We start from the raw sequence: 57390 nt of genomic DNA, 5'->3' as shown, positions 1-57390 counted from the left end.
GGCGGGGAAGACACGGACATGCCTATGACGATAGGTCCCGCGCCAACCGGAGATGAGAGAGTGTCGACATGCGTTTCGCCGATCCTCATGCCTGTCCTGACTGCCGAGGTGTGATCGCCGGACAGAATCTCTGCCCGCACTGCGGTCTCGATCTGACGTCGGACGAGGTCCGGCAGCTCTGGCAGACCCTGCTGCAGGCCGATGCGCTCCTCGCGAGGGCTGTGCGTCACCGGGTCGCCCCAGCTCGGGCCACAGCCCCAGCTCCGGCCCAAGCCGCTCCAGCTCCGGCGCCAGCCGCCCCCGCGGCCGGCCCTACCCCGACGCCGCCTCAACCGGTGGCCGAGTCGTTCACCCCGCCCATGCCGGCGTTCCCGATCCCGCCGCCCGCGCAGCCCACCGCCAAGGCTCCGAAGGACCGGTCCTGGTCGGTCGGCACGATCCTGCTCGTGCTCGGCGCGTTCGGTCTTGTCGTGGCAGGACTGATCTTCGTGACCCGCTCGTGGGATGACCTCGGTCTGACCGGTCGAACCCTGATCCTTCTCGGCGTCACCGTGACGATCGGAGCACTCGGCGTCTGGGTCACCCGCCGGCCGCTGCGGGCGTCCGCGGAAGCCGTGTGGTCGGTGTTCCTGGCCTTGCTGACGCTGGACTTCTTCGCGGCTCACCACGAAGACCTGATCGGGCTGCGCTCGCTGGACTATCCGGGCGCGTACCTCGTCTGGGGACTGATCCTCCTCGCGGTGAGCGTCGCGATCGCCATGTGGGGCAGACCGCACCTCAAGGCGGTCCTGGTGGCACCGGCGGTCGCCGGGGGAGTCGGGATCGCGATGGGCGGTGTCGGTGCGGGCGCGATTCCCGGAGACGTCGACTTTGCGTGGCGTGCCTTCATCGCTCTGGTCGTGTCAGGGCTCATGGCGCTTGCGACCCGGCCGGCCGCACTGGCTCCGATGACACTGGTCGCCCGCATCGTGTTCGCGGGATTCTTCGTGGCCGCCTATGCATCGGCCGTCGTCGAGGTCGTGGCCAATCCCGAGTTGTCACAACTGGTCGGGGACGGTCACGGCATCGCGATGGTGCTGATGTCGATCGCATCGGTCGTAGTTGCCTGGCTCGTTCCGGTCGTCAGGATCCCGCTGACGGCCCTCGGCATTGCCGGGGCCTCGCTGTTGGCCATCGCGCCGGTCACGGCGGGTGGGACGACGGGGGGAGCGTGGAGCAGCGTCGCTGTCCTCGCCGCTGTCCTCGCGGCACTTGGAAGCAACGGACGCAGCGACTGGATGCGAGGCGTGCGGGTCGGCGCCCTACCGGCCATCGTGGGTCTGGTCGTCGTCGCGCTGGAGCTGTTCTCCGACGTGCTGGAGACTGCGGGACGGGTGCTCGACAATCCGTGGTCGTCGTCGTGGCACAGCCGACTCGATGCACCGGACGTGGTCGATCGTGCCGTCTGGGCGGTGCTCATCGTCGCCGTCGCGCTCGTGGTCACGGCCTGGTTCGTGAGTCGCTGGCCCGAGTTGCTGCCGGCGCGATCCCACACGCCGCTGTTGCTGTCGGCTGCCGTGGCACTTGGCGCGGCCGACATCGTGATCGCTTCGAAGGCACCGGTGTGGGGCGCGTCCTCGGTGCTGTTGGCCCTGGCGGTAGCGGGCCTTGTACTGCACGTGCGGAAGATCGAGACGAGTATCGGACCGGTCGTGCTGCTCGTGATCGTCATGGCGTCCGCTCTGGCTGCGGCTTCGGCCGGTGTCTCGGCCGTGACTTGGCTTGTCGGCGCACTGATCCTCGCAGGCTATGCGTACGTCGACGGCGTTGCGTGGCTACGTCAGACCTGTGCCGTGGGCGCCGTGGTGCTCGTGACGATCGCTGTCATGGCGGCCGTGGAGCTGGTCGGTGCCCGTGATGCCGCGACGGTCCTGGCGGTGCTGATCACGGCACTGGTCCTGCTCGCGGCGGCAGGTCTGCTGTTGTCCGGTCATATCGTCCGTGAGGCCGTCGAAGTGACGGCCGGGGTGGCGGTGTGTATCGCCTTGGTGACGTCTGGATCGAGCGGGGAGCTCGCAGTGCGGTGGACGTTGGCGGGTGTCGCTCTGATCGCGGTGAGCTTCGGCGCGCGGGATCGTCGCTGGTACGTCTGGCCCGGACTCTCGGCACTCGTGGTGGCGTACATCCTGCTGATCGTCGACAGCGGCTTCTCGTTCGTGGAGGCCTACACCTTGCCGTTGGGAGCGTTGGCTCTCGGAGCGGGGCTGTACTGGGTGGGTCGCATGCCGCAGACGTCGTCGTGGGTGCTCCTGGGGCCTGGCCTCGCGATCGCCTTGCTGCCGAGCGTCCCGCAGGCATTGGCCGAGCCGACCGAACTGCGGTCGCTGTTGCTGGGCGTGGGTGCGTTCGTCGTCCTGGCGGTGGGCGTCCGACTGCGGTGGCAGGCCGCGTTCGTGTCCGGGGCCGTGATCCTGGCGTTGTTGGTGCTGTTCAACATCGGGCCGTACGCCAATGCGGCGCCGCGAGTGGTCGTGATCGCGGTTGGCAGCGCGATCCTGCTCGGCATCGGGATCACTTGGGAGGACCGGGTCCGCGACGGACGCAAGGTCGTGGCGTACGTCCGTTCGATGCGCTGATCGGGGCAGCTTCCGGCGTCGGTCGACACAGGCTGCATGGCGGAGGTGCACAGTACTTCGGCATCATGTATCTTGATATCAAGACATATTCCGCACTGAGCCACCACGACCCGCGGTTAGGTGAGCCTGACCGACTATCGCCCATCGGCGGTAGGCAGGATGGACACGACCGCGCGAAGGAGAATGACGATGGCCGTCGACAGCTTCAATTCCAAGGATTCCCTCTCAGTCGGGGACGCGTCCTACGACTACTACCGACTCGGAGCGGTGACGGGCGAAGGACTAGACGTCGCGTCGCTTCCGTTCAGCCTCAAGGTGCTCCTCGAGTCGCTTCTGCGCACCGAAGACGGTGCTGACATCACCAAGGCCGACATCGAGGCCCTGGCCGGCTGGGACGCTCAAGCCGAGCCCAGCAAGGAGATCCAGTTCACGCCTGCCCGCGTGATCATGCAGGACTTCACCGGCGTCCCGTGCGTCGTCGACCTCGCCACGATGCGAGAGGCCATGGCCGACCTCGGTGGCGACGCGACCAAGATCAACCCGCTCGCGCCCGCCGAGATGGTCATCGACCACTCGGTCATCGCCGACGTCTTCGGCACCCCCGAGGCGTTCGAGCGCAACGTCGAGATCGAGTACGAGCGCAACCGCGAGCGCTACCAGTTCCTGCGCTGGGGACAAGGCGCGTTCGACGACTTCAAGGTCGTCCCGCCCGGAACCGGCATCGTGCACCAGGTCAACATCGAGAAGCTCGCCCGCGTCGTCTTCGACAAGAACGGCACGGTCTACCCCGACTCCTGTGTCGGCACCGACTCGCACACCACGATGGTCAACGGCCTGGGCGTCGTCGGCTGGGGCGTCGGTGGCATCGAGGCCGAGGCTGCGATGCTCGGCCAGCCGATCAGCATGCTGATCCCGCGCGTCGTCGGCTTCAAGCTGTCCGGTGAGCTGCCCCAGGGCGCTACGGCGACCGACCTCGTGCTCGTCATCACCGAGAAGCTGCGCCAGCACGGCGTCGTCGGCAAGTTCGTCGAGTTCTACGGCTCGGGCGTCTCGGCCGTCCCGCTGGCCAACCGCGCCACGATCGGCAACATGAGCCCCGAGTACGGCTCGACCATCGCGGTCTTCCCGATCGACGACGAGACGACCAAGTACCTGCGTCTGACGGGTCGTACCGAAGAAGAGATCGCTCTCGTCGAGGCCTACGCCAAGGCCCAGGGCCTGTGGCACGACGCCGACAACGAGCCGCGCTTCTCCGAGTACCTCGAGCTCGATCTCGGCGACGTCGTCCCCTCGATCGCCGGACCGAAGCGTCCTCAGGACCGCGTCTCGCTGGTCGACTCGGTCTCGTCGTTCAAGACCGCCCTGGCCGACTACGCCGGATCGTCCGATGCGAGCAACAAGCAGACCGTCACGCTCGACGACGGCACGTCGTACGAGATCGACCACGGTGCTGTCACGATTGCCGCGATCACGTCGTGCACCAACACGTCGAACCCGTCGGTCATGATCGGCGCCGGTCTGCTGGCCAAGAAGGCTGTCGAGAAGGGCCTGCAGCGCAAGCCGTGGGTCAAGACGACGCTGGCTCCGGGCTCGAAGGTCGTCACCGACTACTACGAGAAGTCGGGCCTGAACGTCTACCTCGACAAGCTCGGCTTCAACCTGGTCGGCTACGGCTGCACGACGTGCATCGGCAACTCCGGTCCGTTGATCCCCGAGGTCAGCAAGGCTGTCAACGACGGCGACCTCGCTGTCACGGCAGTGCTGTCGGGCAACCGTAACTTCGAGGGACGCATCAACCCCGACATCAAGATGAACTACCTGGCGTCGCCGCCGCTGGTCATCGCGTACGCGCTGGCCGGCTCGATGGACGTCGACCTGTACACGGACCCGCTGGGTCAGGACGCCGACGGCAACGACGTCTTCATGAAGGACATCTGGCCGACGCCGCAGGAGATCGAGGACGTCATCGCGACCTCGATCGACGCCGACACGTTCAGCCGTGAGTACGCCGACGTCTTCGCCGGTGACGAGCGCTGGCAGAACCTGCCGACGCCCGACGGCGACGTGTTCGAGTGGGACGAGAGCTCGACCTACGTCCGCAAGGCGCCGTACTTCGACGGCATGCAGCGCGAGCCCTCGCCGGTCACCGAGGTCACGGGAGCCCGCGTGCTCCTCAAGCTGGGGGATTCAGTGACTACGGACCACATCAGCCCCGCCGGTGCGATCAAGAAGGACAGCCCGGCCGGCAAATACCTGTCGGAGCACGGCATCGAGGCCCGCGACTTCAACTCCTACGGTTCGCGTCGTGGCAACCACGAGATCATGATTCGTGGAACGTTCGCCAACATCCGTCTGCGCAACCAGATGGCTCCGGGCACCGAGGGTGGTTTCACCCGCGACCTGCTGGATCCCGAGACTCCGGTCACGACGATCTTCGAGGCATCCGAGAAGTACATCGAAGCAGGCGTCCCGCTCGTCGTCCTGACGGGCAAGGAGTACGGCTCGGGCTCGTCGCGTGACTGGGCGGCCAAGGGCACCGCGCTGCTGGGTGTCAAGGTTGTCATCGCCGAGTCGTACGAGCGCATCCACCGCTCGAACCTGATCGGCATGGGCGTTCTCCCGCTGCAGTATCCGGCGGGCGAGAACGTCGAGTCGCTCGGGCTGACGGGTGAGGAGACGTTCGACTTCTCGGGCATCACCGAACTCAACGAGGGTCGTACGCCCAAAACGGTCCACGTCAAGGCCACCGCGGCTGACGGCACCGTTACCGAGTTCGATGCGGTCGTCCGCATCGACACTCCGGGTGAGGCCAACTACTACCGCAACGGCGGCATCATGCCGTACGTGCTGCGCAGCCTGCTCGACTGAGTCTGCCCACTCCCGAAAGGGTCGTCCTGCTTCGGCAGGGCGGCCCTTTCGGCGTTCTGACCCGCAGCCGGAAAGTTTCGTGCCGTAATCGCAACCGAATTTGTTGCCTCAAACGCTGGACGTGACCCGGATCACGCTATACGTTGTCTCAAACAACAATTGCGTGCCGGTGTCAATCAGATGTCCATCGTGTGGCGCACTTACTGGAGAAATTGGAGGCGGTCTGTGTGAAGCGGACACACAAACTCATACTCGCCACGGTCATGAGTGCCACATTTGCACTCAGTGCGTGCGGCGGCAGCGACAGTGCTGGTGACGACGGTGACAAGGGTGACAGCGGCAACAAGACGGACGGCAAGATCGGCGTCATTCTTCCTGACACGAAGTCGTCGGTGCGGTGGGAGAGCGCCGACAAGCCGGCGCTCGAGGCAGCCTTCAAGGCGGCCGGCGTCAAGTACGACGTCCAGAACGCCGAGGGTGACGCCGACAAGATGGCGACCATCGCCGACAGCATGATCACCAGCGGCGTTACGGTCCTCGCGATCGTCAACCTCGACTCGGACTCAGGTGCGGCCATCGAGGCCAAGGCGGCCAAGCAAGGCGTCAAGACGATCGACTACGACCGCCTGACTCTGGGTGGTTCGGCCGACGTCTACATCTCGTACGACAACAGCAAGGTCGGTGCGCTTCAAGGTGAGGGCCTGGCCAAGTGCGTCGGCGACAAGGACGCCAACTTGATCTTCCTCAACGGCTCGCCGACCGACAACAACGCGACGCTCTTCTCGCAGGGTGCGCACAGCGTCCTCGACAAGATCCCGACGTACAAGAATGTCGCTGAGCAGGCCGTTCCCGACTGGGACAATGACAAGGCCGTCACGATCTTCGAGCAGCTGTACACCAGGGTCGACGGCAAGGTTGACGGTGTCTACGCGGCCAATGACGGTCTCGCGGGCGGTGTCATCTCGATCCTGAAGAAGAACGGCCAGAACGGCAAGGTTCCCGTCACAGGCCAGGACGCGTCGATCGAGGGCCTGCAGAACATCCTCACGGGTGACCAGTGCATGACGATCCAGAAGTCGGCCACGGGCCAGGCGAAGGCACTCGCCGAGGCTGCGATCGCTATGGTCAAGGGCGAGAAGCCGGCCACGACCGGTACGGTCAAGGACGACACGGGCAACCGTGAGGTCCCGTCGATCCTTCTCGACCCGGTCTCGATCGACAAGAGCAACGTCCAGGCAGTCGTCGACGCCGGAGACCTGAAGGCCTCCGACATCTGCACGGCGAAGTTTGCCGACCTTTGCACCGAAAACGGCGTGGGCTGATCCTCCGGGTGTGGCTCTCCGGGATGATCTCGGAGAGCCACACCCATCGCTGCCCGTAGCACCTCACCATCTCGGAACCAGCACTTCGGAAGGCTCACCATGAGCGACACGACACCACTCCTGCAGCTTCGGGGAGTCAACAAAAGCTTCGGCGTCGTCCACGTCCTGCATGACGTCGACCTCGCCATCTATCCCGGCCAGGTAACCGCCCTCGTGGGCGACAACGGCGCCGGCAAGTCGACGCTCGTCAAGACTGTCGCCGGCATCTACCCGGCCGACTCCGGCGAATACCTCTTCGAGGGACAGCCGGTTGCGATTCACGGTCCGAAGGACGCCGGTGCGCTCGGCATCGAGGTTGTCTACCAGGATCTAGCGCTGTGCGAGAACCTCGACATCGTCGAGAACATGTTCCTCGGCCGCGAGAAGACCCACGGCATCATCCTCGACGAGACCACGATGGAGTCGAAAGCCAGGGAGGCACTCGCCTCGCTCTCGGTCCGCACCGTGAAATCGGTGCGGCAGAGCGTCTCGAGCCTGTCGGGCGGTCAGCGCCAGACCGTGGCCATCGCCAAGTCAGTGCTGTGGAACTCCAAGGTCGTCCTGCTCGACGAGCCGACGGCCGCCCTCGGTGTCGCGCAGACGCGTCAGGTGCTCGACCTTGTGCGCCGTCTTGCCGACTCCGGCGTAGGCGTCTTGCTGATTTCGCACAACCTCACGGACGTGTTCGAGGTCGCCGACCGCATCACGGCGCTGTACCTTGGCCGGGTCGCGGCCGATGTCGCGACCAAGGACGTCACGTCACGCCAGGTCGTGGAGCTCATCACGACCGGTTCCTCATCCGACCTCGGTGCCTCGGCGCCGACCGCCACGGCCTGATCCGGGAGATATCCATGACTGACATCATCAGTGACGCGGAGCAGGCTGGCTTTGCGTCCGACCTCACGCAGTCCACCACCTTGGGCGACTCCGTCAAGGCGTACGTCCAGCGTGTGCGCGGTGGCGACATGGGCGCCCTGCCGTCGATCCTGGGGCTGGTCGTGCTGTTCATCGTCTTCGGCATCGCGAACGACCGATTCCTGTCAAATCTCAACATGGCCAACCTGGCTACCCAGGCAGGCTCGATCATCATCCTCGCGATGGGGCTCGTACCGGTCCTGCTGTTGGGTGACATCGACCTTTCGGCAGGTGTCGCCGGGGGTGTGTCGGCCTGCGTCATGGGCTTGCTGGTCGTCAAGCACGACCAGCCGTGGGGCGTAGCGGTGCTGGCCGCTCTCGTGACGGGCGCCGTCATCGGAGTCGTCATCGGCATCCTGGTGGCGAAAATCGGCATCCCGTCGTTTGTCGTGACGCTGGCATTCTTCTTAGGCCTGCAGGGCGTGACTCTCAAGCTCATCGGTGAGGGCGGCTCGGTCCGTATCAGCCAGGAAGTCATCAGCGGCATCGCCAACAGCAATATGAGCGTGTTGGCCGGCTGGGTCTCGGCCGTAGTCATCATCGTCGGCTACGCGGCGCTCAGCCTGCTGCGTCATCGCCGCAAGGTCTCACAGGGTCTGCAGCACCAGCCCTTCGCGGTGGTCGTGGCGCAGATCATCGCGATCGGCGTCGTGCTGCTGATCGTGACGTACATCCTGAACCAGAACCGCAGCGTCAACGTGAACTTCCCGATCAAGGGGATCCCCTACGTCATCCCGATGGTCATCGTGCTGCTGATCATCTGGACTTTCGCCCTCGGACGCACCACGTGGGGGCGTCACGTGTACGCCGTCGGCGGCAATGCGGAGGCAGCTCGTCGTGCCGGCATCAACGTCGACCGCATTCGCGTCTCGGTCTTCATGATGTGCTCGAGCATGGCGGCCCTCAGCGGCATCGTCGTGGCGTCGCGTCTCGGCAAGGTGTCGACTGACTCAGGTGGCGGAAACGTGCTGCTGTACGCCGTCGGCGCGGCGGTCATCGGCGGCACGAGCCTCTTCGGTGGCAAGGGCAAGGCCAGCGACGCGGTTGTCGGTGGCCTCGTGATCGCCACGATCGCCAACGGTCTCGGCCTTCTTGCGCAGGCATCGTGGATCAACTTCGTCGTGACCGGTGGTGTGCTGCTGCTCGCCGCCAGCGTCGATGCGATCTCGCGCAGGCGTCGCTCCACGTCGGGCCTGTAGAGATGGCCACTGCCAGACGGGTCGGGGTGGGGACCAACCAGGAGGATGTTCGTCGGCACAATCTCGGCACCGTCCTGGGCCATGTGCATCGTGCGGGTCGTATCTCGCGGGCCGAACTCACTGCGGTGATGGGACTCAACCGCAGCACGATCGCTGGGCTGGTGACCGAGCTGGAAACGCTCGGACTGGCCGAACAGGCCAAGCCCTCCGGTGCCCGGGTGAGCGCGGGACGTCCGTCCGTCGACGTCATGGTGCGCACAGGGGCCTATGTCCTGGCCGCTGATGTGCGGGTCGACGGTCTGACCGTCGCGCGGATCGGGCTGGGCGGTGTCGTGCAGTCCCGGGCGACCGGCCCGGTGCCGGCCGGACGCGCTCCTGAGGCGATCGCGGCTTCGGTCGTCGATCTCATGCGAATCGTGGTCAAGGACGTCGAGCCCGGTGCGGCGCTGGTCGGCGTAGGCGTCGGCGTCCCGGGTATCGTCCGGGCGTCCGACGGGCATGTGCGACTTGCGCCCAACCTGGGCTGGCACGATGTGCCGTTCGCGCAGATCCTCGCCGACCGTCTCGGCGATCTCGGCATGCCGGTATTGGGCAATGACGCCGATCTCGGCGCGCTGTCAGAACACCTGCGTGGGGCCGGTGTGGGGGTCGAGGATCTGGTGTACCTGTCGGGTGAGGTCGGCGTGGGCGCCGGAGTCATCGTCAGCGGGCACAAACTCGAAGGCGCCGGTGGCTACGCCGGCGAGATCGGTCACATGCCGTTCATCCCCGAGGGCAAGCCGTGCCACTGCGGGGCGCGGGGTTGTTGGGAGACCGAGATCGGTGCCGAGTCGATCGCGCTGGCGATCGGTTGTCCGCCTGAACGCGTCGGCGCGCTGGGGGAGTACCTCGAAGCGCTGCGGGACGCCCCTGACGATCTGCGGATCGTCGGACGGCACTTGGGACGTGGGCTCGCGGGCATGGTCAACATGCTGAATCCGCGGGTCATCGTGCTCGGCGGATATCTGAGGTCGCTGTTTCCCCTGGTGCATGACGACATCGACAAGGAACTCGCGTCGTACGCTTTGGCGGCGCCGCGCGATCTCGTCCGGGTGACCCTGCCAGGACTGGGCGGCGACTCGGTCCTGCACGGCGCGGCCGAGTTGGCGTTCGAACCGCTGCTGGCCGATCCTGTGGGACGTCTGGCCACGGCGTGCCCCGATGCGGAGGCGGCCCTGGCAGGTTGATCTGATGCCCGAGCGTGTCTCGCTCTACGGCAAGTGGTGCCAAACGTCGGTGGAGAAGCGTCGGTGACCGCCACAATGGGTCTTGCCCGCCAGATCGAGTCGTGTGACAGGACCAACTTCGTGAACAAGATCGATCGGTACGTCCTGACAATTTTCATGCTTATTGTCGTGCCGGTGCCGGTCAACATCTTGACCGAGTCGTTGCGGCCCGAGTACCGATGGATCACGTTCGTGGCGGTGTCCTCAGTGGTCATGAGCGTGCTGTTGACCTGGCCCGGTGGCTTCTTGTCGCGCGACAGGCACGGCCGGTCGAGGTTCGGCAAGTACCTCTCGTTCGCGATGTTCATCGCCTATCTGCTGATCGGTGTGCGGATCGGGGTGAGCGAACAGGGGGCGGGCGTCTCGCACCTGTGTCTGGTGTTGTTGTGGGCTTCGGTGGCGGTGCTGGTGGTCAATTCGCTTGAGGAGACTCGCCGGTTCGGTGAGGTAGCCGTGGGACTGGCGGCCCTTCTCATCGGTGCGGGATATCTGATCGACCTCGCGCGGTGCATCAGTGACGCCCCACAGGAGACGCCTTTCCTACTGGTCGCGCTGCCTGTGCTGTTCCTGGCGATCGCGTGGCTCATGTATGCCGGCGCATTCGTCAAGGGATACTTCTCGCTCATCGGTCTGGGCCTGATCGCGATGGGCCTGTGTGACCTCACAGTTCAGGCGCGAGCCTTCTCGGACGGTGATGAGTTGCTTGCGCTGGCGCGCCTCATCAAAGGGGTCTCGTTCGTTCTCGCGGGCTATGCCTGGCTGGGCTGGTCGAAGAGGGCTGGTGCGGGCGCCTTGCTGTTGTTCGGTGCTGGCTGGGCGTTGGAATCTGCCGAGAAGGTCATGGACGGTCACACTGTCGCGGCGGCAGGTGATGCGAGCCTGGCGCTGACGTTCTGGCTGCTGGCGATCCTGGTGGCCAGGCCTGAAAGCCTCGGAGGTCCATCAAGACGTTGGGTCTGGCTGCGGATAACCGCATTCTTCGGTGCACTGTGCCCGACGTTGTGGGGTGTCGCTGACCTGCTGACCGGCTACTCCCTGCTGGGAATCAGCTACCTGCTGTTGGGCGTCGGCATGATGGTCATGCTGATCAACTTCGACATCAAGATGCTGTCGGCAAGCCGGATGTTCACATTCTGGTTCTCGACCGGCGATAAACGTCCCGAACAGTAGTTATTGCCCCGGACCGCGCCGGTGTCAGGCGTCGATGATCTGTTGCATCGCGGGAGCCAGCAACCGGACGACCTCGGCTGCGGGCGCGTCGGCCACCGGGCCGATGCGGGTGACGTATCGCGCGGTGGCCATGCCGATGAGCTGGCTGGCGATCAGCGAAGCCCGTAGCTCGCGGTCGGCGCCGATCAGCACGTCATTCAAAGCCGACAGCAGTACGTCACGCGCGAGCTGCAACATCGGCGCTTGAGCGTCGGTTGATTCAAGCGTCGTGCGCAGCAAGGTACTGAAGACATCGCGATGAGGGTCCCAGGCGTCCAGGAACGTCGTGAGCAGGCGTTCGGCCAGGAGGTCTGGTCCGTGGGCGACGACAGAAGCGATCTTCTCGACGGGATCCACCGGCAGCTCCATCGTCGCCACCAGGAGGGAGGACTTGCCGCCGAAATAGTGACTGATCAGGCTGACGTCGACGCCCGCTTCTGCGGCGATGGCCCGCAATGACGTGCCTCGGTAGCCCTTGGCCGCGAAGTGTCGGCGGGCGACGTCCTGGATCGCGGATCGCCGATCGCTCGTGTCGTCGGACCGGGGTCGTCCCCGTGTTCGCGGTGGGACGGTCATGCGGTGCGGCGGCGGAGCGTCAGGGCGGCCAGACCCAGGGCTATCGCGCACGATCCGACGACCACGGCGAAGTCGGTTGCGACGGAGGAGGCGAATCCGTCTGACCGAGCCAGCGTGTTGAAGGCGTCGGCTGCGTAGCTGAGTGGGAGGACGTCGGATATCCAGCGGAGCACGTCCGGCATCGTGTCACGCGGCGCGAGCAGGCCGCACAGCAGGATCTGCGGCACCACGACAAGCGGCATGAACTGAACGGCCTGGAATTCGGTCCGTGCGAAGGCCGACATCAACAGGCCCAAGGCGGTGCCGAGAACTCCGTCGGCGATGGCCAGCAGGATGATCGCCCACAGGGATCCGGCATCGAGGCCGAGCAGCCAGATCGCCACGGCGGCGCCGACAACGGCCTGGACCAGGGCCGCGGCCCCGAACGCGAGCGCGTATCCCGCGATGAGTTCGCCACGCCGCAGCGGGGTGGTCAGCAGGCGCTCGAGTGTCCCGGACGTTCGCTCTCGCACCATCGTCACCGACGTCACCAGGAACATGACGATGAACGGGAACAGGCCGAGCATCTGCGGTCCGACCTTGTCGAAGACCCCGGGCTGTCCGTCGAAGACGTAGCGGAACACCACGAGAAGCATCGACGGCATCAGGATGACGAGTGCGACGCTGCGACGGTCGTGCTTCAGCTGTTGAAGCACTCGATAGGAAGTGGCGAGCGTGCGATTCACGTCGAACTCCTTTCCGCCAGCACGAGGAAGGCCTGCTCGAGGTCGCCCGTGCCTGCGTCATCGCGCAAACCGTCGGGGGAGGCGTCGGCGATCAGTGCGCCTTCTCGGAGAAGCAGCACCCGATCACAGCGGCCGGCTTCGTCCATCACGTGGCTTGAGACGACCAGGGTGCGTCCTGCCGCTGCGAGGCTGTCGAAGAGCTGCCACAGGTCTCGGCGCAGGACTGGATCGAGGCCGACAGTCGGTTCGTCCAGAAGATAGACATCGGGCTCGCTGATCAGAGCGGCCGCGAGTGAGACTCGAGTGCGCTGGCCCCCTGACAGGTTGCCGGTGAGGTCGTCGCCGTGGCGGCGGAGACTCACACTGTCGAGGGCGTTTTCGACGCTGGCCGCGCGGGCGCCCGCTAGTGCGGCGAAGTAGGCGAGATTCTGCCGGACGGTCAGATCGGGGTAGACAGAACTGGCCTGGGTCACGTAGCCGACGCGTTCGTGGTTGGCGGGGGAGCCTGCCGGTTCGCCCAGCACCTCGACCGATCCCTCAGCCACGATCTGGGTGCCGACGACGGCTCGGATCAGCGTGGATTTACCGCAGCCGCTGGGGCCGAGCAGGCCTGTGATGGTGCCGGCCTGGATCGTGAGGCTCAGACCAGGGATTACTCGGCGGCCTCCACGAATCACGACCAGGTCGCGTATGTCGATCGAAGTATTCAACATCTGTTGAATATAGATCCGGATGTGTGACCTCGTCAATCATTCGCGACCAGCTGGAACGCTGCCCGGCCGAATCGCATCCCGTTGATCTGCAGTTCGATGGCGTGCTCGCCGAGGTGGAATGCCCGGGTAGTGCGGGCGTGGAACGAGTAGGACACCGCAAGGTCCACAGTTTCACCCGGTGCGAGTGACTTGATCCCGATCTTGAAGACCTTGGGCCGCGCCTCGCCGCGAGCTTTTTGAAAATGCAGCACGTAGTCGACGGCCGCGCGTGCTGGTCGCGCGCCGGTGTTGGTCACCTTCGCCGTGAAGTGGACGGCAGAGCCGAGATCGACAGTTGTCTCGTCGATGGTGGGGCCGTCGACGGCGAACTCTGCCCCGCTGAAACCCATCACTTCTAGAGCCTGCGGGTGCCCCTTCTTCACCAGGCTCCGCATCGCGTGGCGGGCCACCCGGGGCGTGTTGTCGTCGGATGCGGTGAGCCAGTCGGTAGCGATCTGGGCGGCGATATCCGGGTCGTCACGGCTCAGGTCGTTGACGTGATTGGCGACGGACCGCCGGACGTACTCGGACTCGTCGCGATACAGCGAGTCGACGATTGAACGGGTGAGCCCTGGTCGCTTGACCAGTGTGGGGACGCCCTTCGCCCAGGGCAGGTGGGATCGGGTGCCCTCGCTGGCCAGCCGACGTACGTGCTCGTCGGGGTGCTGTGTCCATGTCTCGGCGACGCTGAGGGCGCGTTCGAGTCGGGCCTCAAGCATCGCGCGGATCGCAAACTCACCGGTGAAGCGTGTGGTGAGCAGCGACAGCACGGTCATTGCGTCGTCGAAGTCGTCGTCACGTCCACCCGAGATGGCCCGATCGACCAGTGCCTCGGAGACCGGCCAAAGCATCCAGCCGCCGAAGCTCGGATCGTCGTAGGCGTTGCGGATCAGCTTCGCGGTGTCGGTGTATGTCTGTGGGAGGTCTACGAGCAAGGCTTCGCGGGTGATGTCGACGCGCTGGCGCAGCTTGTTGCCGTCCACGGCGTTCGCCGAGGCCAGAAGAGTTGTCGACTTGAGCCCGGCGTGTGACAACAAGTCGGACAGCTGCGTCACAACAGCTTTGTCGATCAGTTCATCCATGGCGCCCATGGCGGGGCCTCCCAGTCGGGTTGTTTGCAGGTGTACGAGTCTGCTTGGCGGTGTATCGCGGTCTGCTAGTGGGCTGTGGATAAAGCAGTCCAGCACGAAATGGGGTGTCGGAGGCGGTGCCTAGGTTTGAAGTATGAATCCGGCACCCACGATCGACGCGATGCGCACTGCTGCGCAGGCGTTGAGCGTTGGGGGTGATCCACGGGATCGGTCGTTGGCGATCAAGGCCGCTCAAGATTCGTTGGATGCTGCTCAGTCCGCGTGTTTGGCGGAGATTGAGTCCACCAAAAGCTATGAGGTTGATGGTGCGTCGACGTTGAATGCGTGGGTGCGTAATCAGTTGCGGATGAATGCGCGGCAGGCGTCGATTCTTGTGAAGAATTCGGTGGTGCTGCGTGATCTTCCGTTGGTGGCTGAGGCGGCGTTGGCTGGTCGGATCAGTGCGGCGCATGTGCAGGTGTTCGCGTATGGGCTCAAGCACATTGGGTTGGAGCCGATGCGTGAGTTCGAGGACGTGTTGGTCCAAGTCGCTGTTGAGAATGCTCCGGGTGARYTGTTTGAGGTCGTGAAGCATTTGCGTGACCGGCTTTATCCCGAGGATTTGGATGAGGCGTGGAATAACGGGATGGACAAGGAAGACTTCCAAGTTTCCGCTGTCCCAGAYGGYTGGCATGTCAGTGGGTTTTTGAACACTGTGACGGGCGCGAAGCTCAAGAAGGTCCTTGATTCGGTGTCCGCGCCAAGGGATAAGGACGACACACGYWCGGGKTCGSARCGRCGSGTKCAGGGTTTGGATGATGTGTTGTCGCGGATTCTGGGTGGGGGTTTGCCTGCTGATAGGAGAATCCGTGGGTGGCGCCGGATCGGATGCCTCCGACAGAGCCAGCGAAGTTGGCTGGGCATGGGGCTATTGGCCCAAATCTGCTGATGTATTTGTTGTGTGTGTCTGATCTGACGGCGTTTGTGATGAAGGACGGCGACCGGCAGGTCTGAATTGACCCATCGTGGTGACCATAGGTCGAGCGAAGCGAGACAAGTGGCTGCAGCGAAGCTGCAGGTGTGTGCGAGGAACGAGCGCGCACCTCGCGCGGAGCGCGGCCACGCATCACACCGTGTTCTGGTCCCGGGGCGGTTCGACTGATCTGGATCTGCTGATCGGGTTGTGTACCCGGTGTCATCATCTGTTGCATCGGGGGTTCTTGAACATCACCGGTAACGCGGTTGATGGGTTCGTGTTCACCAATAACCAGGGCAAACTGCTACGCCGCCGCAGGCGACGACAAACCGGCCACCGGCCGGCCGCCTGACACCCCAAGTCCGGCGGCTACACGGCGGTGTCTGTGGGAGTCCCACATGGTAACGGCTCGCCGCGCCGATAGCCTCTCGTTCATGCTCGCCAAGCGGTTGACCCGATCCCTGCCCGCGCTCGCGCTCGCGCTGGGTCTTTCGGGATGTGGTCTGGGTGCTTTGACCGAGCTCGGCGAGCCGTCGGAGGACAATCACGGACAGTTCGTCTTCACGATCGAGCCACCTCGCGCCAAGTCGATGCTCAAGGTCAGTCGCGAAGTGGAGGCGACCGGCGACATCAGGCGTGCCGTCGAACGACTCAACGAGCGCGTGCAGCTGCCCACGGACGTTGCGGTCGTGGTGCGGACATGTGATGAGGGATCGTCCTACGAGCCGTCGAAGCGCGAGATACAGGTCTGTCTCGAGGATGTCGTGCAGGTCCGAGAGTTGCTGCAGGACGATTCCCCTGGTGAGCGCGCACTGGTCGAACGTGGAATCCTCGTCGACCTCGTCAACCACGAGGCGGCGCACGCCCTGCTGCACGTCTACGCGATCGCGTTCACCGGGCGTGAGGAGGACGTCGCCGATCAGTTCTCGTCCTATATGTCGGTGCGTCGCGGGCCGACGGGTCTAGACGATCTCGAGTCGGCGGCGTACGGCTACGAACTCAGCGCGGCGGCCTTCGAGCACGAGTCGTCCGATGAGCACGCGAGCGACGCCCAGCGGGCCATCAACTACCAGTGTTACGTCTACGGCACCAAGAAACGTGACTCGGCCCACCTCCTCTCCAGGAAGGGTCTGACCAAGGCGCGGGCCGAGTACTGCTGGGAGGAATGGCAGGATCTCCGAGACGGCTGGCACCGGCTATTGGGTCAAGCCGGCGCCCTGCGCTGAGTCAGGCGTCGACCGCGGCTTCCCGCTTGCCGCGGCGCCGGCACCAGTAGACATAGCCGCCGAGCAGCACACCTGCGCTTGCTCCGAGTATCGCGATCCCACGGCCGTTGTTGGCGGCCGAGGAGTAGCCGGTCACGGTCGCGTAGGCATAGCCGGCCGTGTCTGGCCGCTTGCTTGTCGGCGAGCAGGAGACCTTCAGGTCATCCTGCCCGTCTTTGAGCATCGCGATGAGGTACCAGGTCTCGCCTTGATTCTTGGTTGTCACACCGATGAGCTTCTGCGGGATCTCGATCCGGTTCTTGTCGCGATCGCGGGCGCGACAGGCGATGTCACCGTGTTCTTCGTCGTTGGTGAAGACCGCGAGAGACTTGCCGGCCGCGTCGACGCGTTCGCTCGTCGCGGTCACTGTCGCGTTGCGCACGGGGTCGAACGCCGTCGCGGCAACAGCCGTGCCGGCCATGGCGCTGCCCAGCGCGATCAGGAAGGCAGCGAGGTACCAGAGCGGATTGGTCAGTCTCACCGGTCAACTTTCGCACAGGCGGTCACGGCAGCACTGCCTTGACGTACCGGTAGGGGCGCGCGAACATGATTGAACAATCATCTATTGGAGGTCATCGTCATGGATGAGGTTTTCCTGATCGGTCGAATCCTGTTCGTCTACCTCATGATCGGCTCTGGCGTCGGCCATCTGATGGCCACGGAAGCCATGGCCGGATACGCCCAATCGCGCGGAGTGGGCAGTGCCAAGGTGATGGTCCAGGTCAGCGGTATCGCACTCATCGCCGGAGGCGTCTCGGTGCTCCTGGGCATCTGGGGTGATATCGGGTCCCTGGGTCTCGCGATCCTCCTAGTCATCACTGCGGTCATGATGCACGCCTTCTGGAAGGAGAGCGATCCACAGGCCAAGCAGATGGAGATGGTCGCCTTCAACAAGGACATCGCGCTGGCCGGCGGCGCGCTGGTGATCTTCACGGTGCTGTCCTCGGATTTCGCTCCCTACACGCTGACCGACGCCCTGATCAACTGGTAGATCCTCACAGCAAAGCCCCCGCAGCCCGAAGACGGGATGCGGGGGCTTTGGTAAGCGGATCGGCTCAGAACGCTGCTTCGTCGAGTTCCATGAGCGAGCCGTCGATGTTCTCGGCGATCGCGCGCTCGGCGGCCAGGCCCGGCAGCACATTGCGAGCGAAGAAGGACGCCGCGGCGACCTTGCCCTCGTAGAAGGCCTTATCGGCCGCCGAGACCTCGGTGCCAAGCTTGGCGAGGGCCACCTCGGCGCCGCGCAGCAGCAGCCACGACACGACCAGGTCACCCAGGACATATACGAGGCGGGTTGTGTTGAGACCAACCTTGTAGATGTTCTTGATGTCGCCGTTGGCGTCGGCCGGATTGGCCGCCATCAGATCGGTGAACGCCGCGCCGATGATCGCTTGGGCGTCTTCGAGGCCCTTGGCGAGCAGCTCGCGCTCGATCTTGAGTCGTCCGTTGCCGGCCTCGCTCTTGGCGAAGGTGTCGATCTCGTTCGACAGATAGCCGAGTGCCTGGCCCTTGTCCTTGACGATCTTGCGGAAGAACAGGTCCTGGCCCTGGATCGCCGTGGTGCCTTCGTACAGCGTGTCGATCTTGGCGTCGCGGACGTACTGCTCGAGCGGGTAGTCCTGCAAGAAGCCCGATCCGCCGAAAGTCTGCAGCGACTCGGTGCCGAGCAGCGTCCACGAACGCTCAGAGCCGTAGCCCTTCACCAGCGGCAACAGTAGATCGTTGATGGCTTCGTCGATCGCGGCGTCTTGGCCGGCGGCTTCCTTGATCTGGATGTTGTCCTGCCAGGTCGCCGCGTAGATCATGAGCGAGCGCAGGCCCTCGGCGAATGACTTCTGAGTCATCAGCGAGCGACGGACGTCAGGGTGATGGGTGATCGTGACTCGGGGCGCTGCCTTGTTGGACGACTGCGTCAGGTCGGCGCCCTGGAAGCGCTCCTTGGCGTAGTCGAGTGCATTGAGGTAGCCGGTCGACAGCGTCGCGATGGCCTTGGCGCCGACCATCATGCGGGCGTTCTCGATGACGCGGAACATCTGGTTGATGCCGTCGTGGACCTCGCCGAGCAGCCAACCCTGGGCCGGCGCGCCGTCGCCGAAGGTGACCTCACACGTCGTGGACACCTTGATGCCCATCTTCTTCTCGACGTTGGTCACGTAGGCGCCATTGCGCTCGCCGGTCAGTTCACCGGTCTCGTGGTCGAAGTGGAACTTCGGCACCAGGAACAGGCTCAGGCCCTTGGTGCCGGGGCCGCCGACGCCCTCGACGCCCTGCGGACGGGCCAGGACCAGGTGCATGATGTTCTCGGCCATATCGTGCTCGGCCGAGGTGATGAATCGCTTGACGCCCTCGATATTCCACGAGCCGTCTTCGTTGGGGAAGGCCTTGGTGCGGCCGGCGCCGACGTCAGAGCCGGCGTCGGGCTCGGTCAGCACCATCGTGGCGCCCCACTGCCTGTCGACCATGTGCCCGGCGATCAACTTGTCGCGTTCGGTGCCGTTCTCGAAAACGATGCGCGCGAATGCCGGGCCGCAGGCGAACATCCACACTGCGGGGTTGGCGCCGAGGACGAACTCGGACGACGACCACACGAGCGAGGCCGGAGCGCGCTGGCCGCCGAGCTCCTCGGGAACCTGCAGACGCCACCATTCGGCCGCCATCCAGGTGTCGTACGACTTCTTGAACGCATCGGGCATCGTGACGGTCTTGGCGGCCGGATCGTAGACCGGCGGATTGCGGTCGGCGTCCTCGAAGGACGCGGCGAGGTCTTCGCGCGAGATGCGGTCGATTTCGACGAGGATGCTCTTCGCGGTGTCGGTGTCGACCTCGTCAAAAGGGCCGGTGCCGAGGATGTCCTGGCGGCCGAAGAGTTCGAACAGGTTGAACTCCACGTCGCGGAGGTTGCTCTTGTAGTGGCTCATGCCAGAGGTCCTTTGGGGGATGGCAGCTGCGGTCAGCAGCTTGCTACTCGTAAGTAACTTAAGTATCCGCCTCTGCTGACGCTAAGACAAGTCAATCCCCGATATCGGCCTGTCGGAGTGGTCACACACCCCCGATCCAGGCGGGAAAGTCCTCGAGTGTCGTGAGCACGGCCACGGCGCCTGCTTCGCGAAGCTCGTCGGCACTGCTCGGCCCGGTCGTGACACCGACACCCGGGATCCCGGCGAGCCGGGCGGCGTCCATGTCGTGCACGTGATCGCCGACGTAAGTCGTTGCGCCTTGCTCTCGCAGGACGACGCCCTTGGCCTCGCGCCAAGCGTCGCCGAACACCTCGCCGACCGGTAGCCCGAGCCGCTCGACGTGAAGGCGGGCGTTCGGCGCGTGCTTGGCGGTCAGCAGGATCGACCGTCCTGCCCGGTTGGCGGCCTCGACAGCTTCTCGGGCACCGGGGAGGGTCTCGACCAGCGGCAGGGCGATCTCCGGGTAGAGCTCGCGGTAGCGATCGGCCCAGTGTGCGACGTCCTCGATGGGGAGCCAGTGCTCGAGCTCCCACTCGACCGGCGGTCCGAGTCGCGACACCACGAGATCGGTGTCGATCGGCGCACCGCTCTCGATCATGACCTGTTCGTAAACCGCCTTGATGCCGGGCCGGGAGTCGATCAGGGTCATGTCGAGGTCGAAGCCGATGATATTCACGCGGTCGACCCTATCCGCCGCCACGAGCCCGCCCGGCTGCATCTTTTGACCCGGTCTGCCGCGCGCTCCGCCGTGAGAGTGGCAGGTCCGCATGAGTTCTGGTTATCCTCGACCGGGTGGCAGTCGATGGATTGGCTGCGCCGCTACCGAGCTTGGGGGAGCCAATGGCGTTGCTACCGTTCGAGAAGCATCCTGGTGAGACTGGCACCATGACAGCCTCTGCCACGACGCTGGAGCAGAAGGCTGCGAAGTGTCTCGATCAGAAGGAAATCACCGACAAGGCCTACAACCCTGCGGTCGACTCCTGGGAAGGCATCTGTGCGCCCGAGCTGCGCGCGGCTCCCAAGCCCGTTCGAGACTCCGCGCAGGAGGGCAATAAGCAGCTGGCCTGGTCGGCGGTGCCGATTCACTACGCAGTCAAGAAGATCACCGAATTCAACTCCAAGATCGCCGGTTTCTCCGCAGACGCCGAAGTGCCTGACGCCACCGACGGTGGGCAGCCGACGCAGACGAACGAGGCGAATGCCAAGCAGGCCTACCGCGAGGCGTACGAGACCGACATCGTCGACGGCTTCAGCGAAGCAGCGGCGATGTTCAAGGACGGTCCGACGGACGAGAACATCGCATTGGCCAAAGAGGCCGGAGCGATCCCCAACGCGCCGGTCTTCACGGTGTTCGGCCAGATGTGGCACGAGGACAACGTCAAGCAGGCTGTGACCGAGGCCGATGCCCTGATCAAACAGATCAACGACGGCAAGTACACCGACCTGAAGACCGAGCTGGGTCCGCTCGTCGACCTGCTCGAGAAGTACGGCACGGACCAGATGTTCGCGGCGATGCTGCTGAACAAGATCGGGCCCGACGGGATGCTTCGGCTCAATCAGATCGTGGCCCAGTCGCAGAGCGACGACAAGCCCGATCCCTACGGCAACGAGGACGGCGGTCCGCAGGACAACGAGCTGGGCGACCTCATCGCCGACTTCCAGAAGAACCTGGGCATCACCTTGGGCACGGCGACGGGTGGGCAGGACGGCTACGAGCCCGGGACCCGCGACGACTACCGGCTCGACCCCGACTTCACCGAGCGGCTCAACGAGCTTGGCCGGGAGAAGTCCACGATCAAGTGGCCCGGCGAGGACGACTACGAGTACGGCGCGGAGCTCTACGGCTACCAGGTGCTGGCTCCGCTGCTCAAGAATGGTGAGTTCAGCAGTGACTTCCTGACCGATGTCGGCAACGGGATGTACTACTTCGACAAGGGCGACGGCGAGAACGGCGGTGGCCCGTGGATGGACACCGTCGCCAACCTGCGCGGCGACCACGGCATCCGACTCGACTGGACCGACGGCACGGGCTCGACTCACTCGGCAGGCTTCGACCCGATGCAGGGCCTGATGACGGCCCTCGGCAACAATCCGCAGGCTTCGCACGACTTCTTCACCGACTCGCGCAACTACACGTACGACGGCTCAGAGGGTCACGATCAGACTGACGGCTACAACGAGAAGGTCCGTTACCTCCTCAACGAGCGCCATTGGGGTCTGCCGAACGACCAGCCGTACATGGGCGATGGCGCCAAGGAAGACGGCTACTACGACAAGGACCTGTGGGAGGAACAGAACAACACCCACGCGATGGATCCGCTCGGCAAGGCCCTCTCCGCTGCGACCGGTGGCGGTGACCAGGCGTCGGCGACCTTGTTCGGCGACATCGTCTATGAGGTCTCCAAGGGCGACAGCGACAAGTTCGGCGATCTGCGCGATGACTTCGCCGATATGGCGACCCAGCACATCGGAGCCGTCAATTCAGCGTTCATCGGTGACGGCGGCGCCGGCGCCGACGGCGACATCGACCCGGTCATGAACGGCGTCCAGTACGACCCTGGTTTCAGCTCGAAGGATGACATCGCCCTCGAGATGTTCCTCTCCCAGATCGGCAAGGACGGCGATGCGTCGACCCACCTCACGGCCGCCGAGGGCCTCTATATGCAGGCCGCCTACCAGCACTACGCGGGCCTCGACGGGACGCTCGACGACCGAATCGCGGCGATCGACTCCAACGTCAACACGCCACTCGGGCACGTCCTCGGCGCGCTCGACTACGGTTCGAGCGAGCAGACGTTCCAGAACCACCAGGAGTCGGACAAGGAGCACAACGACGGTGTCGACTCCAAGTACAAGATCATCGGCTTCTTCGCCGACCAGCTGCCGTTCGACAAGCTTCCGGTCGGTGGAGACATCGCCGGCATGGGGGTCGACGCCTACCTCGACGCCCTCAAGGAGTCGGAGCACATCGACACGACCGACGTCGCGAACCAGCTCATCGGCAGTCTGCATTCGGGTTCGGAGAACCACGTTCAGTCGACAGCCGAGATGACGCTGTACGCCACGCTGAGCGACAAAGACATGGCTCAGTTCGGCAATGACATACCGCGGTCGGCTGACGGCAGTCCCAAGCCGCTCGGTGACTGGACGGCGCAGGACCAGGCGATCTTCAACGACGGCGTGCGCGACAACCCTGCGATGGCGAGGTACTTCACGCAGTTCGGGCAGGACGCCCGCGATGCGTACTCGCAGGCGTTCGACAGCACCAAGACCAACCTCAAGTCCCACTGAACCCCGGAGGATCCTGATGGGTGACACACGAGTTTCCGCCGACACCGGCACGGTGCGCGACGCTGGAACCAGGACGGCTGCAACAGCCGACGGCTGGGGGACGATCGGCAGCGAGTCCAAGTCCGCCCTCGACAATGCCAAGTCGGCGCTCAAGGACGATCCGTCGGGACTGGGCACAGCGATCGAGACGTTCGCATCGACCTGGGTGCCGAAGTTCACCAAGATGGGCACTGACGTCGAAAACCTCGGTTCCAACACCGTCAACGCCGCGACGTCCCTGGAGCAGAACGACGCAGAGGGCGCCAACACACAGGTTCCCCCGGCGGTGCGGCCCATCAACGGCCGCGTCCCGGTCTGATCGCGCAGGTTCAGGGGCCGCTCAGAACGGCGAGCGGCAGCGCTGGAAGTACGGCTCGACGTCTGATGTGACCTCGGGGTCGAGGCTGTATTCGGTCGCCTTCCAGAGGCCGTCGCTCACCACGAGGCTGACGCTCGCGAGCACGCCCCTCTTGACCCCGGAGCTGGTGGGGTCGTAACCGATGCACAGCCACGCCGTCGCCCGGTCGCCGTCTCCGACCGGAGGCTGGACGAGGATCCTGACCGAATCCCCCGCGTCGGGCGGGGTCTTGGTGACCCGCTGGCCGCGCAGCTGCTCGCCTACCTTCGAGTCGTCGGTGGACAGCGCGTCGATGGCCGGCCCGAGCTTGGCCTCGTCCGACCACTCCGGAGAAGACGAGACCAGCATGAGCAAGCCGATGGTTCGGCGGGCGACATCGACTACGGGATCGCTGCCGTTGACGTCGTCCAATGCCCACTCGATCGGGACGTCGGCGTTGCCGGCGAGCGGGACGGACTCGGCTGCCGGGTCCACCGAAGCCTGGGCGGGCGTCGGCGAAGCGCTGGACGGCGCGGTCGTGGTGGGTTTCGGGTCGGGCTTGTCATCACTGGTGCACGCGGTGGTCATGAGTGCCAGGGTCAGCGTGGCCACAGCGGCCATCCCCCGATGGATTCTCATGCCAACATCCTGACACATCCTGGCAATGCCGGTTCGGGCGTCGACAACGGCATGCCGTCGGGGTCGACGGCCCTGGGAGTGACAGGGCGGGCGAGACCAATTACGGTGGGGGAAAATCCTAGACGTGACTCATATCGGGGAGGACGACACCAATGGGAAAGCTCAATCTCAACGACAGCGGCGCTCTGGCGCGCGCTGGCGGCAAGTACGAGGGCAATGCCGAAGAGCAGATATCCGGCGCCAAGAACCATGCTGCTCAGATGGAAGGCATGACGCGGGGCTTCTCGGGTCAGGCCGGCGGTAAGCATCAGAACATCTCGGGCCAGCACGCCGTCAACCACGGTGAGATCGCCAAGCGCATTGTCGAGCACGCAGTGTCGTCGGTACGCGCCAACAAGCAGGTTCTCGACCATGACGAGACCAGCTCCGGCACACAGCAGGCGTCCTTCGGTTCCGCGGAGTCGACCGGCTCGGCAGTACGTTCCATCAACTTCGGCGGGGGTGCGTGACGATGACCGGAGGACGGACGACTTTCGACCTTGGTGTCCTTGAAGAGGGTGCCGGTGCGCTGAAGAGTCATGGTGGCAACACCGACTCCTACCGCGCCGAGCTGGCCGCTCACATCGACACCGCCATCTCCAACTTTGACGGCGGCGTGGGTAGCGATGAGGTCGCGGCCGTCAAGGCCAAGGCCAATGAGCTGATCGACCAGCACATTCAGGATCTACGCACACATGGCACAAGCCTGCAGAACGTGGGCGGTGACACCCAGGCGACGATGAACGTCGTACGCCGGGGTCTCGCACCCAGCTGATTTCGCGCCAAGTCTCGAACTGCCACGACCGTCCGGTCGTGGCAGTTCGTCGTATCAGCCGTCGTCGCGCGGTCGCGCAACCTGCACTTGCGAAGACCGGCCGTCGCGACTGACGAAGAGCGCACGGCCCTCCGGCAGCCGACGGGCGGCGACGCCGTTGATGAGCCGCCCCTCCATCGGATCGCCGGAGAAGATGATGCCGGGGGTGGAGATGTCGGCCAGGCGTTGAAGTAGCGGCTCGTGCATGGCTCTGGCCAGACCACCGATGCGTCGACCGATGATCAGGTGGAACCCGAGATCGGATGCCTGGGCGACGAGGTCGATGAAGGGTTGGAGCGGGTTGCCGCTCGACGTGGACACGAGGTCGTAGTCGTCGACCACGACGAAGAGCTCGAGGCCGGACCACCAGCTGCGGTTGCGCAGTTGTTCCGGTGTCACATCAGGTCCGGGCAGCCGCTCGCGCAAGGATTGCGCGATCGAGGCTGCGATGCTGCTGCTCTGGTCGGACGACATGCCATACGCGACTTGGTACTCGTCCGGGATGCTGCCCATGAGTGAGCGGCGGTGATCGATGAAGACGATGCCGACCTCGTCGGCCGATCGCCCGGCCACGATCCCCTGCACCAGGGTGCGCAACAACGTGCTCTTGCCGGTCTGATTGTCGCCGTAGACCAGGAGGTGAGGGGCTGTGTCGGCGAATTCCACGCTCGCGGTTCCGAGGTTGAGCTCTGAGAATCCGACCGGCACCTCCCACGGGCTGAGGTCGGTCTGATCGAGCTCGTCGATCCAGACCGTCTCGGGGAGAGTCTGCACACGGGAGACCTGACGGTCGGGCCACCGCTCGTTGATCTGCGTCACCCATTCCCCGAGCATTGTCTGCAGGTCGGTCAGATCCCCATCGGGATCGGCCGTGGGCAGCGCAGTCTGGAACTGGTGCGCGGTACCGCCGACGTCGGATAGACCGCGGCCGGGCGCGTCCACGGGGATCTGTTTCATCAGCTCACGGCCGAATTCGCTGTCGAATACGTCGGTGAGTCGCATCTCGATGCGTCCGCCGAACGCGGGCTGCATCCGGATGCGGACCTGCATGGACTGGGTCACGGTGAGGACGACGTGGACTCCGTACGCAGGTCCCCGCGCGGCGATGTCGGCGACAGCCCAGTCCATGGCGTCGTCCTCGTCGCGGAGGATTCCCCATCCGTCGATGACCAGGAAGATGTCGCCGGGTACATCTGCCGGCAGCCGCCCGTCGGCCCGGGCGCGCCGCCAGCCGCTCATGGAGTCGATGTCGTGGTTGCGGAACATCTGCTCACGCTCGTCGATGAGGCTGCGGACGTCGTTGACCGTGCGGGAGCGCCGCTCGGCATCGAGTCGTCCGGCGACGGATGCCACGTGCGCCAGGCCTTCGACCCCGCGCAGCGTCCCACCGCCGTAGTCGATGCAATAGAACACGACGTCGCCCGGAGCATGGGCCCACGCCAAGGAGGTGATCATCGAGACCAGCAGGACGCTCTTGCCGGACGAGGGAGAGCCGACGACGAGCATGTTGGCACGTGCGCCCGTGAAGTCCCACTCCAGCGGGAACTGTGCCTGGTGCGTGGGATCGTCGACCAAACCCAGGGTCGCCGACAAGGAGCCGGGTGCCGGGGTGTCGTCCACGAGCAGGCCGCCGAGCGGGAGCCGTTCGGGCAGCGGTTCGAGCCACACGGGTCGGACCTTCTGATAGCCCGATTTCGCCATCTGGTCGCAGAGCACGTCGAGAACCGTCGTGCTGGACGGTGAGCTGTGGGCCGTGTCTTCGACGGTCTCGCCCTGTTTCGCGGCGGTGGCCTGTATCGCGAGCCATGCGCCGAGGCCGTTGACCGCGACGTAGGGGACTACCGGGACAGTCGTCTTGGGGCCTTCGCTCGGAGGGACGTACGGCGAGGAGACCAGCGCGGCCTTGAACCGGTCGAAAACCGTGGTGTCGACCTTGAGGTAGCCCGAGCCGGGCTCGGGAGGCAGGTGATAGGCATCGGGTACGCCGATGGCGTCGCGGCTCTCGCCCTCGGAAAAGGTGCGCAGACCGATCCGGTACGACAGGTGCGACTCGAGCCCGCGGATCTTGCCCATCTCCAGCTTCTGGGTGGCCAGAAGCAAGTGCACGCCGATGGATCGGCCGATGCGGCCGATGGCGACGAAGAGCTCGGCGAAGTCGGGCTTGGCGGTCAGCAGCTCGGAGAACTCGTCGACGATGACCAAAAGGTGGGGCAGCGGTTCGAGTGGCTCGCCTGCGTCGATGCGGTCCTGGTAGGCCGTGACGTTGGGCAGGTTGCCGGCCTCCTTGAGGATCTCCTGGCGGCGTTGCATCTCTCCGTAGAGCGCATCGCGCATCCGGTCGACGAGGGTCAGGTCGTCCTGCAGATTGGTGATCATGCCGGCGATGTGTGGGATGTTCTCCATCGCGGCGAATGTCGCACCGCCCTTGAAGTCGACGAGCATCAGCGCGAGCCGGTCGGGGCCGTGGCCGATGACCAGCGAGCTGACGAGTGTGCGGAGCATCTCAGACTTGCCCGAGCCGGTGGCTCCGACGACCAGCCCGTGCGGCCCCATGCCGCCATGCGCCGATTCCTTGAGGTCGAGCTGCACGGTGTTGCCGGTGGCCCCGACGCCGATCGGCACCCGCAGCAGGTCGCGCAGCGCCCGTGGCCGCCACGTACGTGACAGGTCGAGCTTGGCCGGATCGCTGACGCCGAGGATCTCCGGAAGGCCGACCGTGTCGGTCAGGTCGTCGTCGCCGACGTCCTCGACGGTGAGACGCAGGGATGACAACACGCGGCCGATCGTCGAGGTCAGACCGGCCGGGGGGATGTCCAACGTGAACGATGCGGTCCGTGAGGCCGACTGCACCGATCCGTCGTCGCCGATCTGGATCCGCTCCTGCACGGATTCGGGCTCGTTGCGTGGCGAGTCGAGCAGCGAGATGACGTGGACGCCCAGCGCGGCAAGCGGCACCTGGGGATCGGGGGACGACAGGTGGTGGTCGGACTGTAGCCCTTCGCCATCGACGATGACCACGAGGTGGGCGCCGATATTGGCGGTGTTCCCGCGGGCCCGCTGGAGCTTGTCGAGCCGTGCTTCCAGTTCGGGTGCGAGCAGCTCGGCCATCGCCTGGACGCTGGTCTCGACCCGCCGTGACGGCAGATCCCCGTCGAGCGTGCTGACGGACTGGACGTGGGGGAGCCATTTGACCCAGTCCCACTCCGCGGCGGTCTCGTCGGAGCGGACGACGGAGATCTCGAGGTCGTTCGGGCTGTGCAGTACGGCGAGCTGCAGCGCGATATTGCCGGCGAGCGCGCGGCGCAACGGAGCGCGACCGATGACACTGGTCTGTCCGATCCCGGCCAGGTCGAGCACGATCGGCTGGTCGCGCAACAAGGCGTACCGTTCGATCAGCTCCTGGGCGGCTTGCAGGCACACCGGATCGAAGTCGTTCAGCGGCCCGGTGTCGGCGTCGAGGGTCAGACCGGAGGCCAATGGCACCTCGCCGGTACCGAGCCGTACCGACAGGAAGTCCGAATGTGAGGGCCGACGCTCCCACCTGCGCGCGTGATCGCGGCCGATGTCGAGCAACTCGTCGGTCCGGGGATGTCGCCACGACTGCTCGGCCCGCTGCTCGGCGATCTGGTCACGGACCGTATGACGTAGCTCTTCGATGTAGTCGAGGTAGCGCTCGCGTCCTTCGCGAACTTGGCGTTTCGTGCCGCTGCGCTGGCTGATCATCATCACGGCACCGATCGCGATCGAGCCGACCAGGGCCAACATCGCCGCGACCGCCACGATGGGGCGGCCCTGTTGCGTGATGGCGACCGCCACCGAACCCGTGCCGCTCATGATCGGCATCATCATCATGCTCGCGCCGGCCATCGCGGGAGCAGCTTGACCGCGCATGGGTGGAGCCTCGATCGCCAGCGGGCTCGTTTGCGCGCTGGGCGGTGTGATGCGCGCAGGACGCTTCACCAATGTGGTGCTCATTTTCCCCCGAAGTCCCTCGTGTCGTGTGAGGTTGCGGAACCAACGATATGCTCGCAACCGGTACGGCGCCCGCGACCTGTGGCCGCACGGCCACGATATGAGGCCACACGGGGGTGAAGCCGGTGCAGACTGCGTACAGCCGAGTCACGGTTGTGACGTCCGATCGCACGATCGACCTGGCCCTGCCGAGCGGTCTGCCGTTGGCAGATGTGCTGCCGCAGGTCATGCGGTACGCAGCCCCCGATGCCACGGTGGGGGCGCCGACGGCCTGGACCTTGGGCCATGTCGGTGGAGCCTCACTCGCCCTGTCGCAGACGCTGGGCGATGCCGGGATCCTCGATGGCGATGTGCTCGAGTTGCGTGCGCAGACCGAGGACGTCCGGCCGGCGACGGTCGAGGACGTCCGCGACACGGTCGAGGACAGCGTCGACGCCTCGGGTGGGGTGTGGTCGACACTGACGACCCGATCGTTCTCGGTGCTTCTCGGCTCGGCGCTGCTGACGATCCTGGGCGTCGCCGCCTGGCTGGCAGGCCGGAGCGACGCCGACTCGTCGTTGGCAGGTGTGGCCGATCCGGCTCCGGCGGCGGTTACTCTCGCGGTCCTGCTGTTCGCGACCTGGTGGGCGGCGACTCTCGCCAGGAGCCTGGACAGCCAGATCGCCGCTGTCGCCGCGCTGGTCTGGGCCGCGATCCTCGGCGGCTCGATCGGGGTCGAGGCCGATGTTGCGGGCTGGGAGATCCTGGCGTTCGCGGTGATCGCTGTCGCAGTCGCGGCAGGAGTGGCGCGGCTGCTGACACCCGCGGCGACCGGACATCTCGCGGCGGCGGCAGTCATTCTCGTGGTGGGTCTGAGCCACGCGGTCGTGGATTGGACCGCGGCTCCGGTCGAGCAGGCGACCCGGATCCTGCCGGTACTCGCCTTGCTGGCGGTCGGTTCGATCCCGCTGATCTCGCTGTCGGTGGGCGGTGTCGCAAGCGCCGACTACCGGGTCCGGCACGTCGGGCGGCTCGATCTCGCCGCCTTGCAGGCCCGCTACCGGGCGAGCAATGCCGTCTTGGTCGGCTCGCTGATCGGCATCGCGCTGGTCATCGTGTGGGGAGGCATCGCTCTCGACCTGTCCGATGAGCCGTGGGACCGCACGTTGGCGTTAAGCCTGGCGGCCGCCGCCACGCTGCGTTCGCGATTGTTCTCGCGCACACCTCATATGCTTCCGCTTCGTACTGCGGGCCTTCTCGTGATCGTGTTCGTGGCGGGTCACTTCGCGATCGATCAGCCCGATATCGCACCCTGGCTCGCTGTCGGCGTCGCCGTTGCGATGCTTGCGGCACTCGGCGTGGCCTCCGCGCCGATGTCGGACATCACCCGTGCACGGGTCAAGCGAGTCTTGAACATCGTCGAATTCCTCGTCGTGGTCGACCTGCTGGTCGTGCTGTTCGGAGCGGTCGGCGTCTATGAGCGGATCGGGGGGATCTTCTGATGGCAGATGACGAAACGCGGGACGAGGACGGAGTCGATCCGGCGATCCGCGATCGCAATCAGGCCCAGGGCGCCGCGGCAGATCTCGCCCGGATGGGCATCGATCCGCGAAGTCTGGGGCTCGGCGAGCCGCAGGCGCCGCGACGTCCCGCAACGGATGCCGAAGACCTGGAAGGGCGAGCGCCGGTTGTCTTCCTGAGGCCCGAACTCGACGACTCCACGGTCGAACACGACCAGCAGCCGGAGACCGATGTCTCAGCGCCCGAGCCGTCCGAGCTCGAACGCCAGTTGGTCGGGACATCGGTGCCACAGGCGCCGTCACGTCAACCTGGACGGCTGTTGCGGACGGTCGGCCGTGGTCTGGTCACCCCGGATGCTGCCGTGACGGTGCAGACCGAACGGCAGATCATCGACGCGGTGCGTCAACGCCAGACCGACCGCCGCATCGTCGCATTCGTTGCCGGCAAGGGCGGGGTCGGCTGTACGACTGTCGCCGTCGGTGCTGGCACCGCGTTCATGGCGTTGCGCGAGGACCATTCGGTTGTCGTCGACGTCCAACAGGGCACCGCCTCGCTGGGCGATGTCTTCGGTGCTGATGACCCGCGCAGCATCGCTTCGCTCATGGCCGAGGTGGAGGTCACGACACCGCCGCGTGCACCCAGCGGACTGGGTCTGGTCGACGGCGCAGGCTGGGACCGAGGCCTGACCCGCGCAGACATCGCGGGAACCCTCGACCGGCTGCGTGCCGATCACACGTTCAACCTGCTCGATGTCGGCGACGATGCCGGAGAGGGCGGCCATGCGGCGCTGGCCCGGGCCGACCAGGCCGTCATCGTGACCGGTCCGGGCGCGCTCGGCGTCGCCGCGTTGCGCAGCGCACTCGAACGGGTCAAATCGGTCAACCCAGTCGCTGCGGCGTGCGCGGTCCACGTCGTGGTGTGCCCGTACGAGCAGTCATATCGCGAAGCGGTTCGGGCGACCGCGGGGTCTCAGGGTCTGTCGACCTCGACTGTCGTGGTTCCTCCGGATCCGCATCTGCAGGCCGGCAATTCCTACGATCCGGCACATGTCGCGCCTGCGACGCGTGAGTCGTTCTTGAAGATCGCCGGTGCCATCGCCTTGCGGAGCGCTCGTCGATGAGTGAGGCGGGCGGACCGACATCGGGTCGACCGGTCTCCGGCGGGCCTCGGTCGGCCATGCGAAACACGCCGAATGCCGAGCGTTACGTGCTCGAAGCCGACGCGATGCGCCGACGTCAGCTGCGTTCGGCGCTGTTGCACGGCAGCCGCCGCACGTGGCGCGATCATCCGCGTATCTGGCCGGCCGTCGTGGTCGGCATCATCGTGGTCGCGGTGATCCTCGCCGGACTGGCGGTGACCGAGGCGTTCAAGAAGACATCGCAGAACGAGAAGGACGAGCAGCGCCAGCGCGACCGGCCCGCGACTTCTGCTCCCGCGAAGCCCGGCACGACCGGCAGTCCGCCGTGAGCCGGCACGTGCGCACAAGAGCGAACTCCCGCTCCGCGTGTACCGTGTGTCACTGATCCACTGTCGGGGGACGGATCCTCATCCGGGTGACCCCTGAAAACATCCCGAGAGGTTGTCCTACATGGCTCGATCCACTGCGACTCCGGCTTCGGTCTCGCGACTGCCGTCGACGCGTGAATCCCGTCCGGCGCTCATCGGCTTGGCAGTTCTGCTGATCGTCGGCGGCGCATTGGCGTCGGCATGGCTCGCGATCCAGTCGGGCAACCGGTCCTCCTTCGTGCAGGTCGGCTCGGAGATCGCCCAGGGTGCGACGATCTCCTCAGATGATCTGACCCGGGTGAGCCTGCCCGAAGGGTTCAGCGGAGGAGTGCCGTTCGAAGATGCCGACAGCATCGTCGGCAAGACCGCGGCCGCGCGCCTCGTCGAGGGCACGATCGTGATGCGGACCATGATCTCCGACGAATCGGGCGTAGCGAAGGGGCAGACGCGCCTGACCGTCGCGGTCGACGCGTCGCCGTTCATCCGTGGCCTGAGGTCCGGCGACCGATTGGCGCTCAACGTCGGCTCATCCGACGGCGGTCCTCGCCAGATGGTCTACGCCGAACTGGTTTCGGTCGGGGAGCAGAAGAGCGGATCCATCGGCGGGTCCGGCAGCGACGAAGTGTCGATCGTCGTGTCGATCGACCTGTCGTGCCTCTCGGTCGTCTCGCAGGGGATCGAGGATTCGTCGGTGACGCCCGCGCTGATCGGCGAAGGGGCAGCCAGCGTCCAGAAGACCTGCGGGAGCTGACTCATGGGCCTGCTTGCAATTGCCTCGGCGAAGGGCTCGCCGGGAGCCACGACGTCCGCGATGTTGTTTGCGGCGCTGTGGCCGCGGCCCAGCATCCTGATCGAGTGCGATCCGTCAGGGGGTGACGTCGCGCTGCGCATGCCCGGGGCCGACGGTGAACCGCTCGACTCCCAATCGGGTCTGCTCAAACTCGTCGCGGCGGGGCGTAAATCGCTCTACCCCGACCTGGTGGGCCAGCACGCCGAGCAGATCGTCGGCGGTCTCGACGTCCTGACCGGCATGACGACACCTGAGCAGGCGACGGGCCTCGGACGCTGGGACCAACTGGGTTCGCTTTTCGCCGAACTGCCCGGGGTCGACGCGGTCGCAGACCTCGGCCGGATCGGAGCCGAGACTCCGCAGAATGCACTGTTGACATCGGCGAATGCGGTCGTCATGGTCGTCGACACGGTTCCGAGCAATGTCGTGCACCTGCGCGATCGGGTGCGCAAGGTCAGCGACTCGCTGGGCGGTGAGGCGGGTGCACCGATTCATGTCGTGGTGATCGCGCCGACCAAACGGGCCCGGGCGGTTGCCGAGATCCGCGACGTCATCGCGCAGTCGCAGACGCCCGTCGCCGACGTGCACCACCTGGCCCATGACGTGAAGGGTGCCGCGTTCTTCCTGGGACAGGTTTCGGGGAGTCCGGCACGTACCGCCCTGGTGCGTTCGGCCCAGCCGATAGTCGATGAGCTCGCCGCGCGGATGGCCGGCGCGTTCCTCGAAACCGCGTTGGTTGAGGAGCCCGAGGCACGAGGGCGTCTCGAAACCGCGTTGGTTGAGGAGCCCGAGGCACGAGGGCGTCTCGAAACCACCGACCCGGAGGCGTCAGCATGATCGATCACGATCTCGTGAGGGTCCTGCGCGGACAGGTCGCCGACCGGCTCAATGAGCAGCGTCGCCGCGACCAGATCAGCGGCATTACGCCCATGAACGCCGACGACGAACGCGAGTTCGCGCGGTCTCTTATCGTGCAGGTGCTGGAAGACCATGCCCGGTACGAGGTCGCCGAAGGACGTTCGCCCATCCCCTCTGACGTCGAGGCGCGGGTCGCTTCGGCGATCCACTCGGCGCTGTTCGGCGTGGGCCGGCTCGAACCGCTGCTGGCCGATCCCGAGGTCGAGAACATCGACATCAATGGCTGCGACAACGTCTTCGTGCAGTACGGCGACGGCCGTGAAGAGCGGCATGCGCCGGTCGCCGAGACGGATGAAGAGCTCATCGAGCTGATCCAGGTGCTCGCCGCGCACACCGGACTGTCGAGTCGTCCGTTCGACTCGGCCAATCCCCAGCTCGACCTGCGACTGCCCGACGGATCACGCCTGTCGGCGGTCATGAATGTGTGCGCCAGGCCGTCGATCTCGGTCCGCAAAGCCCGGCTCGGTCGGGTCTTCCTCGACGAGCTGATCGAGAACGGCACGATGTCGGCCGACGTCGGCGAGTTCCTCAAGGCCGCCGTCAAGGCGCGCAAGAACATCATGATCGCGGGGGCGACCAACGCCGGCAAGACCACGATGCTGCGGGCCCTGGCCAACGTCATCCCCGCATCCGAACGCATCATCACAGTCGAACGCGCACTCGAGGTCGGCCTCGGCGAGTACGAGGACCTGCACCCCAATGTGGTGTCGTTCGAGGAGCGGCTCGGCAACTCCGAAGGCCTCGGCCATGTCTCGATGGCCGAGCTCGTGCGCCGTTCGCTGCGTATGAACCCCTCACGGGTCATCGTCGGCGAGGTGCTCGGCGACGAGATCGTCACGATGCTCAACGCGATGAGCCAGGGCAATGACGGCTCGTTGTCGACGATCCACGCCAATTCCTCGCTCGAGGTGTTCAACCGCATCGGGACCTATGCGATCCAGAGCAAGGAGCGGTTGCCGCTCGAGGCGACCACGATGCTGATCGCCGGTGCGCTGGACTTCGTGGTGTTCGTCCGCAAGCGCAACGATCACGCCACCGGCGGCACCCAGACCCGCGTCGTCGAGAGCATCCGCGAGGTCGTCGGGCACGACGGGCAAGTGCTGTCGAACGAGGTCTTCGCGCCCGATCCGGACGGCCGGGCTGCCGCCCACTCGCCGATCGGCTGCGTCGGCGATCTGGAGGATCACGGCTACCGTCCCATGGTTCACGGACGCTGGGCGTAGGCCATGGATCTCGAAGCGCTGCGACTCCCGCTGGCCACGACGGCCGGTGCCGTAGTCGGCCTCGGCTGTCTGGTGCTCTGGTACGCGCTGAGCAAGCAGGAGCCCGACACGAGCCCAGGAGTGACGCCTCGACGACGGTCGCTGCAGGGGCGGACGTCGAAACGGCGCGGTCAGCAATTGTTGATCGGCGTGCTGGTCGGGGTCGTGGTACTGGCCGTGACGCGCTGGATCGTGCTCGCGTTGGTCGTCGGCGCCGTCATCGCTTTCTGGGACCGGGCTTTCGGCGGCGCGCGTCACGAACGCGCCGCGATCGCGCGAGTCGAAGGTCTTGCCGGGTGGATCGAGGCGCTGCGTGACACGATCGCCGGAGCCGTGGGTCTCGAGCAGGCCATCCCCGCGACGGCGGTCAACGCCGCCCCGTCGATCAGACCCTCGCTCAACCTGCTGGTCGATCGGTTGCGGGTGCGTGAGCCCCTGCCCGACGCCTTGATGAAGTTCTCCGAGGACCTTGACGACCCGTCGGCCGATCTCGTTGTCGCCGCGCTGATCCTGAATGCGCGGCTGCGCGGTCCGGGCCTGCGAGACGTCCTGACGGCGTTGGCGACGTCGGCCCGCGACGAACTCGACGTGCGCCGCCGGGTCGAGGCCTCACGGCGCAGCACCCGGCGCAGCGTGCAGGTCGTGGTCGGCGTCATCGGCGGCGTCGCGACGCTGCTTGTTGTGTTCAACCGCGAGTACGTCGAGCCGTACGGCACCCTGGCTGGCCAGGCCGTCCTGGCGGTCGTGCTGGCCGTTTTCGGATTGAGCGTGTTGTGGCTGCGGCGGCTGTCGGGCGTCGTGGAGCCCGAGCGTTTCTTGATCACCCCGGCCATGACGAGGACACAGCGATGATCCCCGAGCTGTTGGCCGGAGCCAGTGTGGGCGCGGGTGTTCTCCTGATTGTCCTGGCGTTGCGACCGCGGGTTCCGGGTGTCGCCGCGACGCTGGGCCGGCTCGACCAGCAACGTCGTCCGCGCCGGTCGCTGACCGCGAGTGCTGCCGGTGCCGAGGCGGACGGCCGATTGGAGCGGGTGCGCGCGACCGTCGGCGAGCGGATCGAGGCAGAAGTCGCGGTGCGCGGTTGGCAATTGACCCGCACCCGCGAGGACCTGGCGGTCATGAACCGTTCCATGTCGACGCACCTCGGCACCAAGGCGTTGCTGGGTCTCGGCGCGTTCATCTGGTTCCCGGTCGTCCTGTCGTTGCTGGGCTTCGGCGGCGGCCTCGGCATGCCGTTGATCCTGGCGCTCGCTGCGGGCCTGTTCGGTTTCTTCCTGCCGGACCTGGCGTTGCGCAGCGAGGCGGAGAAACGACGCCGCGACTTCCGGCACGTCACGGGGGCATTCCTCGATCTCGTCGCGATGAACCTCGCGGGTGGGCGGGGACTGCCCGAGGCGTTGATGGCAGCGTCGTCGTTCGGGGACCACTGGGCCATGGTGCGCATGCGGCAGGCTCTGTCGAATGCCCGCATCATGGGCTGGACCCCGTGGGAAGGGATCGCGCGGCTCGGCAATGAGCTCGGGGTCGACGAATTGCGGGACCTCGCCTCGGCCCTCGCGCTGGCCGGAGACGAAGGCGCCAGGATCCGGCTCTCGCTCATGGCGCGTGCCGAGAGCATGCGCCGCAAAGAGATGGTCGACATCGAAGGCGCCGCGGGCGAGAACTCGCAGTCGATGTTGATGGCTCAGCTGCTCATGTGCATCGCTTTCTTGGTATTCTTGGCCTATCCAGCCGTCAGCCAACTTGGCTAGGCGGCGGTCTATGTATCGGGGGATTTCTCAGTGTCAGCTGAATTGTTCTACGCCCGCGCGATCATCGCGCACGTCCACGCGCGCGCTGACCGAGCACGTCGCGAGGGCTTCAACGAGCGCGGAGCGTCGGCGATCGAGTGGGCCATCATCTCAGCGGTCGTCGTCGTACTGGCGCTGGTCGTTGCCCGGGTCATCCAAGGCGTGGTCGAAGACAACGCCAACAAGATCGAACAAGGCTCCAACACCTGAGCTCGACCGACAGCGTGAGCGCGGCACCAGCGCGCTCGAATTCTCGATCATCGCGCCGGTCTTCCTGCTGCTGATCTTCACGATTATCCAGGCAGGCCTCTACTTCCACGCCCGCAACACCGCGCAGTCGGCGGCGCGTGAAGGTGTCTCGTACTTGCGGCTGGCCGGTAACAACTCCGATCCGAATGCTTTTATCTCGGCGGCCGAAGACGTCACCGAGGGGTACGCGACCAAGATAGGTCGGCTCGAGAACGTCACGGCGGTCGGCACGATCGACACCAAGACGGGGCGGGTCACGATGTTCGTCGCGGGCGAGGTCGTGCTGCCCTTGGGCGGCGAGGTCGAGATCCAGCAGACGTCCGAGGCGACGCTCGAACAGTTCCGAGGGGACCTACGCGAATGAGGGTCGTCCGGTCCGAACGGGGCACCGCGAGCTTGGAGCTCGTCATCGTGGCGCCGTTCCTGCTTGCCTTGATGATGCTGATCATCGCGTTCGGGCGCTTCGCCCAGACTGAGAACCTCGTCGACCAGGCCGCGCGTGACGGTGCGCGGGCGGCGACGGCGCAGAACACCCGCGCGCAGGTTCCCGACATCGTCACCCAGGTCGTCCAGGAATCGCTCGACGATGCGCCGGCCTCCTGCCGCGACAGCGTCGTTGCCGAGCCGGTCTTGTCGGATGGCGCATTCGGCCTGCCTGATCCGGACGACCCGCTCAAGATCGAAACCGTCACCGTGACGGTCCGCTGCACACTCGACCTCGGTGACCTGGCTGCCCTGCCGCTGAAGTCGGTCGAGATCTCGCGGACGTTCACGAGCCCGCTCGACCGCTACCGGGGCTATCGATGAAGGCACGCGACGAGCAGGGTTCGATCACCCCGTTCGTGATCATCGTGTCGCTGGCGATCTTGTTGCTCGCGGCACTGGTCGTCGACGGTGGCCGTCAGCTCAATGCCAAGGGCCGGGCGGTCGCGTATGCGCAGGAGGCGACGCGGGCCGGGGCGCAGGCCATCGACGTCAGCGATCCACGTCTAGACCTGATGCCGGACAAGGCCCTCGCCGCCGCGTCGGAGTACTGCCGCACCGCGATGGCGCTGGATCCGCAGTTGGTCAAGTGCAGCGCACGACTCGAAACCGTCGACGAATCGGGGGGCAATTTCTTGGCCGTCTCGGTGTCGACCACGGTGCGCATCAATTCGATCCTGTTGGGCATCGTGAACCGGCACGTTCTGAACGCCAGTGGCGAGGCGCTGGCCCGCCCGGTCAGCGGTATCACCAAGCCGGACGGCAGCAAGGTTCCCACAGTCGGCCCGCCCTCGGTGGCCCCGCCCGGCGGCGGCACCCCGACCGCGACGGCCCCGCCGACCCCTCCGGAGGTCGAGGTGACGCCGTGCGCCCCCAAGAAGACCGACAAGCCCGACAAGCCCGACGGTGACAAGGGTGACAAGCCCACGCCCACGGATGACGAGGAAGAGCTGGAGGAATGCAAGGATCCCACCGACCGGCGCTGACGTCCTCGCGCCTCCGCAGGCGTCCGTGAGGGTGACTGGCTGTGCCATGCGTGTCAAAATCGCTATGCTGACCAGGTTGTACTACAGGATCTCCGGGGGGAATCTTTTCGTGAATCGCCAAACGTTGGTGGCCGGCGTCATTGTCGCGGCCCTTGCAGGCACTATGGCGGCCTGCGGCAGTGATGACCCCGAGCCCAAGCCGACCCCGAAGGCGACACCGAAAGTCACAGCGAGCGCGACGCCGACGGTTGTCGCCCAGCCGCAGGGCGCTGACGGCGTCACGGTCGAGATCCAGAACTGGACCGACTATGCCGGAAATCCGGTCGTCCTGTCCTGGAAGCAGACGACTGAGGCAGTTCAGGCCTCAGTCAACCAAGGACAGGTCCTCCCGGCGATGCGGCGGGGGATGACCAAGAATGTTCTTCGGCAGTATCTGCCGAGTCTCAAGGGCTCGTGGAAACAAGGGCTCGTGGTCAGGCCGGTCGCCAAGATCAAGGTCGAGCGGGTCCGCACCAGCGGAGATTCCAGCACTTTGGTGACGTGTTTTTGGGGACCGTCCACGAGCTTGTACACCAAGGCAGGCGAAGTTGTCGGCGAGCCTGAGAAGTTCTGGCTGAAACAGACCGCGAAGCTGAAGGCTCGTGGCGACTCGTGGGTCATCACCAAGTTCGAGTTCGATGGCAAATGCAAGGGCGGAGCCCCGACATGACCACATTGGCTCGCAAGTTCTCGACACTCGCGGTGGCAGTCTGCCTCGCCGTCGCGGGTCTCACCTTGACGACGTCCGTGCCGGCTCTGGCGTGCACGCCGGGCGCCCCCAACTGCCCGCCGCCGAGCGATGACGGCGGCGGATCGGATGACGGCGGCACTCTGAGCAGCGGGACCACGCAGGAGACCTACCAATCGCCGGCGAAATCGTGCTCGGTCTACGCGAATGGTTCGGGAATGGGCATGTACTGCGTCTCTGTGGGCGGAGGCACCAGCAAAACGCTGCGTGAGCGCTTCGGTGACCAGAAGCTCCAGCGCTGCCGCTATGACGAGATCCCGCCGTCCATCCCGGCGCCGTTCAATGCGAACCCGGATCGCGGTCGCTACATGTTGATGTCGTGCATCAACAACATCGACTTCGACACGTACACCGGCGGACCCAATCGAACTGTCGACATCTCGTTGGTCTTCGTCGAGAACGGCACTGATATCGCCGACCGCAACAATCCGATCTCCAAGTTCCTATGGGACGCGATCGCCGACAGTGACGTCAGACTGCCGGTGCCATTCATGCGCACCCGCCCCAATGCGACGCCGCTGGTCGGTATCCCTACCTACTTCACGTTCAACTGGCTCGATCCGGTGACCAAGCAGATCGTCGGACCGACGCGTCAACTCACCGAGCAGGGCGTCACGGTGCGGGCACGCGTGGCCAAGATCGTGATCGACCCCAATCAGGCCGGTGTCAAAGCCGTCACCTGCGATCCTTCGACGCCGTACATCGAGGGAGCTTCGCCCAAGAACCAGCCCGCAGCGGCCTGCTCGATCGTGTTCCCGCGGTCGTCCGCTTCGGCCCGGAAGTTCGCCACCAAGGAGATCCCGGAGAACATCAAAGATGCGTTCTACGCAGATGTGCGAGTGACGTGGGAGATCACGTACGGGGAGTCCGACGGTGCGATGCAGGAGCTGGGCGATGGATTCACGATGCGGATACGGCAGGTCCTGCCGGTTCAGGAGGTCCAGGCCCCCAACCAACCACCCGCCGTCATCTACTGACACCGATTCGAGGAGCTGGCGATGTCGCCCACTGTCGAACGATCTGGTCCCAACCGCCTACCTGTGAGCCCACAGGAGCAGAGCCGTGCCACGTCGATCTTGACCGGTCTGGCGGCGCTGATCGGCACCCTGGCGATCGCGGTCGGAGTTCCGGTCGCGCTGCTGGCCGCCTTCGGCCCGCCCTGGCCGGACGAGGCGCCGTCCGCCGAGTGGCTCAGTGCTCCCGCGACCGGTGAGACGGTTCTGGCGGTTCTGGCGTTTGTGGTGTGGCTCGCATGGGCGCACTTCATGGTGTGCCTGGTCGTCGAGTTCGTCGCCGAACGGCGCCAGAGTGGACTCGCGCCGCATATCCCCGGCGGGGGTATCGGAACCCAGGGATTGGCGCGTCGCCTTGTGGCGTCGATCGTGCTTCTCGCGGCGGTGACGGGGGCGGGTATGTCGTCGGCGACTGCCGTGACGGCTTCTGAACAGGCCCCGACCCAGACCAGCACGAGTCAGGCGCCCGTCGCGACGACTACCGAGGTCTCCCTCCCGGATGAGCTGCCGGACGGCACCTTGCCTACGGTGAAGGACCTGGAGTCTGCGACCAAGACAGACGTCGCGGAGGGTGTCACGACCTATTACGACGTCAAGCCGCCGAATGGGCGTCACTACGACACCCTGTGGGACATTTCCGAGCGTTACCTCGGTGACGGCCGGCGTTACAAAGAGGTGTGGGATCTCAACAAAGGGGTGACCCAGCCTGATGGTCGGATCTTGGAGAAGGCCGACCTGATCCATCCCGGATGGGTGCTCAAGTTGCCCAATGATGCGACCGGTTCCGGCCTCAAGGTCGTCGATCACGCCGAACTGCGCCAGGTGCCGGTCAGAGGCGGAGGTTCGGGCGGTGGGGCCGAAGCCGAGTCGACGGCAACAGACGTTGCACCTGCTTCGGCCGACACCGCCGAGGCAGGCAGTGGCATCTCGATCGACGACCGGTGGGCGCCGTTCTTCGGAGTCGCCGCAGGGCTTGCCCTGGCCGGAGTTTTTCTCGGTCTGCGCCGCCGACGCGCGTCTGCGCCTTCAACTGCTTGGTGGTCGACTCGCGAGGCCACCGGCACCGATCCACACGATCCCGATCCGCAACCGCCGTCGCCCGGCACCCGACTGCGCGAGGAGGCCGACGTCTCGACCGCGAGCTGGCTCGACCGGGCGGTCCGATCGCTCAATTCGGCCGTCGGAGCGCCTGTTCCGGCGCGAGTCTCCCTCGGCGAGGGTGGAGTCGCATTGGCTTTCGACGAGGAGCCGACAGTCCGTCCGCCCGCAGGGTGGCAGGCGCACGCGACGGTGTGGACGCTCGACCGTGAGACGCAGGTCTCCGGGACCGGCCTCTCGTCGCTGCCTGGACTCGTCAGCATCGGTCGGCGTGACGACGGCACGGTGATGTTGCTGGATCCCGAATCGGTGTCAGGCGTCATCGCGCTGGACGGTGACAGCGACGTTTCGCGCGGACTCGCGCTCAGCATCGCTGTCGACACCGCGACGCATCCTTGGGCCGATGACCGGGTCGTCACACTGGTCGGTTTCGCCGATGACCTGTCCGTGATCGGTGACGGTGCGATCCGTCACGCGGACGATCTCGGACGCGTGTTGGAGTCGCTCGACAACATCGCGCGCTACCACCGCTCGGCCTGCCGCGAGGCGGGCGTGGGATCCGTGCGCGAAGCACGTGCGGCGAGTCCCGAGGCGATCGACTGGTCGTATCACCTGGTGGTGTGCTCCGGAGTGCCCGACAAGGCCGAATTGGCGCGTTTGTCGGCCCTCGCTGCCGATCCTGCGGTTGCCTTGGGCGTCGTGATCGTGGGTGCTGCCGGTGCCGAAGGTGTGCGTCTGACGGCGCGACCCGACGGTCGGGTCTCCTCGCCCTTGCAGGGTGTCGATGTCACTGCGCAGGTGCTGACGGTCGAGGCCGCCCGCAGCCTGACCGCGCTGCACGAACCAGCCGCGGCGTCACGCCGGGTCAGCATGGATCAGTTGGTCGACGTTTTGGAGTCCGAGCACCGGGTCGCGACGGCCCATGACACCGTCGCGCGGGTCAACATCTTGGGACCTGTCACGGTCGACGCACCCGGCGAGGTCGAGCCAGACCGACGCGGGCTGCTGACCGAGATCGCCTGTTTCTTGGCGCTGCACCCGTCAGGTGTGCATGCCAACCGGATCAGCGCGGCCATTTGGCCCCGCGGAGTCGATGAGACCCTGCGCAGCAGTGCACTGGGCCAGCTGAGTTCGTGGTTCGGCACCACCGCTGATGGGCATCCCGTCGTTGAGCAGGATGCCGGTATCTGGCGGCTCGCTCCGGGAGCGGTCGATCTTGATTGGGTGACGTTCCGCGCGGCGCTCAACCGGGCCAGTGAGGACGGCGCGCGGCGCGAGACCCACTTGCGCGCAGCACTTGACCTCGTCTCAGGTCCGGCGTTCGCCGACGTTCCCGAGGGCCGATTCGGCTGGCTCGAGTCGATGACGGTCGAAGGCGATATCGCGATCGCGGTCAATCTGACGGTGCAAGCTGTTGCGGAGGCCGCCGCTGCCCGCAACGATGAGGCCGCAGCTCGAGGAGCATTGGTGCAAGGGCTCGCGATGCTGCCGGCCAGCGAGGAACTGTGGCGTTCACGGTTGCGGCTCGCGGCTCACTTCGGCGAACGTGCTGACGTTGAGTCGGTCGCCGGCGAGATGTATGCAGCGATCGCCGAGCACGGTTCGTTCGGCGGAACCAGCGGCGAGACCGACGCCTTGGTCGACGAGTTGGCGCCGGGCTACCGGTCGAAGGTCGCCTGACCGCCGGTTCAGTACGTACGGGTCGGAACGCGGCCGTAGCCATCGGTCGTGACGGCCTTAAGGGTCTTGGCCACACCGATCACGGCGATTGCGGTAAAGCTGATGCTGAGGAACAACATGGTGGCCTCCTTCAAGGCTCCGGTGAACCGCGATTCGGTTCGTACTTCAATGGTCGAGGATTCAACCATCAAGGACAAGCGAACATTTCTACACCTAACATGTAGTGTTTCTACATGGATGTGAATAGGCTCGCTCTCCTGCGGGAATTGGCCGAACGAGGCACCGTGGGTGCGGTCGCCGATGCAATGAAGGTCACACCGTCGGCGGTCTCGCAGCAGCTCAAAGTGCTCGAACGCGAGGCCGGATATGTCCTCGTGGAGCCGGCCGGACGCGGTGTCGCGCTGACAGTTGCCGGCCGTGCGTTGGCCCAGACGGCGACCGAGATCGCCGTCGCGATCGAGCGCGCGGAGGGGAAGTGGCGCGAGTTCATGGCGCAGCCCGCCGGAGTCGTGCGCGTTGCGACCTTCCCGACCGGCGGCGAGATGCTGCTGCCGGGCATGCTGACCCGGATGGCCGATGTGCCGGAGGTCGAGCTGGTCTGTTCCGACGAGGACGGTGTGACGGTCGACTTCGCCGACCTGACTCCCGACTACGACGTCGTCATAGCCGACTCGCCGACGACCGCCGCGTCGTGGCACGACAGAGGGCTGCAGGTCGTGCCGCTCATGAGTGAACCGCTCGACGTGGCGCTGCCGGAGGGACACCGGTTGGCCAGCAAGGCGAGTCTGTCGCCCAAGGACGTCGTGGGCGAGACCTGGATCGGCGTACCCCACGACTATCCGTTCGACCGGGTGCTGAGCCAGGTTGTCGCGGCGACGGGTGAGCCCGTACGGATCGCCCAACGTATCTCCGACAACGGCATCGTCGAGGCACTCGTCGCCGGCGGTCACGGAATTGCGATCCTGCCGCGATTCACGACCCGCGAGCACGGCAACGGCCTGGTGACCCGGCCGCTGGTCGGCATCCGGGCAACGCGGGAGATCGCCGCGCTACTGCGACCAGATCGACTCGAACGGCCGTCGGTTCGTCTTGTCGTGCAAGCGTTGCGCGACGAGGCGCGGGCTGTTGTGGAGTTGCATCCGGCGGGGTGAGAGGCATCAAGAGTTTCCCATGACTCGGTGCTTCGCGGGTCTAGGGTGCACGGATGCCTTTGAAGGCTTTGAGCCGCCGGGTAGTGGATCCCCGTTTCGCGCCGCTTGATCGCGTGGCCGGGGCTGTCTCGCGATTCTCACCTACGCGACGTTCGCGCTTAGGCAGCAGGTGGGCCAGCGTTCCCGCCGCTCTCCTGGTCGGTCTCGGCGTGGGCTGGGCTGTGTTCCACTACCTCGACGGCCGAGCATAGCCCGCTCCCGGCGCACGTCGAAGTGCTGTTTGTGGACGGACGGCCGAATTGGCGAGGAGTCTCGGGTCAAATCGGGATACTTACCGGGGAAGGGAGTCATGGGGCTGCTGAGGTCGGGTGACTCGTCTGAGTGGGCTAGGTCACTGGCTTTGTGAGAGCTTGTACTCAACTTCTCGGTACACAGCTCCGAGACCCTGCGAGACTTCTTGTTCGGTCAAAAGACTACGAACGAAAAGGACTTTTCTGTATGCGGTTTCGTCGCACGATAAGTAGCCTGGTGGGCTTAATCTGCCTGGTAGCAGGACTCTCAGCTGTCACAATCGCAAACGCGGCAGCTGACGAACCAAATGGCCCGGCGGGGGGCGTGTTTGTCCCGGTGACGCCAGCACGTGTGTATGCGTGGGATGGAGATGTGAACAAGCGGCCGACGCCAACGTCTCCCAAGACGTTCCAGGTAACCGGGATGGCTGGTATTCCATCTACGGGCGTGTCAGCGGTCGTACTGGATGTTTCGGCATCCAGCGGCACAGGCGTTACCAACGTGTATTTGAGAACGAACCCGGCTGATACGACTGTTTCAATGTTAACTGTTGGTGGCGATTCATCGGTCAATTCGAATACGGCAGTCGTGAAACCCAGCACCACCGGGCAAGTCACGGTGGCAGTAAATGCACAACCAGTAGCTTTGACGGTCGATGTGCAGGGCTATTTCACAGACTCGTCGGTTTCAGGTCAAGCTGGTGGATTTGTTCCCATAGAGCCGGCCAGGCTTGTGGGCACTCATGCAGGCTTTGGCTTGCCTCAGGCGAAGTTGAATGCAGGCACTACCTACACGGCGTCAATCGCCGGTCAGGCGGGAATCCCTGAGAACGCGACAGCAGTGTTCGCGAATGTTCGGGTAGTCAACTCGACAACAGACGGATGGATTCAAGTCGGCCCGGCAGGTACGAACCTGAATGCGATTCCGACCGGCACGTATTACGAGAGCGGCCATTACGAGGACACTGGCATGACGTTCAAACTCGGCAGCGGTGGCACCAGTGCCGGCAAGGTGGGCATTCTGTTGAGTGCAGGCGCGGCTGACGTGATCATAGACATCCAGGGTTACTTCACTTCAGCCGAAGAAGAGGGGGCAGGGTTTACGCCACTGCCTCAAACCCACTACTACGACACACGCACGGTGCCAGCAGGAACGTTGAAGGCGGGCGAGGAACGCGTCATTGAGGTTGCAGGCAAGGCGGGAATCCCCGGCGATGAATCTGTCGGCGCGATCGTGACCACGATTCTGGCCACCGGTTGGACCGCTACTGGCTCCGTCACGCTTTACAACAGCGATCTCGAGGACGTCATCACGTCCAACATTGGCTTTCAGGGCACATATTCTGGCGAGCCATCTCAGTCCACCTCTGTGGTGGAACTGTCGTCTGGCGGCGAAGTGACGTTACGAAACAACTCCGCCGGCACGGTGCACGTCGTTCTCGCGGTGCAGGGTTGGTTCGGATTCCCGTTCTCGCCTGATGAACCCGAGTCGCCAGGCCCTGATCTCTCGGAGTCGGAGTTTGCTCCGGGCACCGACGACGAGGGCAATCCCTATATCGAAGCAGATAGCCCCACCGAGGCCCTCCAAACCCTCGATGCTCTCGAAGCGGGTCTCCTTAGAACAAGTGTGAAGTATGGTCCCTGCGTCCTTTATCCCTCACCTATTCGGATTCGCACGGACGGGAACGTCGGCACGAAGCCGCACACCAAGTGCTCGACGGCCGTGACGGCAATCGCACACAAGACCGACATGCGCTACAAGTCCTTTATTTGGTGGAAGTTGAGGGGTTCCAAGCCTGGTGGCAACAGGGGACAGAAGAGCTACTATCAAAAGAATGTCTCCTTTAAATGTAAGAGCAAGGAAGAGAGCTGGTGGGGTAGCACTACTTTGGGAGAGGTGAGGTATGGCGATAAGACCTACTACGCGAGGGTCTATCCAGCACACGCCAAGCTGAAGTGCGGCGGCTAGTGATTCGAAAACGCCGGGAGAAAGACCATCAAGCCTGGATCGTCTTCATCGGCGCAGGTCAAGATGGTGGAGGACTAACAATCGCGGCAGTGTCTGGCTCACGAGTCGAGGCAGAAGCGTTGCTTGAGCAGTGTGTTCGAGCAATGCCAGATCGCAGCAATGAATGGGGTGCATACCAATACACCCCTTGTGCTCAGCCCACCTCTGAAGGCAGCATGACGGTCGTTGCAAAGTCCATACTGCCCGGTGAACGGCGCGCGGTGTACATACTGACTGCAGAAGAAGATTCGATTGAAGTCTTCGATTGTTGGGAAGATGCCAACGAGGCCTATCAAGAAGTCCTTGGGCGCGGGTACAACGAAGGATCGTTAACTGAGGTCACTACCAACACCTGGGTGGGCGAAGCTGCTAGCGACCCGCGCTTGGGGGGGCTTCCTTAGCTGGCAGAAGGTTCCCGTCGGTGTCCGCGTCTGGAGAGTGAAGGCGCGGGCATCGCTGCGGGTTTGTGAGGGCCGCCATGGGCGATCGTCACGGGCCCCGCATGGGGTTGGACTCCTCGAAGCGGAGTTGGGTGACGACTTGGTGGACCCCCGGGCGACTGCTCGGTGAAGTTTAGGGGCATAAGCGCGGTGAGTTTTGATTACGTCGTGAACGACGGCCAGCGACTAGACCAACGTTTGTATCGAGCCGAGTTCGACGACGCCAGTGGCCGACGTGATGTCAACCCAATCTGTGTCGGCAGGGAGCCCGTCTACGTACCCCCCTTGTCCCTGCGGCCCAGGAGTCTTGGGGTGATTGGGTCTACGGGGCGACTAGTCGAGAGAGTTTGCCCGCTGCACTATGGGCAACGCGGATAGCAGTTCAGCACCGGAGGGTTGAATTTTCGGACAACCCACTTGCCGTAGTTGGCTAAGGGAAGCGGTACGAGTACCGGACGGATTAGATTTGTGGACCCGGACGTTGGTGAAGTCGCCAACATAGACGTTGCCCGCTCCATCGAGGGCGATACCTGTGGGACGCGTCCAGAGCGCCTGTCAGAGCCGGCGCCGCGCGTGGGGCCCACTCGCTCCCCAGCGTCTCCTCGCTGCGCTCGGAGCCGATGACGGGAATCGAACCCGCATATCTTGCTTGGGAAGCAAGCGCTCTACCACTGAGCTACATCGGCGAATCGCCCACAGCCTAGCCAACGGTTCCCTAGGGTGCGAGGGCTTTTACGTAGAACTTACCGATGTGGCGGGGGTCACGAACTGACACCGTTGGTCAGTCTCTAGGCACCCACCCGGGTGCCACACTCCCAAGGAGAATTCTCGTGCGCCAACGCAGTCGGGTTTCCCGAACCACTGCATCAGCCGCAGCGACCGCCATGCTGGCCGCCGGACTGATTGCCATCGCACCCCAGGCGGCACATGCCGCGCAGGGGTCAAAGACGTTCAATACGTCAGGCGGCCTCAACCAGCAATGGGTCGTTCCCGCTGACGTCCACTCGCTCAAGGTCACCGTCAAGGGTGCCGCTGGCGGTGCCGGCGGAATCGAGGGCGGTTCCGGTGGCCGCGGTGCAAGTGGCACCGCTATCGTGCCGGTGACCCCAGGTCAGCTCGTCACGGTATATCTCGGCAAGCGTGGTGGTGACGCCCACACCGACAACAGCAACGGCGAAGGGGCCGGCGGTAACTCGGCCGGAGCGGCCAAGGGCGGCGCGGGCGGCGAAGGCGCCTTCCCCGGTGGCGGCGCAGGCGGCGGCGGTGGAGGCGCGACCGAGGTGTTCCTCGGTGGCGGACTCGACCGGGCGATCGTTGCAGGTGGCGGTGCCGGTGGCGGTGGTACCGGCGGATCGCACACGACCGGCGGCAACGGCGGCGGTGCTGACCAGGACGGACAGAGCGGTGACGATCCGCAGTCCGAGGGTGGTCACGCCGGCGACGCTCCGACCCAGGCGGGCGGAGTAGGCGACAGCGCGGCATTCTTCACATCTGGCGGCGGCGCGGGCGGTGGCGGCGGTGGCTACCAGGGCGGCAGCCAGGGTGCCACCTGGCTGGGCTCCGGCGGTGCCGGCGGCGGTGGCGGACGCAGCTACGTCAACGACCTGGTGGCCGAGCTCGACGGCGCCTGGACCAACAACGTCGAGGGTGACGGCTCGGTCGTTATTTCGTACGACTCGCAGTTCACCACCACGACGACGATTGATGACCCGAACACCGTGGTCACCGGTCAATCGAAGGGTTACAAGGTCTCGGTGTTCGCATCGGGTACGGGACAGGTTCCGACCGGAGCAATTGAGCTGACCGCGGAGAACCTGGAGGACGGCACGATCCATGCGATCGGCACCAAGAACCTCGTCAACGGGACGACCACGATCTACCGTGACGGATTGCTCGTCGGCGACTACACCTTGCATGCGAGCTATACGCCCAACGGTGTCAGTGACTCGCTCCCGTCGAATGCTGATCGGGATTTCGCGGTCGTCAAGGGTGACTCCAAGACACTGATCGCCGGACCTATCGACCCGCCGAATCTCGGCGATTCGGTCGACTTCGGTGTAGCGGTGACCGCCGTCGCACCGGCCAAGGGCACTCCCACGGGCCAGGTGAAGTTCTATCAGGGTGGCGTGGCGATCCCCGGCGGCACGGTGACGCTGGACGGCGATGGCAAGGCCGTCCTGACCACGACCAAGCTCAAGGTCGGTGTCGCCGACATCACCGCCGAATATCTGGGTGACTCCGAGTTCGAGGTCTCGGACGACTCGACCAGTCTGGTGGGCTTCGTTGTCAACATCGGCGATGTGTCGGTGACGCTGGATGACGAGCACGATTCGGTCATCGCGGGCGAGAAGTCCAAGTTCGTCGTCGACGTCGCTTCGCTGACCGGCAGTTCGACCAAGCCCACCGGCAACGTCCAGCTCTACGTGGACGACCAGATGCTCGGCGCACCGCAGGCCATCAACCCGAACACAGGTCGCGCGCTGTTCTACTTGGAGCTCCCGGTCACCAATCCCAACGGGCATCACCACATCAGAGCCGTCTACGAAGGCGACGCGAACTACAAGGACGCAATCAGCAACTGGGTCGACCACGTCGTCAACTTCGGTGACGCCAAGGTCTCGCTCAGCAGCGACGTCAATCCGTCGTACGTCGGCAATGACGTGATCTTCAGCATCGACGTCGATGGTCTCCTCCCGACACAGCCGTACGAGCCGACCGGCGAAGTGCAGCTGTACGTCAATGGGACGCCGTTCAATGCCCCGATCGCGATCGACGGTGCCGGCAAGGCGACTGTGACAACCGACGATCTTCCGGTCGGAACGGTCGACGTCGCCGCGAAGTACTTGGGCGACACCAAGTACAAGTCGGCCGACAGTCCAGTACTCCAACAGGTGGTCAAGAAGCAGAGCGTGACCGTGAACCTGACGTCGAGCGCGTCTGCGCTGCAGTTCGGTCAGCCGTTGACGCTGACAGCCACTGTGACGTCGGCTGATCCCGATGGCGAACCCACCGGACAGGTTCGGTTCTACGATCACGGATCACCGGTCGGCTCGATGGTCTTGGTGGATCAGGACGGCAAGGCAACCGTCACGTCAGACAAGGTCGCCAAGGGTGTGCACCAGTTCAGCGCCAAGTACTTCGGCGATGACAACTCGCTGGAGGGGGTGTCGGCGAACGTCGAGGTGACGGTCAAGGCGAACACTTTGAAGTTCCAGCTGATCACCGACAAGATGCCAGCATTCCAAGGTGAGGACGTCTTGTTGCACGCACGTCTGGAATCGCTTCCGGGCAGCAAGGGCAAGATCGCAGGAACCGTCCAGTACTACGACAATGGCGACAAGGTCGGCCGGCCAGTGCCGGTCAACGGAGTCAACTGGGGCTCGGTCGTGGTGCGCCGTGTGAAGTCGGGAACGCATCGCTTCACCGGGAAGTTCACGCCCTCTTCGGTGTCGTCCTACGACGCGACCACGGGAGCCGGTGTGCTCCAGCGGGTGCTCAAGGGCAAGCCGAATGCCCGGGTGCGGATGACCGTCAAGCGCACAAGTGAAACGACCGCGAGGGTGCGGGTCAAGGTGCGTCAGAAGAAGGGCGGCGCGGCGCTCGGCAAGGTCCAGCTCTATGTCGACGGCAAGCCAGTCAAGCTGCTGACCCTGCCCAGCAATGGCAAGGTCGCCGAGTACGTGCTCGCGGGCCTGCCCGACCGGCACGTGTTCGTCACGGCCAACTACCGCGGCAACGGTGCTTTGCGCCAGGCCAGTTGGTCGGTGACAGCGCGCAAGTACTGAACGACAGGTACTGAAGTTCCACTGCGCACCCCAGATCCGGCGAGTTCGACTCGCTGGATCTGGGGTGACCTCCCTCTAGCGGGTCACACCGAGTGCAGACGCAATGCGTCGGCAAGCTGGCTGCGGCGATTGACCCCGAGCTTGAGGAAGACCCGTGACACGTGGGCCTCCACGGTGCGAGCGGACAGGTGCAGGCGTTCAGCGATCGCCGGACTGCTCAACCCAGCGGCAACGAGCGATGCGATCTCTGATTCGCGCCGTGACAACAACTGGAGCGATGCAGAGCGGCGGGGAACCCAGTGGCCGTGTTGGCTCAGCTGGGCGGCCGCCGCGACTTCCAGGTCGGCGTCGGCATCGATGATGGCGCGGACGTGGCTGATCATCGGTGCCGCGATCGGTGCATCGATGAGGGTCGACAACGCGGTCAGTCTTTCGGCTGCGCGGCCGGCGCGGACCGACTGCGGATCGGCCAATGCGACCAGGTCCAGTGCCCACAACTCCACGAGATGAAAGTGGTGTTCGCGCGCCCACATCTCCAGCGCGGCGGCCTTGTCTGCGGCCCTGGGGTCCCGCAAGGTCAGGAGCGCACTGATGGTCTGGGCTCGGATATCGGCTTCGAATCCGCGACTGGCTCTCCACGGTGTGCGGTTGATGCGCAAGATCAGCTCGCGGGCCCGATCGTCGGCCCCGATCTGGGTCGCGCAGAAGGCCTCGCCGGCCATCGACCAGGCTTTGAGCCCATGAGGGTCGCGGACCTCGAACAGTTGACGCGCGATCAAGAAGAGCTCGTCCGCCTCGCGCCAGCGTCCCTCTGCGGCGAGGAGGCGCGCGGCGCCCGCGTAGGTCACAGCAGGGTCCAGGCGTGTCGTCTCGTCGAATGATCGGGGATCCGGGGCCAGATCGCGCGCTTGCACCAGACGACCGCTCATGAGGTGGGAGAAGAACGCCATGAGCCCGATCTCATCGCCGTACGGTGACAACGGTGTGTCGGCGGCCGTGTAGTGAGATGCGATCGCCATGGTCTCGGTCGAGCGTCCGGCCCAGGTCAGCGCGAGCATCACCGGCGCGACGGCCTGCTGATCGTCCCCGAGTTCGTCGGCGATCGTGAGCGGGGCGGCGAGATCACCGGCCCAGCCACGGTGGGCGATACGTGAAATGCGATAGCGCTGGGCGTGCGCGCTGCGGTCGCCGTGTACGACGAGAGGCAGGTAGACCCGGTCTATCGTCGCGAGCGCGCCGGTAGGGTCGTCCAGCCCGTATTGCTGAATGTCGGCCCGCAGTTCGTGGATGCTCAAAATAAGGTCTGCCATCGATTCGTCGAGTGACGAACTGGTTGACCGCAGCAGGCGCAGTGCTGCGTCGACATCGCGAAGAGCGTCGGGCGCTCGGTCCCGGTAGTGCAGTTCGCGTGCGCGGATGGCCAATGCCTCGACGGCCGTCTGGGTGTCCTCGCTGCGATCGAAGGCCGCGCCGGCTGCGTCGATCGCGAGTTCGAACCGTCCAAGGGACGTTGCCGCGCGGGCTGCTCGGACGAGGTCGGTTGCGGCGATATCGAGTCCGCACTCCAGTGTCCACGCGGTCCACCGCAGAAATCCGCTCAGCGTATGGTGCGGGGCCCAGACGCGTGGAGTCCTGCAGTACAGCGCCTCGTAGAGGGCGCGTCGGCGCCGGGGCGTGATCACATTGCGCACACACTCGGCGTAGATGGGATGTGAGAGTCGAAGGGCCTGCGTCGAGAACTGGCTATTGGCGGGACCGTCCTCGACCCGGACCACCCCGTCGCTGACGAGTCGGTCGAGCACCGCATCGTCGATCAAACCCTGAGTCAGCGGCACAGCGACAGGTTCGGACAGCGCGATCAGCTCGACGGCTTCTCGTTCCGGTGCGGGGAGTTGGACGAGTTCGGCTCGGATGAGGTCGGCGAGTCGCTTGGCGGGTATGGAGCGACCCTCGCGTATCCACGTGCCGTGGCGCCGCACGATAGTGCCCTCGGCGAGGCCGGCGCGTACGAGTTCACGTACGTACATCGGATTGCCGTCGCTCGACTGGAACAGTTCACGGACCAGGTCGCTGTCGACCGGACCTTCGAGGGCGGCCCACACGACCTCGCGGACCTCACCAGCAGTGAACGGCAGGACGTCGACGCGACTCAGCACGTCCTCGCGCCACAGGCTCACGATCGAATCGGCCGGCGTGCGTCCTGATCGGACCGTGCCGAGCAGGACGATGTTGGTGAGCCGGCACAGGTAGGCCAGCACATCGGCGCTGACGGTGTCCAAGAGATGGATGTCGTCGACGAGGACGGCGATCTGTCGGTCACCCGCCTGGAGCCGCAGCTGCTCATGCACCAAGCCCGCGATGTGCCGGGCGGTCTGTTGTGAGGAGACGGCGACGTCGGTGAGCAGTCCGTCCAGAGCGCTGAGCGGGATGCCCGATTCGGCCAGCGATCCTGTGACGAACAACCAGAGGTAGCGGTCGGAGTGCGCGCGGTCGAGGGCGCTACGCACGTCGCGCGCGAGCTGGCTCTTTCCGACGCCCGTCTCACCGACGAGAATTGCTCCCCTTCGGAATTCGAACGAGGAGACCGCATCGCCGAGCTGGGCTCGGTGAACGGTCGGCCAGGGCGATGGCATCGGTGCTCCATACAGACGACAGATTCACTGGCGACAGTTGACTCGCGCGAATGCTCGCGAATCCTCCCTGCCGTCGCTGATGTATCTGGGATGGCCCTCGACGTCAGATTAGGGGACGCCTGGCCGGCGCGCGGCAAAACGAAAATTTTAAGTAGAAACCCTACGACGCCGGAAGGACGCAGGTTTCGGGTGCCGCGCACTTCTGCTCACAGCGGAAGCGTGGCCTGATTCCCGAGGGTTCTGCGTACTCTGGAGCATGGCCGAGACCTTCCGACTGCACTCCGTCCCGTTCGACCGCACCGTCGAGCCCGAGCCGCTCTGGCGTGAAGTCCTCGGCCCGCGGCTTCGGGCGCTGCGCCTTCGTCGTGGCGAGACGCTGACCGAGACCTCAGACCGTGCCGGTATCTCGCCGCAGTACTTGTCGGAGATCGAGCGCGGCCTCAAGGATCCGTCCAGCGAGGTGCTCGCGGCAGTGGCCGGAGCCTTGGGTGTGACCCTGATCGATCTCACGAGCCAGGTGACGGGTGAGCTTCGCGGACCACGCGCCTCCTCGTCGCTGCCCCGGCACACTGCCTTGTCGCTCGCGAGCTGAGCTACGCGGCCTCCGTTGTGAGACGACGGTGCAAGATCTCGTCCGCGATGCCGTAGTCGATGGCGGCCTGCGCGGCGAAGACACGGTCTCTGTCGGTGTCGTCCCGCAATGTGGCGACGCTCTGACCGGTGTGGACAGACAGGATCGACTCGATGTCGGCCCGGATACGCACGACCTCGTCGGCCTGGAGGATCAGGTCGGGGATCGTGCCGCGTCCCTGCACGGCAGGCTGGTGCAATACGACCCGGCTGTGGGGCAGCACGGATCGGCGTCCCGGCTCACCCGCAGCGAGCAGGACCGCGCCAGCGGCGATCGCCTGGCCGACGCACGTCGTGGCGACCGGGGCCTGGATGAACTGCATCGTGTCGTAGACCGCCAGCATGGCCGTCTCGTCACCGCCCTCGCAGTTGATGTAGAGGTTGATCTCGCGCCCTGGACCGTCGGCCTCAAGATGCAGGAACTGCGCGATCAACGCATTCGCGACGCCTGCGTCGATGCCCGTGCCGAGATAGATGATGCGTTCGGCCAACAGATGCGAGTAGACGTCCGTGACCCGCTCACCCCGTGAGTCCCGTGAGATGACGTTGGGGATCGTGTACGTGCTCATGCTCGTGCCCCCATCCCGATGACCTGCCGCAGTGGCGGCATGACTTGCCCGAACGAGTCGACGATGCCGTCGACGAACCCGTACGCGATGGCCTCCTCCGCGGTGTACCACCGATCTCGCAGGGAGTCCTCGAAGATCCGCTCCACGGGCTGCCCGGTGTCTTCGGCTATCAGACCCAGGACGGTGTCCCGGGTGTGCCGCAGGTCGTCGGCCTGCAGCTCGACGTCGACCGCAGAGCCACCGATGCCGGCGGAACCCTGATGCATCAGGATGCGTGAGTGCGGCATCGCCCACCGCTTGCCCCTAGCCCCTGAGGAGAGCAGGAACTGCCCCGCGCTGCAGGCCAGGCCGAGTGCGAGAGTCGACACGTCGCACGGAATGAGCCGCATGACATCGCGGATCGCCAACATCGACGGGACGGAACCGCCCGGGGAGTGGATCCACAAGGCGGCGTCGGTGAGCGGATCTTCAGCGGCCAAGGTCAGTAGCTGGCTCGCGATCACGGTGCCGTTGTCGTCGTCGAGTGGGCCGTCCAGCACCACGACGCGACGGTGCATCAGCTGTTGCCGCATCTGCGGGGTGAAGGCAGGTGTTGATGGATTCTCTGTCATGTCTCCAGCCTGCGGACGTCGTGAGGTGCGCACAACGAATGCTGCTGTGGGCAGATCCGCTGGGAGCAGTGTCGCTTGGGGCAGAGCCGATCGTGTCCGCATCGTGTAGCCGAGGTCGAAGGTGCCATGCTCGTCCCATGACTGAGAGCGCCCGTCCCGACGTCGCCGTGATCGGCGGCTCCGGCTTCTATACCTTTCTCGAAGACCCTCAGGAGATCGAGGTCGAGACGCCGTTCGGCAAGCCATCTGCTCCTATCGCAGTCGGGACGGTCGAAGGGCGATCGGTCGCCTTCCTGCCCCGCCACGGACCCCACCACGACTTCCCCGCACACAAGGTCCCGTACCGCGCGAACATGTGGGCGCTTCGCAGTCTCGGCGTGCGGCAGGTCCTGGCTCCATGCGCGGTGGGCGGTCTGCAGCGTGAGTACGGTCCGGGCACCTTCGTGGTTCCAGACCAGTTGGTCGACCGTACGACGGGGCGCCACCAGACCTACTTCGACTCGGGGGCGTGCCACATCTCGTTCGCCGATCCGTACTGCTCGCGCCTGCGCGACCGGCTGCTCGTGGGCCTCGGCGACCACGAGCCGGTCGACGGCGGCGCGATGGTCGTGATCGAGGGTCCACGGTTCTCCACCCGCGCCGAGTCAAAGTGGTACGCCGACCAGGGCTGGGCCGTCGTCAACATGACCGGCCATCCCGAGGCGGTCCTCGCGCGCGAACTGGCGCTTTGCTACGCCACGGTCGCCTTGGTGACAGATCACGACGCCGGCGTCGATGAAGCGTCCGCGGTCAGCATGGATGCAGTGTTCGAGGTGTTCGCATCGCACACCGGCACACTCAAGAGCGTGCTCGCCGGCGTCGTCGCCGGGCTCGGCACCGATCGCGACTGTGCGTGCTCAGCGGCGGTCGACGGCATGAACCTCCCGATGACGTTGCCCTGAGGATCCTGCTGACGACGCCGCTCGTAGGGCCTCAGCCCAGGTGCAGGGTCATGTAGACGCTCCACGGGTCGAGCACGTAGTCGGCGAAGGGCTCACACTCGACGAATCCATGTCGCGCGTACAGCCTCCGGGCGGCCTCGAACGGCGGGTTCGATCCCGTCTCGAGACTGACTCTGACGTAGCCGCGCGACCGAGCCTCCGTCAGCAGGCATGTCAGGATGACTCCGCCGAGACCCTTGCCGCGGAAGTCATCGGCAGCTCGCATCGATTTGATCTCGGCGTGGCCCGGATCGAGTTCCTTGAGGGCGCCGCAGCCGGCAAGGCGATCGCCCGACCAGATACTCCAGAAACTGACGCCGGGTCCGGTGAGCTTGCTGATCGGCAGGGCGTGCACGCTCTCGGCGGGCGTGTGAGAGGCCATCTCGGCAAGGTGCTGTTCGAGGAGGGCGATGACTTCGGTGCCGGTCAGGTCGTCGGCCCGTGCAGTGAACTCGGTCATGCACCGATCATCCCTGGTGGGAGATAGTCAGGCAGAGATGCGTTATTTTGAACCGTGCTTCTCTCTGATCGCGATATCCTCGCCGAGATCGACGCTGGCCGCATCGCCCTCGATCCGTTCGACCCCGGCATGATCCAGCCGTCGAGTATCGACGTGCGGCTCGACAAGTTCTTCCGGGTGTTCGACAACCACAAGTACCCCCACATCGACCCTGCGGCGGATCAGTCGGATCTGACCCGGGAGATCGAGGTCGACGGCGATGATGCGTTCATCCTGCATCCGGGTGAGTTCGTGCTGGGGTCCACCTATGAGCTGGTGACGCTGCCTGACGACATCGCAGCTCGCCTGGAGGGCAAGTCGTCGCTGGGACGACTCGGCCTGATGACGCATTCGACGGCTGGGTTCATCGATCCCGGTTTCTCCGGGCATGTGACGCTCGAACTCGCGAACGTCGCGACCCTGCCGATCAAGCTGTACCCCGGCATGAAGATCGGCCAGGTCTGCTACTTCCGGCTGACATCACCGGCGGAGAATCCCTACGGTTCGGCGAAGTACGGTTCCCGGTACCAGGGGCAGCGCGGACCCACGGCGTCCCGCTCGCACGCGAACTTCCACCGCACGGACATCTAGCGCGCCCCGGCGGAGATCCGCGAGTGGTGCGCGTCGGACGTTCTGAGACGGCGAGTCTGTCCAGTGTGCGCCACTCGGTTCGAGGTTCGCACCACTCGACGATCGGTACGCTTCGGGTGTGACGATTCCTCTGAGCATTTCGCCCGCCGTTCAGTCCGCTCTCGACGAAGGGTGGCCCGTGGTCGCCCTGGAGTCGACGATCATCTCGCATGGTCTGCCTCGTCCCGACAATCTGCAGGCCGCCCGTCGGTTTGAAG

The 57390-nt window shown here is 65.3% G+C and carries 51 protein-coding genes, 1 tRNA gene and 1 pseudogene (2 of these 53 running past the window's edge); 37 read left to right on the top strand and 16 right to left on the bottom strand.

What is annotated here, in order from left to right; all coding sequences use genetic code 11:
* Positions 1-20: the start of an ABC transporter ATP-binding protein gene (locus tag ACXJKC_RS07705; RefSeq protein WP_456696105.1), read on the bottom strand. The gene continues 619 nt to the left of window position 1, outside the view; the window shows 20 of its 639 coding nt (coding positions 1-20); its start codon is at positions 18-20; the stop codon falls past the left edge of the window.
* A 48-nt stretch (positions 21-68) separates the two neighbouring features.
* On the opposite strand from ACXJKC_RS07705, the gene ACXJKC_RS07700 reads away from it, so the two are divergent.
* The 7 genes from ACXJKC_RS07700 (at position 69) to ACXJKC_RS07670 (ending at position 11393) form a co-directional block, all read left to right on the top strand.
* Positions 69-2615: an SCO7613 C-terminal domain-containing membrane protein gene (locus ACXJKC_RS07700; RefSeq protein ID WP_456696104.1), complete on the top strand. Its 2547-nt coding sequence runs from the start codon at positions 69-71 to the stop codon at positions 2613-2615.
* A gap of 189 nt (positions 2616-2804) precedes the next feature.
* Complete coding sequence (gene acnA / locus ACXJKC_RS07695; RefSeq protein WP_456696103.1) at positions 2805-5483, top strand: aconitate hydratase AcnA; 2679 nt, start codon at positions 2805-2807, stop codon at positions 5481-5483.
* Positions 5484-5746: 263 nt separating this feature from the next.
* On the top strand, positions 5747-6805 hold the full coding sequence (locus ACXJKC_RS07690) for a sugar ABC transporter substrate-binding protein (RefSeq protein ID WP_456696102.1): 1059 nt from the start codon (positions 5747-5749) through the stop codon (positions 6803-6805).
* 99 nt (positions 6806-6904) lie between these two features.
* The gene (locus ACXJKC_RS07685; RefSeq protein WP_456696101.1) at positions 6905-7681 is read left to right on the top strand and encodes an ATP-binding cassette domain-containing protein; all 777 of its coding nucleotides are present in this window, start codon (positions 6905-6907) and stop codon (positions 7679-7681) included.
* 14 nt (positions 7682-7695) lie between these two features.
* Positions 7696-8958, top strand: a complete 1263-nt coding sequence (locus ACXJKC_RS07680; protein ID WP_456696100.1) for a sugar ABC transporter permease — start codon at positions 7696-7698, stop codon at positions 8956-8958.
* Positions 8959-8960: 2 nt separating this feature from the next.
* The gene (locus ACXJKC_RS07675) at positions 8961-10184 is read left to right on the top strand and encodes an ROK family transcriptional regulator (protein WP_456696099.1); all 1224 of its coding nucleotides are present in this window, start codon (positions 8961-8963) and stop codon (positions 10182-10184) included.
* Between the two features lie 63 nt (positions 10185-10247).
* Positions 10248-11393, top strand: a complete 1146-nt coding sequence (locus ACXJKC_RS07670) for a hypothetical protein (RefSeq protein ID WP_456696098.1) — start codon at positions 10248-10250, stop codon at positions 11391-11393.
* Positions 11394-11417: 24 nt separating this feature from the next.
* Here the strand turns inward: ACXJKC_RS07670 and ACXJKC_RS07665 are convergent, their stop codons facing one another.
* The 4 genes from ACXJKC_RS07665 to ACXJKC_RS07650 are packed head-to-tail and all read right to left on the bottom strand — an operon-like array spanning position 11418 to position 14576.
* Complete coding sequence (locus ACXJKC_RS07665) at positions 11418-12008, bottom strand: TetR/AcrR family transcriptional regulator (RefSeq protein ID WP_456696097.1); 591 nt, start codon at positions 12006-12008, stop codon at positions 11418-11420.
* The gene (locus ACXJKC_RS07660) at positions 12005-12733 is read right to left on the bottom strand and encodes an ABC transporter permease (RefSeq protein ID WP_456696096.1); all 729 of its coding nucleotides are present in this window, start codon (positions 12731-12733) and stop codon (positions 12005-12007) included. The genes ACXJKC_RS07665 and ACXJKC_RS07660 overlap by 4 nt, the downstream gene beginning before the upstream one ends.
* A complete protein-coding gene (locus ACXJKC_RS07655; RefSeq protein WP_456696095.1) occupies positions 12730-13446 on the bottom strand; it encodes an ABC transporter ATP-binding protein in 717 nt (238 codons plus the stop codon). The genes ACXJKC_RS07660 and ACXJKC_RS07655 overlap by 4 nt, the downstream gene beginning before the upstream one ends.
* Positions 13447-13478: 32 nt before the next feature.
* Positions 13479-14576 carry a DNA alkylation repair protein gene (locus ACXJKC_RS07650; protein WP_456696094.1) on the bottom strand — a complete coding sequence of 366 codons (1098 nt, stop codon included), beginning with the start codon at positions 14574-14576 and terminating at the stop codon, positions 13479-13481.
* A 133-nt stretch (positions 14577-14709) separates the two neighbouring features.
* On the opposite strand from ACXJKC_RS07650, the gene ACXJKC_RS07645 reads away from it, so the two are divergent.
* From ACXJKC_RS07645 to ACXJKC_RS07635, 3 genes are all read left to right on the top strand, one after another.
* A complete protein-coding gene (locus ACXJKC_RS07645) occupies positions 14710-15504 on the top strand; it encodes a DUF222 domain-containing protein (RefSeq protein ID WP_456696093.1) in 795 nt (264 codons plus the stop codon).
* A 76-nt stretch (positions 15505-15580) separates the two neighbouring features.
* Positions 15581-15883: an HNH endonuclease signature motif containing protein gene (locus tag ACXJKC_RS07640; protein WP_456696092.1), complete on the top strand. Its 303-nt coding sequence runs from the start codon at positions 15581-15583 to the stop codon at positions 15881-15883.
* Between the two features lie 46 nt (positions 15884-15929).
* Entirely contained in the window at positions 15930-16757 is an 828-nt protein-coding gene (locus ACXJKC_RS07635) for a DUF4344 domain-containing metallopeptidase (RefSeq protein ID WP_456696091.1), read from the top strand.
* Between the two features lies 1 nt (position 16758).
* On the opposite strand, the gene ACXJKC_RS07630 is transcribed toward ACXJKC_RS07635, so the two are convergent.
* Positions 16759-17277: a hypothetical protein gene (locus tag ACXJKC_RS07630; protein ID WP_456696090.1), complete on the bottom strand. Its 519-nt coding sequence runs from the start codon at positions 17275-17277 to the stop codon at positions 16759-16761.
* A 99-nt stretch (positions 17278-17376) separates the two neighbouring features.
* Here ACXJKC_RS07630 and ACXJKC_RS07625 point away from each other — a divergent pair, with 99 nt between their 5' ends.
* Positions 17377-17787, top strand: a complete 411-nt coding sequence (locus ACXJKC_RS07625; protein ID WP_456696089.1) for a DoxX family protein — start codon at positions 17377-17379, stop codon at positions 17785-17787.
* A 64-nt stretch (positions 17788-17851) separates the two neighbouring features.
* Here the strand turns inward: ACXJKC_RS07625 and ACXJKC_RS07620 are convergent, their stop codons facing one another.
* Both ACXJKC_RS07620 and ACXJKC_RS07615 read right to left on the bottom strand, forming a co-directional pair.
* Entirely contained in the window at positions 17852-19714 is a 1863-nt protein-coding gene (locus ACXJKC_RS07620; protein ID WP_456696088.1) for an acyl-CoA dehydrogenase, read from the bottom strand.
* Between the two features lie 121 nt (positions 19715-19835).
* A complete protein-coding gene (locus ACXJKC_RS07615) occupies positions 19836-20429 on the bottom strand; it encodes an HAD family hydrolase (protein WP_456696087.1) in 594 nt (197 codons plus the stop codon).
* A 209-nt stretch (positions 20430-20638) separates the two neighbouring features.
* On the opposite strand from ACXJKC_RS07615, the gene ACXJKC_RS07610 reads away from it, so the two are divergent.
* Together ACXJKC_RS07610 and ACXJKC_RS07605 are read left to right on the top strand one after the other, a co-directional pair.
* Positions 20639-23044: a DUF6571 family protein gene (locus ACXJKC_RS07610; protein ID WP_456696086.1), complete on the top strand. Its 2406-nt coding sequence runs from the start codon at positions 20639-20641 to the stop codon at positions 23042-23044.
* Between the two features lie 16 nt (positions 23045-23060).
* The gene (locus ACXJKC_RS07605) at positions 23061-23402 is read left to right on the top strand and encodes a hypothetical protein (protein ID WP_456696085.1); all 342 of its coding nucleotides are present in this window, start codon (positions 23061-23063) and stop codon (positions 23400-23402) included.
* Between the two features lie 21 nt (positions 23403-23423).
* Here ACXJKC_RS07605 and ACXJKC_RS07600 read toward each other — a convergent pair whose 3' ends face one another.
* Positions 23424-24059: a hypothetical protein gene (locus ACXJKC_RS07600; protein WP_456696084.1), complete on the bottom strand. Its 636-nt coding sequence runs from the start codon at positions 24057-24059 to the stop codon at positions 23424-23426.
* 152 nt (positions 24060-24211) lie between these two features.
* Between ACXJKC_RS07600 and ACXJKC_RS07595 the strand changes: the two genes are divergently transcribed.
* Both ACXJKC_RS07595 and ACXJKC_RS07590 read left to right on the top strand, forming a co-directional pair.
* On the top strand, positions 24212-24568 hold the full coding sequence (locus ACXJKC_RS07595; RefSeq protein ID WP_456696083.1) for a hypothetical protein: 357 nt from the start codon (positions 24212-24214) through the stop codon (positions 24566-24568).
* Complete coding sequence (locus ACXJKC_RS07590; protein WP_456696082.1) at positions 24565-24873, top strand: hypothetical protein; 309 nt, start codon at positions 24565-24567, stop codon at positions 24871-24873. The genes ACXJKC_RS07595 and ACXJKC_RS07590 overlap by 4 nt, the downstream gene beginning before the upstream one ends.
* A gap of 54 nt (positions 24874-24927) precedes the next feature.
* On the opposite strand, the gene eccCa is transcribed toward ACXJKC_RS07590, so the two are convergent.
* Positions 24928-28803, bottom strand: a complete 3876-nt coding sequence (gene eccCa, locus ACXJKC_RS07585) for a type VII secretion protein EccCa (RefSeq protein ID WP_456696081.1) — start codon at positions 28801-28803, stop codon at positions 24928-24930.
* Positions 28804-29009: 206 nt separating this feature from the next.
* Between eccCa and eccD the strand changes: the two genes are divergently transcribed.
* From eccD to ACXJKC_RS07500, 17 genes are all read left to right on the top strand, one after another.
* Positions 29010-30365 carry a type VII secretion integral membrane protein EccD gene (gene eccD, locus ACXJKC_RS07580; RefSeq protein ID WP_456696080.1) on the top strand — a complete coding sequence of 452 codons (1356 nt, stop codon included), beginning with the start codon at positions 29010-29012 and terminating at the stop codon, positions 30363-30365.
* Positions 30365-31504 (top strand): hypothetical protein, encoded by a 1140-nt coding sequence (locus tag ACXJKC_RS07575; RefSeq protein ID WP_456696079.1) that lies wholly within the window; start codon positions 30365-30367, stop codon positions 31502-31504. Before eccD ends, ACXJKC_RS07575 begins: the two co-directional genes overlap by 1 nt.
* Positions 31501-31851, top strand: a complete 351-nt coding sequence (locus tag ACXJKC_RS07570) for a hypothetical protein (RefSeq protein WP_456696078.1) — start codon at positions 31501-31503, stop codon at positions 31849-31851. The genes ACXJKC_RS07575 and ACXJKC_RS07570 overlap by 4 nt, the downstream gene beginning before the upstream one ends.
* Before the next feature lie 121 nt (positions 31852-31972).
* Complete coding sequence (locus tag ACXJKC_RS07565; protein WP_456696077.1) at positions 31973-32641, top strand: SAF domain-containing protein; 669 nt, start codon at positions 31973-31975, stop codon at positions 32639-32641.
* Positions 32642-32644: 3 nt separating this feature from the next.
* Positions 32645-33517, top strand: coding sequence for a hypothetical protein (locus tag ACXJKC_RS07560; protein ID WP_456696076.1), 873 nt, complete (start codon positions 32645-32647; stop codon positions 33515-33517).
* Positions 33514-34821, top strand: coding sequence for a CpaF family protein (locus ACXJKC_RS07555; protein ID WP_456696075.1), 1308 nt, complete (start codon positions 33514-33516; stop codon positions 34819-34821). Before ACXJKC_RS07560 ends, ACXJKC_RS07555 begins: the two co-directional genes overlap by 4 nt.
* Before the next feature lie 3 nt (positions 34822-34824).
* A complete protein-coding gene (locus tag ACXJKC_RS07550) occupies positions 34825-35712 on the top strand; it encodes a type II secretion system F family protein (protein WP_456696074.1) in 888 nt (295 codons plus the stop codon).
* The gene (locus ACXJKC_RS07545; protein WP_456696073.1) at positions 35709-36611 is read left to right on the top strand and encodes a type II secretion system F family protein; all 903 of its coding nucleotides are present in this window, start codon (positions 35709-35711) and stop codon (positions 36609-36611) included. Before ACXJKC_RS07550 ends, ACXJKC_RS07545 begins: the two co-directional genes overlap by 4 nt.
* A 30-nt stretch (positions 36612-36641) precedes the next feature.
* Positions 36642-36860, top strand: coding sequence for a hypothetical protein (locus ACXJKC_RS07540; RefSeq protein WP_456696072.1), 219 nt, complete (start codon positions 36642-36644; stop codon positions 36858-36860).
* Entirely contained in the window at positions 36793-37263 is a 471-nt protein-coding gene (locus ACXJKC_RS07535; RefSeq protein ID WP_456696071.1) for a TadE/TadG family type IV pilus assembly protein, read from the top strand. Before ACXJKC_RS07540 ends, ACXJKC_RS07535 begins: the two co-directional genes overlap by 68 nt.
* Positions 37260-37706 carry a TadE/TadG family type IV pilus assembly protein gene (locus ACXJKC_RS07530; protein ID WP_456696070.1) on the top strand — a complete coding sequence of 149 codons (447 nt, stop codon included), beginning with the start codon at positions 37260-37262 and terminating at the stop codon, positions 37704-37706. Before ACXJKC_RS07535 ends, ACXJKC_RS07530 begins: the two co-directional genes overlap by 4 nt.
* Positions 37703-38368 (top strand): pilus assembly protein TadG-related protein, encoded by a 666-nt coding sequence (locus ACXJKC_RS07525; protein WP_456696069.1) that lies wholly within the window; start codon positions 37703-37705, stop codon positions 38366-38368. Before ACXJKC_RS07530 ends, ACXJKC_RS07525 begins: the two co-directional genes overlap by 4 nt.
* A 109-nt stretch (positions 38369-38477) precedes the next feature.
* Complete coding sequence (locus tag ACXJKC_RS07520; RefSeq protein ID WP_456696068.1) at positions 38478-39077, top strand: hypothetical protein; 600 nt, start codon at positions 38478-38480, stop codon at positions 39075-39077.
* On the top strand, positions 39074-40132 hold the full coding sequence (locus ACXJKC_RS07515) for a hypothetical protein (RefSeq protein ID WP_456696067.1): 1059 nt from the start codon (positions 39074-39076) through the stop codon (positions 40130-40132). Before ACXJKC_RS07520 ends, ACXJKC_RS07515 begins: the two co-directional genes overlap by 4 nt.
* A 21-nt stretch (positions 40133-40153) precedes the next feature.
* Complete coding sequence (locus ACXJKC_RS07510) at positions 40154-42946, top strand: hypothetical protein (RefSeq protein WP_456696066.1); 2793 nt, start codon at positions 40154-40156, stop codon at positions 42944-42946.
* Between the two features lie 233 nt (positions 42947-43179).
* Entirely contained in the window at positions 43180-44097 is a 918-nt protein-coding gene (locus tag ACXJKC_RS07505) for a LysR family transcriptional regulator (protein ID WP_456696065.1), read from the top strand.
* A gap of 663 nt (positions 44098-44760) precedes the next feature.
* Positions 44761-46356, top strand: a complete 1596-nt coding sequence (locus tag ACXJKC_RS07500; protein WP_456696064.1) for a hypothetical protein — start codon at positions 44761-44763, stop codon at positions 46354-46356.
* Between the two features lie 812 nt (positions 46357-47168).
* Here the strand turns inward: ACXJKC_RS07500 and ACXJKC_RS07495 are convergent.
* Both ACXJKC_RS07495 and ACXJKC_RS07490 read right to left on the bottom strand, forming a co-directional pair.
* Positions 47169-47366, bottom strand: a pseudogene (locus ACXJKC_RS07495) (hypothetical protein); the annotation flags it as partial.
* Between the two features lie 84 nt (positions 47367-47450).
* Positions 47451-47521 (bottom strand) — tRNA-Gly (locus ACXJKC_RS07490).
* Positions 47522-47665: 144 nt separating this feature from the next.
* Between ACXJKC_RS07490 and ACXJKC_RS07485 the strand changes: the two genes are divergently transcribed.
* The gene (locus ACXJKC_RS07485; protein ID WP_456696063.1) at positions 47666-50620 is read left to right on the top strand and encodes an Ig-like domain-containing protein; all 2955 of its coding nucleotides are present in this window, start codon (positions 47666-47668) and stop codon (positions 50618-50620) included.
* An 83-nt stretch (positions 50621-50703) separates the two neighbouring features.
* Here the strand turns inward: ACXJKC_RS07485 and ACXJKC_RS07480 are convergent, their stop codons facing one another.
* Positions 50704-53253, bottom strand: a complete 2550-nt coding sequence (locus tag ACXJKC_RS07480; protein WP_456696062.1) for a LuxR C-terminal-related transcriptional regulator — start codon at positions 53251-53253, stop codon at positions 50704-50706.
* A 256-nt stretch (positions 53254-53509) separates the two neighbouring features.
* On the opposite strand from ACXJKC_RS07480, the gene ACXJKC_RS07475 reads away from it, so the two are divergent.
* The gene (locus tag ACXJKC_RS07475; protein WP_456696061.1) at positions 53510-53845 is read left to right on the top strand and encodes a helix-turn-helix domain-containing protein; all 336 of its coding nucleotides are present in this window, start codon (positions 53510-53512) and stop codon (positions 53843-53845) included.
* A gap of 1 nt (position 53846) precedes the next feature.
* Here the strand turns inward: ACXJKC_RS07475 and ACXJKC_RS07470 are convergent, their stop codons facing one another.
* Positions 53847-54452, bottom strand: coding sequence for a ClpP family protease (locus ACXJKC_RS07470; RefSeq protein WP_456696060.1), 606 nt, complete (start codon positions 54450-54452; stop codon positions 53847-53849).
* Entirely contained in the window at positions 54449-55063 is a 615-nt protein-coding gene (locus tag ACXJKC_RS07465) for a ClpP family protease (RefSeq protein WP_456696059.1), read from the bottom strand. Before ACXJKC_RS07465 ends, ACXJKC_RS07470 begins: the two co-directional genes overlap by 4 nt.
* Before the next feature lie 137 nt (positions 55064-55200).
* Between ACXJKC_RS07465 and ACXJKC_RS07460 the strand changes: the two genes are divergently transcribed.
* Entirely contained in the window at positions 55201-56004 is an 804-nt protein-coding gene (locus ACXJKC_RS07460) for an S-methyl-5'-thioadenosine phosphorylase (RefSeq protein ID WP_456696058.1), read from the top strand.
* Between the two features lie 31 nt (positions 56005-56035).
* Here the strand turns inward: ACXJKC_RS07460 and ACXJKC_RS07455 are convergent, their stop codons facing one another.
* Positions 56036-56503, bottom strand: coding sequence for a GNAT family N-acetyltransferase (locus ACXJKC_RS07455; RefSeq protein WP_456696057.1), 468 nt, complete (start codon positions 56501-56503; stop codon positions 56036-56038).
* Positions 56504-56557: 54 nt separating this feature from the next.
* Here ACXJKC_RS07455 and dcd point away from each other — a divergent pair, with 54 nt between their 5' ends.
* Together dcd and ACXJKC_RS07445 are read left to right on the top strand one after the other, a co-directional pair.
* The gene (dcd, locus tag ACXJKC_RS07450) at positions 56558-57133 is read left to right on the top strand and encodes a dCTP deaminase (protein WP_456696056.1); all 576 of its coding nucleotides are present in this window, start codon (positions 56558-56560) and stop codon (positions 57131-57133) included.
* 118 nt (positions 57134-57251) lie between these two features.
* On the top strand, positions 57252-57390 hold the start of the coding sequence (locus ACXJKC_RS07445) for a pseudouridine-5'-phosphate glycosidase (RefSeq protein WP_456696055.1). It continues 770 nt past the right edge of the window; 139 of the gene's 909 nt are visible here — the first part of the coding sequence; the start codon lies at positions 57252-57254; its stop codon lies beyond the right edge, outside the window.

The sequence above is a fragment of the Aeromicrobium sp. P5_D10 genome (genome assembly GCF_054049535.1).
The sequence above is the reverse complement of the archived record's forward strand: the minus strand, read 5'-3'. Positions and strand labels throughout refer to the sequence as shown.

What these genes read in the sequence shown, in the direction of transcription:
- ACXJKC_RS07505 (WP_456696065.1), top strand. Translation starts at nt 43,180, where the DNA reads ATGGATGTGAATAGGCTCGCTCTCCTGCGGGAATTGGCCGAACGAGGC.
- ACXJKC_RS07655 (WP_456696095.1), bottom strand. Translation starts at nt 13,446, where the DNA reads ATGTTGAATACTTCGATCGACATACGCGACCTGGTCGTGATTCGTGGA.
- ACXJKC_RS07525 (WP_456696069.1), top strand. Translation starts at nt 37,703, where the DNA reads ATGAAGGCACGCGACGAGCAGGGTTCGATCACCCCGTTCGTGATCATC.
- ACXJKC_RS07650 (WP_456696094.1), bottom strand. Translation starts at nt 14,576, where the DNA reads ATGGGCGCCATGGATGAACTGATCGACAAAGCTGTTGTGACGCAGCTG.
- ACXJKC_RS07480 (WP_456696062.1), bottom strand. Translation starts at nt 53,253, where the DNA reads ATGCCATCGCCCTGGCCGACCGTTCACCGAGCCCAGCTCGGCGATGCG.
- ACXJKC_RS07700 (WP_456696104.1), top strand. Translation starts at nt 69, where the DNA reads ATGCGTTTCGCCGATCCTCATGCCTGTCCTGACTGCCGAGGTGTGATC.
- ACXJKC_RS07680 (WP_456696100.1), top strand. Translation starts at nt 7,696, where the DNA reads ATGACTGACATCATCAGTGACGCGGAGCAGGCTGGCTTTGCGTCCGAC.
- ACXJKC_RS07665 (WP_456696097.1), bottom strand. Translation starts at nt 12,008, where the DNA reads ATGACCGTCCCACCGCGAACACGGGGACGACCCCGGTCCGACGACACG.
- ACXJKC_RS07605 (WP_456696085.1), top strand. Translation starts at nt 23,061, where the DNA reads ATGGGTGACACACGAGTTTCCGCCGACACCGGCACGGTGCGCGACGCT.
- ACXJKC_RS07610 (WP_456696086.1), top strand. Translation starts at nt 20,639, where the DNA reads ATGACAGCCTCTGCCACGACGCTGGAGCAGAAGGCTGCGAAGTGTCTC.
- ACXJKC_RS07560 (WP_456696076.1), top strand. Translation starts at nt 32,645, where the DNA reads ATGGGCCTGCTTGCAATTGCCTCGGCGAAGGGCTCGCCGGGAGCCACG.
- ACXJKC_RS07470 (WP_456696060.1), bottom strand. Translation starts at nt 54,452, where the DNA reads ATGAGCACGTACACGATCCCCAACGTCATCTCACGGGACTCACGGGGT.
- ACXJKC_RS07675 (WP_456696099.1), top strand. Translation starts at nt 8,961, where the DNA reads ATGGCCACTGCCAGACGGGTCGGGGTGGGGACCAACCAGGAGGATGTT.
- ACXJKC_RS07570 (WP_456696078.1), top strand. Translation starts at nt 31,501, where the DNA reads ATGAGTGAGGCGGGCGGACCGACATCGGGTCGACCGGTCTCCGGCGGG.
- ACXJKC_RS07635 (WP_456696091.1), top strand. Translation starts at nt 15,930, where the DNA reads ATGGTAACGGCTCGCCGCGCCGATAGCCTCTCGTTCATGCTCGCCAAG.
- ACXJKC_RS07460 (WP_456696058.1), top strand. Translation starts at nt 55,201, where the DNA reads ATGACTGAGAGCGCCCGTCCCGACGTCGCCGTGATCGGCGGCTCCGGC.
- ACXJKC_RS07515 (WP_456696067.1), top strand. Translation starts at nt 39,074, where the DNA reads ATGACCACATTGGCTCGCAAGTTCTCGACACTCGCGGTGGCAGTCTGC.
- ACXJKC_RS07465 (WP_456696059.1), bottom strand. Translation starts at nt 55,063, where the DNA reads ATGACAGAGAATCCATCAACACCTGCCTTCACCCCGCAGATGCGGCAA.
- ACXJKC_RS07595 (WP_456696083.1), top strand. Translation starts at nt 24,212, where the DNA reads ATGGGAAAGCTCAATCTCAACGACAGCGGCGCTCTGGCGCGCGCTGGC.
- ACXJKC_RS07545 (WP_456696073.1), top strand. Translation starts at nt 35,709, where the DNA reads ATGATCCCCGAGCTGTTGGCCGGAGCCAGTGTGGGCGCGGGTGTTCTC.
- ACXJKC_RS07530 (WP_456696070.1), top strand. Translation starts at nt 37,260, where the DNA reads ATGAGGGTCGTCCGGTCCGAACGGGGCACCGCGAGCTTGGAGCTCGTC.
- ACXJKC_RS07510 (WP_456696066.1), top strand. Translation starts at nt 40,154, where the DNA reads ATGTCGCCCACTGTCGAACGATCTGGTCCCAACCGCCTACCTGTGAGC.
- ACXJKC_RS07555 (WP_456696075.1), top strand. Translation starts at nt 33,514, where the DNA reads ATGATCGATCACGATCTCGTGAGGGTCCTGCGCGGACAGGTCGCCGAC.
- ACXJKC_RS07690 (WP_456696102.1), top strand. Translation starts at nt 5,747, where the DNA reads ATGAGTGCCACATTTGCACTCAGTGCGTGCGGCGGCAGCGACAGTGCT.
- ACXJKC_RS07625 (WP_456696089.1), top strand. Translation starts at nt 17,377, where the DNA reads ATGGATGAGGTTTTCCTGATCGGTCGAATCCTGTTCGTCTACCTCATG.
- ACXJKC_RS07685 (WP_456696101.1), top strand. Translation starts at nt 6,905, where the DNA reads ATGAGCGACACGACACCACTCCTGCAGCTTCGGGGAGTCAACAAAAGC.
- ACXJKC_RS07565 (WP_456696077.1), top strand. Translation starts at nt 31,973, where the DNA reads ATGGCTCGATCCACTGCGACTCCGGCTTCGGTCTCGCGACTGCCGTCG.
- ACXJKC_RS07575 (WP_456696079.1), top strand. Translation starts at nt 30,365, where the DNA reads ATGGCAGATGACGAAACGCGGGACGAGGACGGAGTCGATCCGGCGATC.
- ACXJKC_RS07550 (WP_456696074.1), top strand. Translation starts at nt 34,825, where the DNA reads ATGGATCTCGAAGCGCTGCGACTCCCGCTGGCCACGACGGCCGGTGCC.
- acnA (WP_456696103.1), top strand. Translation starts at nt 2,805, where the DNA reads ATGGCCGTCGACAGCTTCAATTCCAAGGATTCCCTCTCAGTCGGGGAC.
- eccCa (WP_456696081.1), bottom strand. Translation starts at nt 28,803, where the DNA reads ATGCGCGGTCAAGCTGCTCCCGCGATGGCCGGCGCGAGCATGATGATG.
- ACXJKC_RS07455 (WP_456696057.1), bottom strand. Translation starts at nt 56,503, where the DNA reads ATGACCGAGTTCACTGCACGGGCCGACGACCTGACCGGCACCGAAGTC.
- ACXJKC_RS07475 (WP_456696061.1), top strand. Translation starts at nt 53,510, where the DNA reads ATGGCCGAGACCTTCCGACTGCACTCCGTCCCGTTCGACCGCACCGTC.
- ACXJKC_RS07600 (WP_456696084.1), bottom strand. Translation starts at nt 24,059, where the DNA reads ATGAGAATCCATCGGGGGATGGCCGCTGTGGCCACGCTGACCCTGGCA.
- ACXJKC_RS07620 (WP_456696088.1), bottom strand. Translation starts at nt 19,714, where the DNA reads ATGAGCCACTACAAGAGCAACCTCCGCGACGTGGAGTTCAACCTGTTC.